Consider the following 56,918-nt stretch of genomic DNA (forward strand, 5'->3'; position numbering starts at 1 on the left):
TACTTTCCACCCGGCTCCCAGCGCACCGACAACATCGTTGTCCCAAGCATCCCCAATATACAGTGACTGCTCTGCTGTCGTCCCGGTTTTGCGGTTCACATAGGCGAATATCTCCGGGTCCGGCTTAGCAATCCCGACGGCATCGGAGATAAAAATCCGGTCCGCAGGCAGGATGCGATCCACACCAAGACCTACAATCTTTTTCATCTGGTGATCTGCCGGACCATTCGTAATCACACCTACCGTGTGACCTGCGTTGATAAAGCGGTCCAGTTGCTGCCGCACCCCTTGAATCATTTCGATTTTGTACTGACGGCCGATGTACGCTGCCTGCACTTCTGCTGCCTGTGCACGATCAAGCGTCAACCCGAAATCTGCAAAAGCCCGCTCCATCCGCATGACCCGCGTCTCTTCCAGCGGAATTTCCCCACGTAGATACTTAGGCCACAGCAGATCGCTGTGATGCCTTACCTTAAAGAATAAATCTGCAAAGTCCAAGTTCTCTCCCGCAGGCTTCAAGACCTCCTTCACCGCTTCCCGGAAGGGAACCAGATGGTCATACAGCGTATCATCCAGATCAAAAAATACCGCTAATTTCTTGCTCTTCTCCACATTAAGTCTCCTTGCTCTATTTACTTTTGGAAAAAAAGATCATACGTATAAAAGTCCTCGTCCCTGATGTAGCCGTTCGATTCATATAAATGCTGCGCCACATTATTGTCTGTAGCGGTCGTTAACGTCAAACCCTTGCTTCCCGTTCTCATTGCATACTCACGCGCCGACTCTAGCAGCCTAGACCCTATACCGATACCCCGGAATTTTTCATTCACGTACAGGTCGTTCAAGATCCAAAGCCGCTGCAGTGACACCGACGAGAAGGACGGATACAGCTGTGTGTAGCCAGCCGCTCGGCGCTGATCCCCTGCTTCTTCCACTGCCAGCAAAATAACAGACTCTTTAAGCCGCAGTCGTTCCTCCAGGAACGCCCGTGCCCCGTCCAGATCGGATGCCTGTCTGTAGAACACCCGATATTCATCAAATAACGGAGAGAGCAGCTCCAAGTCTTCCAAATCAGCTTGCCTAATTACGATTTTCTGCACATCATTCTTCTGCATCACATACCCCTGCTTTCCGGCTACAGCCTTTTTACTGTAATTGTAATATCTGGCTGCCGAATAGCCCATGGATAGATTGCTGCAAAATTTGGATCTTTACCTCATCGCTGTTGCTATTCTTATTCCTTGGAGTCATAAAAGATATGACGGGCGTCGGCTATCTTGCCATCTTCAATATCCAGCAGCCCGAAGGAGTACTGCTTCTCTCGCCGCTTGTCCGTTGGTGAGCCAGGATTGAATAACAAAATACCATTTTCTCTGCGCAATAGCGGTTGATGTGAATGGCCAAACAGGATGCAGTCCACTTCTTCCTCTGCAAAAGCGAGCAGCGCGTTGCCATCGGTTCCTTTGCGGGAGTATGGGGTATGTCCATGGATCATGCCGATGCGGACTCCCTCCAACGTGATAATCTTCCGTTCACCGAAACGTTCTATAATTTCCGGACCATCATTATTCCCGGCAATCCCTTCCACCGGAGCCAACTCGGCCAGCATATCGTAAATCTCCAGCGCAACCCAATCCCCGAGATGCAGGATCATATCCACCTTGCGGAACTCTGCTATAAGGGCCTGTGGCAACGCTTTGGCCATTCTGGTCATGTGTGTATCGGATACAACGCCTACTTTCATGTCCTCAGCTCCATTCTTTTCAGGAATCCTACTAATTCTGATTATTGTATAATCTGCACTCCACAGACGCAAGTTTGTGGCAGTTATTCCACCGGCCTCGCGCTCTGTATCGCCTTAGAGTCTTTTGGATATTCTACGATTCTACAAGAAGGCTCTGGCGTCGTTTAAATTTTGGATAATAAAATCCGGATCAGTATGATTGCCCAGCGTCCAGGGAGCGGAGAGCCTATTCAGCCAACAAGCCTGGATTCCGGCGCGTTTCGCCCCCAGAACGTCAGAGGCGGTATCGCCAATATGAATTATTTCCGCTGGCTGCACATTATAATGTGCGGTCAATTGCTGAAACAGTCTGTTAGAATGGTCATTTTTATACGATTTATACGTTTCCGAAGCGAACAGGCGAATAGGATAGCGGGTATAAAAAACAGGCAGCATATCCTGATCCGTATCACTTACAATGCAAACCTGATATTTCCCAAGAATATACCGGATAAAGTCTCCTGTCTCTTCATATAGTTCTGCCTGCTTATGCTCCCGGACGAGTATATCCAGCGCTTGCTCCGGCGCGAATCGGATATTATGCGTGGCGAAGAGTCGTGTAAAGCACTGCCTGTATATCTCTTTGGTCAGGAGGAACTGCCCCTCGTCCCTCATCTGCCCAGCAATCTCATAATAATGCTCTAATAACCAGGCTTGATAACTATTCGCCTGATCCTCACTGCAGTCATCGCCTAAAATCGCACTCCACATTCCCATGGTACTCCTATCCAGATTCACCAGCGTTTGAAACATATCCAAACTAATGATCTTAATCGACACTTCATGGCCCCCCAATCTACCTGCTGCCTGCGAATAACTTGAATTCCGAAGATTCCTGTGAAAAAAGTACCACAGCCTGCCCTCTCCCCGCTCCCTCTTTCATCACACACAAAAAGGACACTCATTCGAGTGTCCTTTCCTGGGCATTTAGCCGTTTATTTGAATTTGTGCCAATCTTGTTTACTGTTCTCCAGCAGATGGGCAAAATCATTATCCAGCCGCTTCTGCTCCGCTTTCCGCTGGTCTTCTACCGCTTGACGGGCTGCTTCCTGACGCTGTTTTTCTTCAGCCTTCAGTTCATCTGCCTGCGCTTTCAGCTTGCTCAGCACATCGCTGCTTAGCAGGTCTTTCAATGTAGCCGGACTGTCCGCTGCGGCAGCGCGGGGAGGCGTTTGAGTTCTTTTCTTTTTTGCCACGATGAATCATCCTTTCAGCCTACGTTTAATTCAAATTTGTTTTAGTAACGGGACTTTTCGTTTATAATGTACTATAAGAGGTGAGCCTTATGAAAGCCACAGATTTATGTCCCCGGTTACAAAAAAGCATGGATATTATGGGCAAGCGCTGGACCGGCCTGATCATCTATCAGCTTCTTCATGGACCACAGCGTTTCAGCACTATCGAAGCATCGCTCCCCGTCAGCGGAAGACTGCTCTCGGAGCGGCTCAAGGATTTGGAACAGGAAGGTATTGTTCTGCGGGAAGTTTTTCCCGAGACCCCTGTAAGAATTCAATATTCTTTAACGGAAAAAGGTCGGGCGCTTGAATCGGTCATTCGGGACCTGCAGCAATGGTCCGAGGACTGGATAGAGCCTGGAGAATGCCAATCCTGATTCCTGTCTAACTATAGAGAGCTTCACTGGACCCTACGCAATCACGTTTCGTAGGATGGAGACCGAAATAATACTGTGACGCAGGGAAACCGGAGAACGCCGGTTTCCCTTTTAGCATTTGGCCTAGAGCGGGGTATGGTGCTCCCAAGATTACAGCTTGCGGCCGATAATCACTAGATCACGTGCAATACCGTCCATTTCGGCTACCCCGGGCAGCAGTCCCCACTCCGTAAACCCGAACTTCCGCAATAGACCCAGACTAGGCTCATTATGACCAAACACGAAGCCTACGAGATTCTTGAGCCCAAGGGCCGGAGCCGTCTCCAGCGCCCGGGTCAGCAGAATGCTGCCTGCGCCACTTCCCCGGTACTTCTCACTTACATACACACTGATCTCGGCAGTCCCATTGTAAGCCGGACGTCCATAGAACGACTGGAAGCTGAACCAGGCCGCGATCTCGCCGTTATTCCTTAGTACCCACAGCGGGCGATGATGGCTGTTATGCTCGTGGAACCAACGTTCCCGCTCCTCTACGCGTACAGGCTCCAGATCGGCAGTCACCATTCGTCCAGCAACTGTTGAGTTATAGATATTCACAATTTCCGCTAAATCGTTGAGCTCGGCATCTTCAATCGTGTAGTTCTGCCAATCCATATCTTCATTCCTCCAGTATAATACATTGTCTGCCATGGTTGGCGCTTGGTTCTTACTATTACTGAAATCGGTCAGGACAAGCCGACCTGTTCTTCACTCCACTGCCAGAGCCGCTTAGCTTCCGCGGAGTCCGTCGCCCTCGGCGACAGCTCCTTAATCTTACGGCGGTAATAATACTCTCCCGTAACCTGACGCAATTCCGGGGCTGTAGCCAGATAAAGGGCGGTGTCCGCACCTTGCTCCGGGGTTAGGAAGAAATAAGACATCAGCTTCATCACTGTGCTTCCAAAGCCGGTCTCCCGGTTCACCCCAATGCTCGTACCCACTGCTCCGGGATGTACCGAATTGACAGTAATCCGCGTTCCCTGCAAGCGCGAGGCCATCTCCCGGGTGAAGAGGATATTCGCAAGCTTGGAGCGGGCGTAAGCCTTCGCCAGATTGAAGCCCCGCGACAATGTCGGGTCCTCATAATGCATTGATCCGATTTTGTAGGCACCGGAAGCAACCACGACGATCCGTCCCTGCTCTGCCGCTTGGAGTCGCTCCAGCAGCAGGTTGGTCAGCAGAAAATGTCCCAGATGGTTAACGCCAAGGTCCATCTCAAACCCATCAGCCGTCAACTGGCGCTTCGTGCTGACTACCCCGGCGTTGTTGATCAGGACATCCAATACAGAATAACGAGCGGCGAATTCCTGTGCGAAATTACGAATGCTGTCCAGCGAGGATAGATCCAGCAGCATCAATTCAATCTCTTCCGATCCACTCTGCTGTCTGGCGGCCACTAACGCCTCTTCCCCGCGCTTATGACTGCGGCAAGCCATGATGACCCTGGCACCCTTGCGGGCAAGTTCAACTGTTGTAGCCAATCCCATACCGGCATTGGCACCGGTGATGATTACAACCTTACCTTTCATACGGGTTCACTCCTCTTAGGCTGGATTCGGCAGACGCGGCCGGTCCCCTGTTCTGGTTTTTTGCGGGCGATTGTCTTAATATAATGGTACATCATTTTGCGGACGGGAGAAAGCATGCCTTCGCAAAACCGAGAGGGGAACTATTGAATATGAGCAATGTATTGAAAAGCCTGGAGCAAGGGCTGACCAGCGAAGGACTGGACGCTCTGCTCATCACCGATCCCAAGCATGTCTACTATCTGACCGGATTCGCAAGTAATCCGCATGAACGTTTTCTCGGACTACTTCTGGTCCGTGGCGAAGAGCCCGTTCTGATCGTCCCGGCCCTTGATGCTGAAGCAGCTCATGCTGCCTCTTCCGTGAAGAATATCTCCACCCACAGCGACACCGATAATCCGTATGACCTGCTGCGCCAGCGTCTGCAAGGCAAGAAGCTCGGAGCGGTCGGTATCGAGAAAGAGCATTTCACCGTCTCCCGATTCGAGCAGCTTGCAGCAGCTGTTCCGGCAGAGCGCTTCAGCGATATCGGCCATCTCTTGCGGAGTATGCGCGCGAAAAAGACGCCGGAAGAAGTCGCTGCCATGAAACACGCCGCAGAGCTGGTGGAAGAAGTGCTGCGCCGTGGCCTGAAGCATGTCAAGGCCGGTGTCAGCGAAATTGAACTGGTAGCAGAGCTGGAGTATTTAATGAAGAAGCTTGGCGCTTCCGGCCCAGCCTTCGACACCCTGGTGCTCTCGGGACCGAACACTGCCCTCCCGCACGGCGAGCCGGGTAGCCGGATCATTGAGCCCGGGGACTTCCTGATGTTCGACCTCGGGCTATATGCTGCAGGCTACGCTTCTGATATCACACGCACCTTTGCCGTGGAAGAGGCGGACAGCAAGCTGACCGGCATCTATAATGCCGTACTCGCAGCCAATGAAGCGGGGATTGCCGCTGCTATACCAGGAGCAACCTTTGGTTCAGTGGATCGCGCCGCGCGTGAAGTCATTGAAGCTGCCGGGTACGGGGAGTACTTCGTGCATCGTGTCGGCCATGGCCTCGGCATAGATGTCCATGAATATCCTTCACTGCACGGCCTCAATGAAGACATCATTGAAGTGGGCAATGTCTTTACCGTGGAACCGGGCATTTATGTGCCGGGCGTAGGTGGTGTGCGCATTGAAGATGATGTCTTCGTCAGTGAAAACGGTGCGCAGACACTGACCAGCTTCCCTAAAGCTCTGACTGTGCTTCATCTATAGAGAGAGTTTCCAATCGCCCTTGACCAAAGAAAATTGGGCGCATATTGAAAACAGCACGTCTCCATATGCGGGGACGTGCTGTTTTTTAAATACTGTAACTTGCTCTATAAGATCTCCTGGATCTTCTAGGCGGTAGTCGCCTTCGTATCGGAAGCCTCCGGGAGTGGCATATTCGGTTTATCCTCCGCAAAAGTAAACGTGCGGGCGATATACAATACCGGTGTCCCTGCTGCAGTGAGCAAGAATTTGATAATATAAGTGGTCAGTAGTATCTCTGTCCATACCTTCAAGTCGTAAATGCCGGCAAAAGCAATCGTACAGAAGATCAGCGTATCCACAAAGGAACTCACCATCGTGCTGCCGTTGGTGCGAATCCAGAGCTGGCGCGAACTGCCATAATACTTGCGAATCCAAGAATACAGCCGTACATCCAGGAATTGACTGACGAAGTAAGCTACCAAGCTGCCCAGTGCAAGCCGTGGCATCATTGCGAAGATCGTCTCCAGTGAAGACTGGGCGATATCACTCTCCTGCGGCGTGAACGCCAGCGCCATCTGCATGATCACCGTCGTCGTAATCAGGGTGAAAAAGCCAAACCATACCGCTGTCCGTGCTTCGACCCGCCCATACTTCTCGTTGAGCAGATCACTCGCCATATACAGCGTCACGTACATGGTGTTGCCAAGAGTCATGACAATGCCTGGTGGCATGGAAATGGTTTTGGAGACCTGAATATTGGCAATTACGGTGGCGACTCCTACCCAGGCATACATCCCTTTTTTGCCGAATAATCGGTAGCACAGCAGAAAAAACACAAAATTGACGAGGACAAAGAGAATCCCCCACCATAAATTAAACATCTTCTTATAACTCCTCCTAGTTTTGTTTACGCGGGATGGTTACGAACCGCGGTTCCGGATTCCGGAACAAAACATAAACACTCTACCATAACAGAACCAAAGATACCAGAATATTTTGATTTTTTGTACGAATCCTCTTTCTTCCACCCAATTCTATTCATTGTTAGAAGTTTCGACACTTTTTTTATCTTTTTTCAGAAAATAATACAGTGAAAATCAAATTTTTCACTATTCAACCGCAGGTTAATTATATAAAATAGTTATCAACTATGTGTGTTTATCCCACCAGAGCGATAGTATTAACCTGATATACGACCCTACTCACGGAGTTATCGTAGCTATCCATACATAAAAAGGCATCAGGCTTGGGATAGAAAGGCATATCAGAGAAAAGGAGAGAACCCTATGTTTCGTTTCAAGCACTCGATTAGCCGTAAATTCACGCGCTTGTTATTTGTCGTCCTGTTGCTCGCGTCTCTTTTGTTAAGTGTAAGCTTTTATTTCATATCGACTAATACGTTCGAGAGCTATGTACTGCCGCAGATCAACAAGTTACTGACGGGAGCTGTCCAGGATGTATACAAGAACATCAATTCTACCCATGCCCAGCGGGCGCTAGGCAAGAATGAGCAGTCAATTACCAATATCGAATACTACTTCAAGGACAAACGCAACCAACATGATGTAGAGACGATCTTTTTGGCGAGTCTGAACGACGGTCAAGCTACCGTACTTGCCGCTGATCATGGCTCCAAGATTAAGACAGGAGACACCCTGCAGGTGACTCCGGCTATGGAACAGGCCTTCCAGAACCAAAAAACGACGCTCAGCGATATCTATAATGACGATTACGGTGTACATAAAACAGCTTACATCGCTATTAAAGGCAGTTCGATGGTTGTCGGCGTAAGCTCTGATGTAGCCTTTATCACAGAAAGAATGAGCAGCATCCTCTGGACTAGTGCAGGAATCACCTTGGTGGTCCTTATCATCGGCATGACCGGTGCCCTGCTTATGAGCCGGCGGATAACACGTCCTATAACACAGCTCGCAACGTATAGTAATAAACTTGCACAGGGTGATTTCACCCAGGAGTTGACTATAAAAGGCACCGATGAAGTTGGACAGCTCTCCGAAAGCTTTCAGACTATGTCCAATCGCCTCAAAGAAATGATCGGCCAGGTTCTGGAGACTTCCGGTACGGTTGTCGAAGATTCCAATGACCTCAAAGAGCGCGTGAAGGTCCTGAACGGCATGGCCGAACAGTCCGCCCAGTCCGTCATCGAGATTGACAGAGGCAGTACATCCATTGCCCACAGCGCGAAGGATAACTCGCGGGCCATGGAAGAGATTAATTACAGCATCCAGCATATCGCCTCCGCAGCAGGAGAAGTTACGGAACAGATTAGCGAAGCCTCAGCCGAAGCGCTTGGCGGGAATGAAATTGCCCAAATAGCCGTTGAACAAATGCGCCAGGTCGAACGGGCTTCCGAGCAGTCATTGGGTCAGTTCCAGATTATGAATGAACGCTCCCTCCAAATCGGCGCAGTGGTGCAGGGCATTACAGAAATCACGAAGCAGATTCAAATGCTCTCCCTCAATGCGTCGATTGAAGCGGCACGGGCCGGAGAGCATGGACGCGGCTTTGCCGTGGTAGCCGGAGAGGTACGTAAACTCTCGGAGCAATCCCGGACAGCTACCGACCAAATTCGTGAATTCCTGCTTGGTTTGCAGGAGGATATGAATCGCTCTGTCACAGAGATGAACCACGTTAACTCGGAAGTAGCCTCCGGCGTCGGAAAGGTTGCAGAAGCTGGAAATGCATTCAGTCATCTGTTGATCCTCATTCAAAGTATCGACCAAAGTATTCAGTCTGTGTCGGCAGCTACCCAGCAAATCTCGGCTGGAAGTGAGGAAGTCAGCGCCTCCGTAGAAGAAACTGCGCAGATTACTGCAAAATCGCAGGCTAATGCCAATACGCTTTCTCGGAATTCCGAGCGACAAAGCGCCGAGCTTGAAGGTCATTCCCGTACAGTGCAGCATTTGCACGAGCAAGCCACAAAGCTGCAACAAGCTGTGCAGCAATTTAAGATCTAACCTATGTATTCTTAAAATGTGACAAGCCCCCGTCCGATAATGGACGGGGGCTTGCTTGTATATATCTTTTGGCCGGAATGCCAGTCTCAGGAACCTTCCGCAAACGACAGTCCTTTCTCAGCAAGTGCCGTACGCAATTGGCCCAGCGCCTTGGGACCCATGCCATGCAGCTGCAAAAGCCCCCTCTCGGTAAGCTTGCTCAATTGCTCAAGCCGAGTATACCCCGCTCCGGCAAGCGCGCGCTGTGCCGGCTTGGCCAGACTGGACGGAAAGTCAGACTCCGGCTGCTCGCCAGCCCCGTCTTTGCCAGAGCTGGCTTGTGTATTTTTTGACATAAAGGGTACACCCCTATCATTAGTAGTAGTCACTTAATATTACCAGACTTCCCACAGCCGCCTGTCTGGCATACCCATTAGCCGTCCTATAACACAATTATATCTTCACCTTCATGAAGCTCTCCATCCGCTCCAGCGCCTGATATAACCGCTCTGTGGATACTGAGTAAGAGCAGCGGATATGCCCCTCTCCTCCCGATCCAAATACATATCCGGGTACGGCTGCAACACCGGCTTCTTTCAATAGCTGCAGCGCAAACGTCTCGGAATCAAGCCCGGTGTGCGCGATACTTGGAAAAGCATAGAATGCGCCTTCCGGGACGTGGCAAGGCATTCCGATCGACCGGAATCCGTTCACCAGCAGCTCCCGGCGCTGCCGGTACACTTCTCTCATCTCGCTCATAGCCTCAAGGCCATGGCGCAGGGATTCAATTGCAGCAATCTGTCCCAGCACCGGGGCACACATGGCTGTATATTGGTGGATCTTCAGCATTGCTGCCAGCAGATCTCGATGGCCGCAGGCATAGCCAATTCTCCAGCCAGTCATGGCGAATGCTTTTGAAAATCCGCTGAGTACAATGGTCCGCTCCTGCATTCCCGGCAGTGAGGCAATGCTAACATGCTTCCGGTCATAGGTCAATTCGGCATAGACTTCATCGGAGATGACCAGCAGGTTGTTCGCCTTCACGATCTCCGCAATCGGCTGCCAGTCCTCAGCAGTCATAATCGCTCCTGTCGGGTTGTTCGGATAATTTAGCATCAGCAGCTTGGAACGCGGGGTAATTGCCCGTTGTAGCGCCTCGGCAGTCAGTTTGAAACCTTCCTCCGCTTTCGATTCCACCTCTACCAATGTACCGCCGTTAAGATAGGCAATCGGCGAGTAAGCGATATAACTGGGAGAAGGAAGAAGAATTTCGTCTCCTGGAGCGGTGAACGCCCGCAGCGCCAGGTCCAGAGCTTCGCTGCTGCCTACAGTGACTACTATTTCGTTTGCAGGGTCGTAACGGAGATTGAAGTTATTTTGCAAATAATGAGCAATTTCCTCTCTTAGCTCAGGCAAGCCCGCATTCGGCGTATATCTCGTCGCTCCCTGGCTCAGCGCCACCATGCAAGCTTCTCTGATGTGCTCCGGGGTAACGAAATCCGGTTCGCCTACGCCCAGCGAGATAATATCCTCGTTGCCGGCACTGAGTTCGAAGAACGCCCGTATTCCGGAAGGCGGGATGTCCTGTACGCGAGGCGCTATCCAATTATTCAACATGTACCGGCACCCCCTTGTTCTTGCTGCGTTCCGTCAGGGAACAGCTGATAATACGATCCAATAATGCGCTGAATGACAGTCCGGCTGCCGCTGCGCTTTTGGGAAGCAGACTCGTCATTGTCATCCCAGGCAAGGTATTAACCTCCAGTACATAAGGCACACCTTCCATCAAAAGCATATCGACCCGGGCATACACGCTGCATTTTAACGCCTTGTAACAGGTCATTGCTGCTCTGCGCACCGACTGCTCCAGCTCTGGCGGCAGGGTGATCACAACCTCTTGCGCCCCACCTACCTCATACTTGGCACTATAATCGAACCATTCCGAAGACGCCGAAGTAATGCCTATCACGGGGAGAAATTCCCTGTTCAGGATGGAGCAGGTAATTTCCTGGCCCACCGTATACCGTTCAATCAGGATCGACTGATCGGGGTCACTGGTAAAAGCTTTCAGCACCGCGCCTCGCAGTCCCTGCTCATCGTTCACCTTTTCCATTCCGATGCTGGAACCGCCTGAATTCGGCTTCACCATCACGGGATAGCCCAAACGCTCCACAGCTTCCGGTGAAAAATCGTCCATGCTGTCCCAGCACAACCAGTCGGGTGTGTTGACTCCCTCATAACGGAGGATTTTTTTGGACAGATCCTTATTCATGCACAGGCTGCTTGCCAGCACACCACTTCCCGTATACGGTATGCCCAATGTCTCCAGCGTTCCTTGTATCGTTCCATCCTCCCCGTAAGCGCCATGCAGCGCCAACAGAGCAACGTCAAGCCCCTTGACCTTCTCTAAAAGCTCCTCACGTGAATTGAATACAACCGGAACCACCTCATATTTATTACGATCCAGATGATTCATCATTTCTCTGCCTGTGTTCAACGACACCTCAATTTCAGAAGAAATGCCCCCCATAATCACGCCAACCTTCATCACCAGCACCCCTTCATCCCATTAATTGCCGCGCCGTTCTTCCAATGATTTCGATTCCTTTGACAATATCCTCATCCGCCACGCGGGAGAAGCCGATCCGCATCGTATGCTGCCCGCCGCCACCGGTATAGAACATCTCGCCTGCCGTAAAAATAACCCCTTGCGCACGGCACGCCTCAAGCAAAGCTCTTGTGCTAAAGCCCTCTGCAAATGCCACGAACAAATGCATTCCCCCGTCGCCCGTCAACGTTTGGTAAGGAACATGCTGCTTACAGCATTCCAAGGTCAGTTCATATTTCCGTTTATATTCCGCTCTGGCTTTTTTCAAATATTTCTCCAGATTGCCGTTGTACAAATATTGATAGAGGATCGACTGATCCAGAGTAGAAGTATGAATGGTCTGTGCCCGCTTAAGACTCTCCAGATAATAGATCAGTTCCTGATCGGCCAGCACCCAGCCTACCCGAAGCCCCGGAAACAGCACTTTGGAGAAGCTTCCAAGATAAATCACACTGTTGCCTGCACCAGCCGTCGCAATCAGCGGCGATACATGTGAACCCGAATAACGCAGCTCTTCATTGAAACCATCCTCAATTACCGGAATATCGTATCTCGCCATCAGCTTCATCAGGCCCTGTCTTTTCTCAGGAGACATGACAATCCCGGTCGGATTATGGTACGAAGGCACGAAGTAAGCACAATCATACTCTCCCTCATCTAATGCCTTCTCCAGTTCACCCAGGTGAATGCCGTCCCGTTCCACCCTAATGCCCTTGATCCCGAAGCCGTGCAGTTTGAGATTCTTGATCGCTGTGTGATGCGTGGGATTCTCGGTCAGGACCTGGCCACTCTTCCGGTTCAGGGCAGACAGCACAATATTGAAGCCTTCCGTGAAACCATTGGTGATCAGGATGTCCTTGCCCTTCATATCCACGCCTTTGTGCTCCATATATTGGTGCAAATAATCTATCAACGGTTTGTAGCCCTTGGCGTAGCCGTAGTTCAACAGGACATTCCCCTCTACGGCCATACGGTCCATGAAGGCCCGCTTTACATTGTCCAGATCGAACAGACTCTCATCCGGTGCGATGCTGGTAAAAGAAATCGTACCTTTGTCTGCGCGAATACCGCGCTTCATAATATCCAGTTCTTCAGCCAGCATGGCGTGATCGTTCAGATGTTTCTTCCAGTCCATTGTGCGGGAAGAAACAGTAACGGTACCAGGTGCAGTAGAGGCTACATAGTTGCCCTGCCCTTTAACGGCGTAGACAAATCCATCGTCCTCCAGCCCCTCATACGCGGCGATTACAGAGTTACGGCTAACTTGTAGCAGCACACCCATCTCACGGGTGGACGGCAGCTTCTGGCCGCTTTGCAGCGCACCTTTTATAATTAAGTGCTTCATATAGTCTTTGATTTGTATATATACCGGTCGTCCGGCAATGAGCTTGAAATCCTGAAACATCCATCATCGCCCCCATAGCTATCATGGCACACTTAGCAGGGTAAAAAAAGAACCACGGCCCCGGATTTTTCATCCAGTCGTGGTTCTTAGCGGTTCTAGTACTCTTATCCGTCTTTCCTTGCCTGCATAGATTGCAGGCTAGTCGTAACTGCTCCATAGACCAGACGTCCGATCGCACCACCCAAATCAGTAGCTGTGCCAGCGTAGACATGTTCAGCGTGGTATCGTCTGCTCTGACTCACGCCCAGTACGATAGCATCTGTTGGTGTACCCGTTGCTGTCAGGCCGTTCTCATTGTCGACAATCCCCAGATCGGCTAGAGCGGCCGCCTTAGCTTCAACAGCTGTCATCGCGGCATTAACCATTGCGGCAGGCGACAGCTGCCCGTCAATGCCCAGCATGATGTTGATCGTACCTGGCCTGTAAGCCTTCAGCACAGGGCGCACTACCCCGGCACGAGCAGCATTGCCCGCTGCTGACGTTACACAGCAGAAGATCGCAGCAGAGCCGATATCTTCTTCAGCAATCGCAGCAAGCTCCAGTGGAACGGCGGTCATCAGCCCTGCGCAGCCCGCTGCTGGATAACCCCATTCCCGCAGCTTGTTCTCCATATCCCGTACCGGATCACTACATTCATAGTCCTGGTTGACGAACAGGTTCACTGCCCGTGTCAGACGAATCATGCCTCCGCCGTATACAGCACTCGACAGTCCGTCCACCTCGGATGGGAATGCCAGCAGCAAATGGTCTTCCTTCCGCTCCAGAGTCAATCCTGGAAAGACCAGAGAGGTATATTTTGTGGTGTTCTCTTCATTCATAAAAGGCGACTTTACTGTACTAGCGACAGTTCCTACTCTTGCTTCACTCATTACTCTAGCTTCTGTGGTATCACTCATGCTCTCCTCGCCCTTTCCTTCATCGTGTAAGCCAATGCCCTCATTATTACGCCAGAGCCGGAAATCCGTCAAATGGTTTCAGCCCGCCGGAGGGATTTCATTGGATTCAGCTATGGAATTTTTTTGTGAAATCCCTGCTTTTGGTTTAAAATAAAGGCTGTATTCAATCATGCTGCAACGGAGGAACAAGCCATGCTTTTTATCGATAACACGGGGATTACGGATGCATCCATCAATCTCGCGATTGAAGAATATGCGCTCAAGCATTTGCCAATGGACGAGAGCTATTTGCTCTTTTATATCAACAGTCCGTCTATCATTATCGGCAAGCATCAAAATACGATCGAAGAGATCAATCAGGAATACGTGAAGGACAATAACATCCAGGTTGTTCGTCGTTTATCTGGCGGCGGAGCGGTCTATCATGACCTCGGCAATCTTAATTTCAGCTTCATTACTAAGGATGACGGCGAGTCTTTCCTTAACTTCCTGAAGTTCACGCAGCCGGTCATCGACTACTTGCGGAGCATGGGCGTCAATGCCGAGCTCAGCGGGCGGAACGACCTGCAGGTCGGGGAGCAAAAAATCTCCGGGAATGCCCAGTTCTCCACACGCGGACGGATGTTCAGCCACGGCACTCTAATGTTCGACCTTAATTTGGAGGATGTACAAGCTTCGCTGAATGTTAATCCGGAGAAGTTCAAATCCAAAAGTACAAAGTCAGTCCGCAGCCGTGTAGCCAACATTAAAGATCTGCTAGGGACGGATATGACGATTGAAGAGTTCCGCAGCGGTCTGCTGCGCTCGATCTTCGGAATGGAGCCTTCCGAGGTGCCACAGTACAAGCTCGAAATGGATGACTGGGTGAAGATCAACGAAATTTCCAAAGAGCACTACCAGAACTGGGATTGGAACTACGGGTTGTCACCAAAAAGCAACGTTAAACACACGCGCAAGTTCCCTGCCGGAATCATTGACATCCGGATGGATATTGAAGATTCCTACATCAAGGATATTAAAATTTACGGCGACTTCTTCGGTGCTGGCGATGTGGTGGACGTCGAGAATGCACTTCGCGGCAAACGTTACGAGCAGGTCGAGGTCAGACAAGCGCTCGCAGAGCTGGACTTGAAGCATTACTTCGGACGGATTGAACCGGAGGAGTTTTTCGGGCTGATTTTCCTGGAAGAATAGATTCCTTTCTTATAAAACAAATCATAAGGCTCTCTCACTGCACCGCGCAGCGAAAGAGCCTTATTGATTGTATGTATTGTTGCAGCAATATCGCTGCGGACCCGTAGTCCCTTACGGAGAAAGAATGAAAGCATAGATTACTAGTACTAATGTAAGTAAAATACAGACATTCTCTACTGCGCTGCCCTTCTTCGTGCCAGTGCTCATCAGCCTCAGACGCAGCTTGAAGGGTAGCGGCGGCAACGGGGTAATCCCGCGCTGAGTAACGGAGTCTGCCAGCAAATGCAGCGCATAGGATAGGCCCCCGGCGATCCACAGGCTGCCGCCGTCATTCATGCCAAGGGAAGCGAAATACAGCAGAGCGCCCCATCCGGCCACGCCGTACAGCGTGTGCGTTAACCCACGATGCGGGACAACGGATGACACGATGAGTATGCAGGCCGCGATATAGTTCCATGGATCATAGGCATCTGCGAAGGCTACCAAGCCCACGGCAATCAATATCATGACAAGATGCCTCAGTCTGCGTCCCGGCAGGAAAGAAACACTGCCAACAAGCAGAGCCAAAGCAATGTTCCAAGGCGGCTGAGCCAGACCGGCGAAATAAAGATAAATAGCTGCGCCGATCAGCGCTACCTGAAGAATTCGCAGCACGAACTCCGGAATGGCTTTGCGGACCAATAATGAATTGGGCTCATCAATATCTGGCATAAGCGAGCTTACCGCGGCCACCGCAATGGCCGGAATGGTAATCTCATAACCAAGTAGATTCATAACCGACAGGGTAACCCCGGTGCTAATGATTAAATGGGATTTGCCCATCATACGAAAACCGCTCCCTTTCCAAGATGTAAATGAGAACAAATGTACGGTTATCGAAGTATACCAAGACCCTGCCATTTTGTCCAGCTTGAACCCTGAAATGCCCTGCTCCATAAAGGATCTTCGGCAGCTTTGGCTTGTTCTTACTCCTGTTTTAGGATACAATTTGGACAACTTGTCTTACTGTACAAGCCAACTTTCAATGCCAGGCATCAGTACCCATTTGATCTGATTGTTATAACCAGAAAGAAATAAGGAGAGAGAAACCATCCATGTACAAATTGATTGCGATCGACATTGACGACACCCTGATTAATGATGACAAGGAAGTTACCCCGGCCACACAGCAAGCGCTCGAACAAGCTGTTGCCGCAGGCGTAGTAGTAACACTAGCCACTGGACGCGCGTATGCGTCGGCCCAGGCCATTGCCCGCCAGACCGGACTTAACGTGCCGATCATTACGTACCAGGGTGCACTCGTGAAGAACCTGCTCGACGAAAATGTATTGTATGAACGTTATGTTCCGCAGGATGCCGTTCGCAAGCTGTTCGAATACTGTGTGGAGCATAACTTGCATCTGCAAACTTACATTGATGATAAACTGTATGCCCGTGAAGAGAACCAGAAGCTGATCGACTACTCCGCTTTGAACAATACCCGTTACTATATCGAACCAGACTGGGAGAAGCTGGTACCCGAAAAAACACCAAAAATGCTCATCATCGACGATCCCGATTTCCTGGATGAGCTGGCGCCAATTCTGCGTGAGCTGCTGGGAGATTCCGTGCACATCACCAAATCCAAACCTTATTTCCTGGAAATCATGCATCATGAAGGCACCAAGGGCTTGGCTCTGGAATTCCTGGCCGGCCATTTCGGATGCGATCTGTCCGAGACGATCGCTGTCGGCGATTCCTGGAACGACCATGAGATGCTCGAAGCAGCAGGCCTGGGTGTAGCCATGGATAACGCAATCCCGGCGCTGAAGGAAATCGCCGATTTCATCACCCTCAGCAACAACGAGGATGGCGTCAAGCATGTCATTGAGAAGTTCATTTTGCAGACCGCAAATTAATACCAAGAGTGCCGCACAGCCATGTTATCTTCACGGCGTGCGGCACTTTATTTTATTTATGCATTCAGTGACCTGTTGAGGAAAGGATCGCTTCCTTCATCTGGTCTTCTTCCTCTTCTCGCTCCAACTGTGAATAGTACAACGCATGGTATCTGCCACCTGCCGACAGCAGCTCCTCATGATTGCCGTGTTCCACGATTGAACCGTTCTCCATGACCAGAATCAGGTCAGCCTGCTGAATCGTTGAGAGGCGGTGAGCGATGACGAGCGTCGACTTGTCGTTCATGAGCTTGCGGATGGCCTGCTGCACCAGCTTCTCAGATTCATTATCCAGCGCAGCCGTAGCTTCATCCAGCAACAGAATCGGTGCATCTTTCAGAATCGCTCTAGCAATAGATAGTCTCTGACGCTGTCCCCCTGAGAGTCTGGCCCCTTCCTCACCAATCTCCGAATCCAGTCCTTGCGGCAAAGCCATAACGAAGTCATAGGCGTTCGCCTTACGCAATGCCTCTACAATCTCCTCATCGCCGGCATCCAATCTGCCATTGCGAATATTATCACGGATCGTGCCCGAGTATAGACCAGAATCCTGGGGGACATAGGCAAAATAACTCCTCAGCCTGGACAGGCTGATCTCACCAATGGGCTGTTCATTCAAGGACAGTTCGCCCTTGTCAGCATCATAGAAGCGCAGCAGCAGCTTAAAGAGTGTGGACTTCCCGCCGCCGCTTGGCCCAACAATCGCGATTTGCTGCCCGCGTATAAGCTCCAGGCTCACTTGGTTCAGACTTTGAGTCTCCGCACCGGGATAAGTAAAGGTAACATCAGATAGTTTCAAGGTCTGAAATTGTGGAGTCTCCGTCTGCTGCTTTGATTCTTCAAGAGAATCCACCTCTGTCGGCACATCCATCACCTCAAAAATCCGCCCCGCGGCACCCAAAGACTGCTGCATGGATGCCACCAGCCCAGGCAGAGTTGAGAACGGGTTCACCAGATAGTTCATCAGCTGGATGAAGGCCAACATTGCTCCAACTTCGAGCGAACCTTTAGCTACAAAATACCCCGCTATGACCAGCGCCAGCAGGAAGGTCATATTCCCCAGGAGAGAGGAGACCGCAGACGTGGCCCCTTCGATGGAGCCGCGCTTCAGTTCTCCGGAAGCGATGTTCTCACTGTGCTTGCGGTATTGCTTAAACAAACGAGGTTCAATAGAGAATGACTTGAATACCATACTGCTGCCCAGAATGTCATTTAGAAACGAAGTCGTCTTGCCCATATTCTGCTGTAGCTGTACGCTGTTGTTGCGCATTGCTTTGCCGAATACCTTCCCGGTCAGGAACATTAGCGGCCCCATTGCAAAACAGATCAGCGCCAGCAGCCAGTGAATATACAGCAAATACGCGAAGGCCGCGAGTGCCAGCAGCGGATTACGCAGCAAGCCGATTATCACCTGTCCGCAGGCCTCGCCGACGGATTGATTATCGTTCGTGAACCGGGACAGCAGGTCGCCAGAATGATTGCGGTCAAAATAAGACTGCGGCAGCTTCAGCGTATGTTTCATCATGTCTTGGCGCAGTTCATTTCTGATTTTGGCTGACACATTGTTTTTAAAATAAGCATCCGCATAACCATTGACCCCGATGCCAGCCAGCATAAGGAGCCCAATTCCAATTACATTTTTCAGTCTATCCACATCAAAATGAACAGCAGCATCTGTCACTGCCGACAGAAACCAGGCAATCATTAGCTCAAGGGTGATACCCATCAAGGTGGTTATAATTAATATGAAATAAATAAGCTTGTGCCTGAGCATGTACTTACTCAATCGGGAAAATACCCCTTGTTGCATGACTACAAGTCTCCTTCCATTCTAAAATTCTGTTCCCCGCACCTTGGCATACACCTTACTGTCATGTAATTCCCCGCTCATCGCCCGCCTATTGCTGCGTAAAATCCCGTCCAGCGTATAGCCCGCGCGTTCCGCTACGGCTGCACTTTTCAGATTATGGGCGCTGCAACGGATCTCAATCCGATTCGCTGCCAGCTCCCGGATCGCAAAATCCGTAACCCCGTTCACTGCTTCGGTCATATACCCTTTGCCAGTGCAGCTGCTTCTGATCCAATAGCCAATCTCGAAAATGCGAATGTTCCAATCGAGAGTATGCATACCGGTGCAGCCGATGAACCGGCCTGACACTTTGTCAAAAATACGCAGGTGCAATTCTGTGCGCTTCAGAAATTCCAGCCGTGCTTCACGCGTGAACTTCTCCGATTCCTCCAGACTCTGCAAGGTCTGAGCAAACGGCATCCAAGGCTTCAACAGCTCCTGACTTTCCACAAGTGCTTCATGCATACTGGCGCCATCCCCCCACAATGGAGCACGGATCAGCAGACGTTCTGTCTCAAAGCTTTCGGGAAAATCAAGCAAGATTGGGGCTTGTGATTCTGGCATTATGTAATCCTCCATTTCAATTGATTTTAATACTAAATAGATTGAACCTAGGATTTTCACATGGGCTAAGGTCGTCATTGCGGAAAATGTTTGGACTTTCGGCCGCTGTTGTCTCCAGATTTCTTGGGATTGTACCGCTATTTGCGGATGAAATCTGGAGAGCTTACGCTTCCGATGCGAGCTTTCCTTCGGAAAGCTTTCAGGCGGACGCTATCGCTCCTACAGTTCCAAAATTCCCCTCCATTCCGCTCGCCTTATGTTATTTTTTTGTTCAGTCTATATAAATATGTAAACCTTTTCACGCAGGTACATCGATTATAACGGGAATTCACTCCCGAGAATACTACTAATTTTGTATATATTTGGGACACAAAAAAAACCGCTCACACGCCAGGAGCATTTCCCTGGGTGGAACGGCAACGTTTTATACAGGCATATTTTATACTACAAAGAGCTTTCAGGTTCATACAAAGTCAGAAATGCCTCAACGACTTCCGCCGAATTCTTCGCGGCCAGATCCACGTTGGAGGTAAACAATTCAGCAGCTCCCGCGCCCACATTGTCAGAGATCCCGCGAACCGAAAAGAAGGGAACCCCAAATTGATAAGCGGTTTGGGCTATGGCCGCGCCTTCCATGTCCGATGCCTTGGACTCCGGGAACCGTGCTCGGATGGAGACAGCAAGCTCCGAATGTCCGATGAAAGAATCCTCTGTGGTCACAAGTCCCGTCACGACGCTCCGCTTACTATGAATGAGGGCAGCTCCTTCCAGCGCCAAGGCCACCCATTGCTTATCCACCGGATACGAAGCCGGCATCTGCGGAACCTGTCCGTAGACATAATTAAAAACAGTAGCATCCACATCACTGTAGGTAATTTCCTCGGCAATCACTACATCGCCGATCTGGAGGCTCGGATCCAGTGCACCTGCAGCACCGATGTTGATAATCAGCTCGACCTGAAACCGTTCCAATAAAATGGTGGTGGTCATTGCCGCATTGGCCTTGCCGATTCCTGATTGCACCAGCACAATATCCTTCCCCTTAAGCCGTCCGGTGAAGAAATTTCTTTTGGCCACTACCAACTGCTGAATATCCTCCAAATGTGATTTAATCAATGCCACTTCTTCTTCCATCGCCCCGATAATTGCGATACTCATGTCATTCCCGCCTTCTCCATGTTGGATTTCACTCTGTAATCTGCTGTATAGATCTCAAGCTGCGCTATTGCATCTGCTACTTCTTCTGCTCCGATGTGACCTGGCATTCTATGAATCGAGGCCTCCTGCACCGTTGCCCGTTCCCCGATCTTTAGCCAATCCTCACGCTCCAGATGTCCTAGTCCCATGTCCTGAAGACAGGCGGGCAGACCCAACTGCTCATAGAATGGTAAAAGAAAATCTATCTCCGTCCGGTTATCTTCTAGCGCAAGCTGCACAAGCACTCCGTAAGCCACTTTATTCCCGTGCAATTGCCCATGAGCTTCCGGTATCGCCGTTAGAGCATCATGAATGGAATGGGCACCCGCTGTGCGGCCGTAATCCTCGCCGAAGCCGCCCACAAGACCAGCAACCATAATAATAGTCTCGACAATCCGTGTCAGATCCTCATTGGCATATCCTGTTCGCAGGGCTTCAAGAGCAGCTTCGCTGTGTTTCAGCAGATGCTCCTTGCATTTTCGTGCTGTGTACCAAGCCAGTTCCACCTCTACCGGAGGGGAAATCATGCCCCGAATGATGACATCGGCTTCGTACCATTTGGCCAAGGTATCTCCAATACCAGCGATCAGCAGCTCCGGTGGCGACTGCGCAATGACCTGCGGATCAAGCAGAACCAGCGCATTGCTGTATGGAAATACATCCATACTCACAAAGCGTCCCTGATCGTCATACATGACGCTCAGGGACGACCATGCTGCACAAGTCGAGGCCAGTGTGGGCAATATAATCGCGGGAAGCCGCAACGCCGCAGCTGCGCTTTTGACAAGATCGCTTATTTTACCGCCACCTACGCCAATAATGGCTTGTACCCCATGCCCTGCAGCTTCAGCCACAATTCCGTCGCGCTCCGGATAGGTGCACTCCCCGCTGTACGCGTACAAGTGGACCTCTGTCGCCTTCAGCTCTGGCAGAAAGGGCTGCGCCGCACTCCATGAATCCCGGCCATGCACAATCAATACTGTACGAATGCCTCTTCGGCCCAAGTGCTGCTCTAAGCTCCCCCAAGAACCGGGTCTACAGATGAATTCTTGCGGTGCAGCCCGTACTATAATTTCCGGCTTCAATCCTTCGTCCGCCCTGCTCATTAGTTACGCCGAGCCTTACGAGCCAGCACGTTGCCAAGAGACTGAATGCCCTGCACGAAAATAATCAGGATAACCACCGTAACGATCATGACAAACGTATCGAACCGTTGATACCCGTAGGAAATGGCCAAATCACCGATGCCGCCCCCGCCAACCGTACCGGCCATGGCCGTGGCCCCAATCAGACCGATCGTAGCCGTTGTCATCGTCAGAATCAGAGACCCAAACGCCTCCGGCAGCAGAAAGTGCCAGATTACCTGGAAAGTCGTTGCTCCCATAGCCTCCGCCGCCTCCAGAATGCCCGGACTGACTTCAAGCAGAGAATTCTCCACCAACCGTGCGATGTACGGGGCAATATAGACGATCAGCGGCACAATAGCCGCACTAGTACCAATGGAAGTATGTACGACCCAGCGTGTAAACGGAATAATGGCGACTAGCAATATAATAAACGGAAGAGAACGTACAATATTGATCACCGGATTCAGTACCGAGAAAACAAATTTATTTTCCAGAACGCCTCCGGGCCGTGTAATCACCAGTACAATACCAAGCGGAATCCCAAGCAAGGCGCCGAAGAACAACGAGAAACCCACCATAACGACCGTTTCCCTCAAGGCACCGAAAAGCTGATCTGCCGTAATCACCGTATTCATACTTTATCCACCTCCGTAATCTCAACACCCTGACTCAGCAGATAGGATGCAGCCTGATCAATTGTGCCGTTATCCCCATTCATCTGCAAAATCATCGTCCCCAGCGTTGTATTCTGAATTTCCGTCATATTGGCAAATAAAATATTCACATTGACCTCATGATTGCGAATCAAGTTGTTGATGACAGGCTCGGATGCCGCGCCGCCAACGAATTTGAGCCTGAACAGCCGCCGTCCGCTTTCTGCTTTGAGTGTATGGATTACACTTTGCGGCACACTGTTGTGAATCACTGTTTGTACGAAGCTCTGCGTCGTAGCATGACGGGGATTACCGAAGACCTCCAGCACGTTGCCCTGCTCGATGATCAGTCCCTGCTCCATCACGGCTACCTTGTTGCAGATCTGCTGGATGACCCCCATCTCATGAGTAATGATCATGATCGTGATGTTGTATTCCTCATTGATCCGTTTCAGCAGCTCCAGAATGGAGCTTGTCGTCTGCGGGTCCAGTGCCGAAGTCGCTTCATCGCACAGGAGAATGGACGGATTGCTGGCGAGCGCCCGGGCGATGCCGACCCGTTGCTTTTGCCCGCCGGACAGTTCCTTAGGGTAGCTCCCAGCCTTGTCGCTCAGCCCCGTGAACTTCAGCAATTCTGTAACGCGCTCACGGATCTCCTCTTTGCCCTTCTTCAGCAGCACCAGCGGAATAGCAATATTATCGAATACGGTCTTGGATTCCAGCAGGTTAAAATGTTGAAAAATCATGCCGATCCGCTTTTTCACCTGACGCAGCTCGGAGGGACTGTATTGATCAAGAGGTTCCCCGTCTACAAAGACCTGACCGCTGGTCGGCCGTTCCAAATAGTTCACCAGACGGATCAGTGTGCTTTTGCCGGCTCCGCTGTAGCCGATCACCCCGTAAATATCCCCTTTTTCCGCGCGGAGACTAACCCCTTTCAAGGCTTGAATGGATTGTCCTTTGCGCTCGAAGGATTTATGGACATCTCTAAGCTCAATCATGCTGCACGCCCCCTGTCTGCACTGCTATACCCGATTCTTTGAAAATACCTGTCGCCGCAATCCGGTCGATGGCTTCGCTCAGCCTCTCCTCACTGTTCACCAGGCCGACTCTGACATAGAGATCTCCCTGCTTGCCAAAGCCCGCTCCCGGAGCCACTGCAACATGAGCCTCTTCCAGCAGACGCTCCGCAAAAGATTCTGCCGTGTACCCTTCCGGCACTTTGAACCACGAGAAGAACGAGCCCTTAGGCGCTGTAACGGCCCAGCCGATTTCCCGCAGTCGTTTCACCAAAAAATCACGCCGCTGTTCATATAAGACCCCGAGCTGCTGTACACCCTCTTGCGGGCCAAGTAGCGCAGCAGCAGCAGCATCCTGCACCGCCCCGAAAATCGTACTGTAAGCCTGAGTATGATAGTGCTTGAGCGCTCCGATGACCGATGCATTTCCGACCGCGAAGCCAAAGCGCCAACCTGCCATGTTATATGTCTTGGAAGCCGTGTACAACTCCACGCCGTAATCTTTGCCCCCAGACTGCTGAAGGAAGCTCAGCGGCTTGTGACCATCGAAGCCAAAGGCACCGTAAGCAAAGTCATTCAGCACCGGAAACTTGTGCTTTGCAGCAAACGCCAGCGTCTGCTCAAAAAATTCTTCCGTAGCAACCGCACCTGTCGGATTGTTAGGATAGTTCAGCATCAACAGTCTCACCTTCCGGGCAATCTCTTCAGGAACACTCTCGTAACGGGGAAGAAAACCATCCTCTTCGTAGACGGGTATCGTCTGAACTTGTGCTCTTGCCAGAATCGCCGCAGCGAAATAAGGCGGGTATGCAGGATCCGTTGTCAGCAACAGATCGCCGGGATTCAGAAGACTTTGCGGAATGCCTACCACACCAATCGCCGAACCGTTGAACACAGCCACCTCCGTCTCCGGATCAAGCTCAACATTGTATTCCCGCTTATAAAAGGCAGCTACCGCCTCCCGTGCGCTTCCTTTCCCGTAAAAAGGCGGATATCCCTGATTCAGCGGCTCCTCGACCGCTTCTTTCAGGGCTTCGATAATATGCTGCGGGGTCGGCTGGTCTGGACTCCCACTTGCCAGATCAATAACGTCAATCCCCTTGCTGCGGTATAAGGCAATCTTGTCGTTAATCGCGCTGAAATAATTATCAGGTAATTCACTGACTACATTGGAAGGTCTGAAGTCCATTGTTTTACACCTCTTTAGCAAAGTTCGGTTTAGGTAATCGTCATTCTGTCCGCCCAACAAACAGGAGGGTCTGCCACTTCTCCGTAAAGGAATGGCAGACCGGATCAGTTATTATTTAAAGTAACTAGGCAGCTTGTAACCCTCATAGACCGGGTTCGACTTGATGTATTTCTGGAACTCGTCCGAATGGTATCCCTCAACAATATCCTTAACGAACTGTGCGTCCTTGTTCTTGCTGTCAATCGCTACAATGTTGGTGAATGGGTCCGTCATGTTCTCCAGTTGCAGCGCCGTTGTCAGCTTAATATTGTTGGATACAGCGAAATTCCCCTGAATAGCAGCATAATCGACGTCCTCCAGCGCGCGCGGCCCCTGTGCCGGCTCGGTGGCTATGAACTTCAGGTTGTGCGGGTTAGAAGTGATGTCCGAGAGAGAAGTTTGCAGCGGATCGATATTATCCTTCAGTGTGATCCAGCCAATATCCTTCAGGACATTGAGCGCACGTAGCATATTAACCGGCTCATTCGGCAAATTGACCTGATCGCCATCGCTCACCTCGTCCAGACTTTTATGCTTCTTGGAATAGAGCCCCATAGGTGGCGTTGGCACCTGTACAGCGCCTATCAAATCAATCTTTTCTCTCACATTGATAGATTGCAGATACAGAGAATGCTGGAATACATTCGCGTCAATCTCACCATTAGCCACAGCCACGTTCGGCTGAATGCCATCGGTAAATTCTTTATATGTTATTTGATACCCTTTCTTCTCCAGATAGGGTGCTACTCCATTTTTGAACTGATCACTGTAAGGCCCCGGATTGAAGCTAATTCGCAGCGTTTTCTTATCCTGGCTAGAAGCATCCCCTGAACCGGCAGCTTCCTTGTTGTTACCGCATCCTGCAATAAAAAGTGCGGCAGCGACGATGATTAGTGCAGAATGAATCCATTTTTTCTTCATTATGATGTTTCTCCCCTTTGACATGATGCTCTTTCCCAACGCAAGACTAGCTTGAATAAAACCAAGTAATTGCATCAGATTTAAGTTGTTTCATATGTTACAATGCATTAATATACATGTCAACACATTTACAAACATAATCCGTATAATGTACTATGAATAATCCGCTTTGGAAGACCTAACTATTTACATCCCTTTCGGGTTGTGATAGTTTGGAATGAAAAGTCCCGAAAGGAAGAGATATAATTATGGCAGAAGTAGAAAGTTTCCAACTAGATCACACCAAGGTGAAAGCACCTTATGTAAGAATTGCAGGTACTGAAACTAATGAGAAGGGTAGCACCATTCAAAAGTATGATTTGCGCTTCCTTCAGCCGAACGAGGATGCCCTGCCAACGGCAGCAGTACACACACTGGAGCACTTGCTCGCAACTTACCTCCGCGATGAGCTGGAAGGCATTATCGATATTTCCCCAATGGGTTGCAGAACCGGCTTCTATCTTATTATCTGGAACGAGCACAACCCTGCCGATGTGGCAGCGGCACTTACCAAGGTGTTGCACAAGGTTCTCGAAACCGTGCATGTGCCTGCGGTCTCTGCTTTGGAGTGCGGAAATTACAAGGATCACTCTTTGTTCAGCGCTCAAGAATACGCCCGTATCGTACTTGATGCCGGCATCAGCGACGATCCATTCAGAGCCTAAGACAGAAGGGAACTGTGCAGCATGCTGAGCATTGATTTTACCGGCAAAACATTGATCGTTACCGGCGGCCTAACCGGGATCGGCAAGGGCATTGTGGATCTGTTCCTGGAGGCCGGGGCCAATGTCGTCATTGGCGACATCGCCTGCAAGGCAGACTACGAGCAGATCCATGAGCGGCTGGTTCATCTCCGTATTGATGTCACAGTGGCTGAGGATGCCACCAGGCTCATTGAAGGAGCCGTTCAGGCTTTCGGTCGGATCGACTTTCTGGTGAACAACAGCGGCACGTCTACCATGGACTATGCCGTGGACATCAAGGAAGCCGACTGGGATAAGGTTATGGATATCAATGCCAAAGGCGTGTATCTGGTCTCCCAGGCGGGAGCCAGACAGATGCTGCGCCAAGGCGGCGGCGGTCGAATTATCAATATCGCTTCACAGGCGGGGAAAAACGGTTATCGCTGTATGGGGAACTACGTGGCCTCCAAGCACGCGGTGCTGGGATTCACCAAGGTGATGGCGATCGAACTCGCCAGTGAGCAAATTCTGGTGAACGCCGTCTGCCCGGGAATTGTGGAGACGGATATGAAGCGCCGTGAACGAATCGAGGGCGCACAGCTCCGTGGAATGACGCCAGAAGATATTCTGGCGGAAGACCGCTCACAGGTTCCGCTAGGCCGGACCGCCGAGCCGGAGGATGTGGCGAACGTGGTCCTGTTCCTGGCCAGCCCGTTCTCTTCGTACATGACCGGGCAAGCCATAAACGTAACCGGCGGCATGACCATGCATTAGCAGACCACTTAGGTTAGAAGATAACTGCGGTTAGCGGTTAGCGGTTAGCGGTTAGCGGTTAGCGGTTAGCGGTTAGACAATAAAAGGAGCACAGTAGCCGGGGGATCAACCCTGTGACTGTGCTCCTTTTTAATTCTATGAATTAGCTGTATAGAACGCATTTAAAAACAAACATAGCCAAGAAAAAGAGAGCTTGTATAAGAATAAAGAGAACTTATATAAGAAGGGTCGAAGTGTAATTAACGGCATTTTTGTACCTTAAATCCTTTGCAGATAAGGGTTATTGGAGATTAAGTGCAATATTGTACCTTAAATCTTCCAGAATCACCCGTTCAGCTTGCTTTTTCGAAAAATAAGATACTAAAATGCCCTTATTTACCTAATTAGCCTATATTAAAGAAAAATAAGGTACAAAAATGCTCTTAGTTGGAGAGGTGGCCCCTCTTTTGCACTATTAAGATAACTGGTGAGGGGCAATTTACCGCTTCTAGTGGTTGAAATCTGTCGACAGTCTATCTTCCGTGCTAGCTGTCCTATGAAAAGCTTCCAGAAGAACGTTTTGTCCCTAAAGTTCTAAACTTCCCCGTTCGCTCATTTTCGCTTTTTATTCATTTCTTTTGTTCGGCTTATATAGTAGATACGCTGGTAGCGCTGGACTGCTGGTACTGCTAAATGATAAATGCTGCTATATGTGTTTCTGATCACTTGATTTTCCACACTCTGATTGCTCAACTACCCCTACTTATCATGCTTACTATACTTCTCTACTGACATACTCGCTCTCCACTTGCACCTCTTGCACTTATTGTATTTCCTGCTATATTCGCTGCACATACTATACCCGCTATACATGTACTACTTCCTATACCCGCTATACATGCACTACTTCCTATACCCGCTCTACTCCTATACCTACTCTACTCCTACACCTGCTCTACTCCTATATCTGCTCTACTCCCATACCTGTCCTGCTTTCTATACCTGCTCTAATCCCATACCTGTCCTGCTTTCTATACCTGCCCTACTCCCATACCTGCTCTACTCTCATACTTACTCTACTCCTATACCCGCTCTACTCCTATACCTGCTCTACTCCTACACCTGCTCTACTCCTACACCTGCTCTACTCCTACACCTGCTCTACTCCCATACCTGTCCTGCTTTCTATACCTGCTCTACTCCCATACCCGCTCACTCTCATACTTGCTCTATTTCTATACCTGCTCCTCCCACGCCTGCTCTACTCCCATACCTACTCTCCTCTTATACTTACTCTGCCGCGCTTCCCAGCGGAACCCTCATCCCCGTCCGCGCCAGCGTGACATGCTCCGGTAGAATATAATCCTTCCGCAAGTCAACATCATGGGACATGTGGGTGTAAATCGCCCTGTGGGGCTTTACTTCCTTCAGCAGTTCCGCGGCCTCCGTCATATCATAGACAGAACGAGTGGACAACTCGGCTGCTTCATAATAGAAGCTTGTCCCCAGTACCAGCAGATCAGCGTCATGCATACGCCGGGTCTCTTCCTCTCCCAGCGAAATGGAGTCTGGACAATAAACCCACGCATACCCTTCTTTCTCCAGTCTGTAAGCATAGGAGTAGCCATTTTTGCCATGGCACACTCTCCACGTCTCTATCGCCCAGCCGTCCAATGTGATCCCTTCATCACAAGGAATCATATCCAGTTGATTCTCCAGCCAAGGATACTGACGTTGAATCACCGGAATAACCTCTGCGGGTGCATAGAGCTGACCTCTATAACCCATCCAGCGGCAGGCGTCCGCCCATTCGGGAAGGCCACCGATATGGTCAAAATGCGCATGTGTCACGAGTAAGCGGCGCATATGGCGAATTCCCTGTTCTTCCATCTGTCGTCTCCAGTCCGGACCGCAATCAATCACCAGCCCGTCGCTGCCGTTGTCAATCAGTACGGAGGAACGAAGCCGAGCGTTTAGTCCGCCATTTCTCGACTCTGAACAAGTCTCACAATCGCAGTAAACCCGTGGAACTCCCATTGCATCGCCCGTGCCCAAAAATACCAATGTATCCATCAGTTCTCTCTCCTTCTGTCCTATCACGAAGTCTTGTATGCCCATTATAAAACAGGTTGGAGCACCATTGCACGAAGCCAAGGACCCACTTAGTACATGGCCACGAGACAGACTCCCCCATCGTAAGAAGTCCAGAAAAAGAGCCAATCAGAAGATTCTAGCTAATCTGATAATACAAAAAGTCGCCCACAAGGCGATTTGCCTTACGAACGACCACACTTCTCATCTATTTTCTGTTCCTTCTATTTAACATGAGCTCAAGTTACGAACGTAAGGCTCGGTCGTCACTACGGTGAAGGCTTGGACTTCCGTTACTCTTGTTATCTGATTTCTTTACTCTGCTAACCCAATAGCCGAGCTTAAATTCCGGCTAGCACCTGATACCAGATACCACGCTTAGAATAAAGCGTGCTGCGCACCTCGTCCCAGCCGCCCAGGTACTGGATGTCGAACAAACCGGTCGGGATGGGGTAATGGCTTTCGTTCGCAGCATATACCTGTTTATTGACGGGACGGAAGCCATGCTTCGCAAAGATTTCCTGTGCCTGCGGAGTCAGCAGGTATGCCACAAGCGCATCCGCGGCCTCGCGGGTACCATGCTTCTCTGCGTATTTGTCCACAACCGCCAGCGGGTTCTCAATGAGAATGGTATCCTGTGGGATAATCACCTCATATTTGACCCCTTTGGCGATCCGGGCGAGCAGCTCGTTCTCATAGGTGACGATCACATCGCCGACACCATATTCGAAGGCGGCCATCGATGCCCGGCCGCTTTTGTCCAGCGACTCCACATTGGCATGTACCCGCTCCAGAAAAGCCTTAGCAGCCACGGGGTCCTTAACCCCTTCCTGTTCCTCAGACAGCTTCAGGCCCGCCCCATAGATGGCGTTGATATCCCACTGGGCGCCGCCGGATGTCTTGGGATTGGGGTAGAGCACCTTAATCCCCGGCTTCGCCAGATCCGCAAAACTGTGAATGCCCTTCGGGTTGCCTTCGCGTGTGCCCAGGGCTACCACCGAACGGGTCACCATCCCGTCCTCGCCGCCCTTGCTTTTCCAGTTCGGCTGTACCAGTCCAGCCTTAACCAACTTGTCGACATCCCCTTCCATCGCCAGTAGCGTCACATCCGCCTCGAACCCTCCGGCGATGGCACGGGCCTGAGTTCCGGATGCCTCATAGGATTGCTGGAATTCGAGAGTCTGCCCCGTATCGGCTTTCCATTTGGCGGCGAAGATCGGCAATATTTCTTCCATGGCATCCTTGACCACGCTGTAGGCACCGACTACCAGCGTAAGGTCGCCCTTGCGTGAGGGCGAGTCAGCCGCATCGCTATCCTTCTTCCCGCTCCCGCAGCCGGTTACCGTCAGTATAAGCATAACCAGCATCAGGGTAGCAAGCCATCCGTGCAGTTGTCTGCTCCTTTTGAGAGGCTTCATTGCGGCCCACATCCCTTTAAAATAGATAGATGATTGTCCTTCTTCGGCTCAAGTCTGATCCTCACTACTCACTGCTAGCGTGAAACGTAATCAGACCTGATCACGAGAATTAACGGGATTCTGTACCGTTATTTCGCTCGTATTATCGCCCTAGCGGAATTTAACTGGAATCCCTCCTGTTATTTCGGCGCATTTTCTACCAATCGACGAAAAACCTTAGACTAACAGGAATTTATCCAGTTATTTAATGAGGCTGCCCGCCAATCAGAGGATTAACGGGAGCTTTTCCAGTTATTTATACAATACCAATAACTCCTCTCATTCCGCACATTTGATCTTCAATCTTCACTCTTCACTCTTCACTCTTCACTCTTCACTCTTCACTCTTCACTCTTCACTCTTCACTCTTCACTCTTCGAACTTCGAACTTCGCTCTTCGCTCTTCGCTCTTCGCTCTTCGCTCTTCGCAACCGTATCGTATCTACCAAACTAAATAGAATAGAATTAAATAAATACCGGCATCGGGTCATCCTTCAGGTTGTTCTCCTGAATCCAGCTATGATCCTCATTGAACAGGTAAGCGCGGTGCACCAGCACGGATATTTCCTGCCCTATCTGCAAGGTCTCCTTCTCCAGGGAACGATATGTCACGAGCTTGTGGCCGTTCACCTCGATCTCTATCAGCCATTCGCTGCCGCGGAAATGCAGATGCTTCACGATGCCCTGCTCCGTAGCGGAGGCGACCCTAAATTCATTCAGGCTGCCCACCTCGATGTACTCCGGACGGATTAGCGCTTTGGTCGGCTTACCTCCGCCAGCATTGTTAAAACCTTTCAGCTCGGAAGCATCATCGATCAGTGTTGATTCGCCGATGAATGTCGCAACGAACGGTGTCTTCGGCTCTTTATAAATATCCCACGGGGTCCCCTTCTGCTCCAGACGCCCCTGGTTAATGATCATGATCTCGTCCGCCACTTCAATCGCTTCATCCTGGTCATGAGTAACGAAGATGGAGGTAATGCCTACACGTTCTATCAGCTCACGCAGCCATGATCGCAGCTCCTGGCGGATCTTCGCATCAATCGCCGCAAACGGCTCATCGAGCAGCAGCAGTTGTGGCTCCGGCGCAAGCGCCCGGGCGAACGCCACACGCTGACGCTGCCCACCTGACAACTGGTGCGGGTAGCGTTTTTCAAAACCCTTCAGGCCCGTCAACTCGACAAGCTCGGTTACCCGGTCGCGAATAGCTGTCTTGCTTGCTTTTTTCACCTTCAGACCAAAGGCAATATTCTCAAATACGGTCATATGCTTGAACAGGGCATAGTTCTGGAAGACAAAGCCAATGCCGCGTTCCTGAGGAGGGAGGTTGTTGACCGTCTGACCATGAAAAATAATCTCTCCGCTATCCGGTGACTCCAGCCCTGCCAGCATGCGCAGGATCGAGGTTTTGCCGCCGCCGCTTGGGCCGAGCAGACCGATCAGATGTCCCTTGGTAATCCCGAATTCCACATCCTTGACGGCATGAAAATCTCCAAAATGCTTATTTAATCCCCGGACTTCGACATGCATATCAATGCACTCCCTTTCTTCTCTTGGTCCATTCCATCAACAGCAGCAGACCTACGGAAAAAGCCGCCAGTACAAGCGCTACACCGCCCGCAGCGGTCACATTAAAATTCTCGACATCCTGATATACAAGCGTAGTGGCCGTTTGCGTTTTATTCATGATATTGCCTGAGACGACCAGCACCGCCCCGAACTCGCCCAGTGAACGGGCGACCGTCAAGATGACACCGTACACCACCGCCCAGCGGATCGAAGGCCAGGTCACCCGCCAGAAGGTCGTCCAGCCATAAGCACCAAGCGTCGAAGCCGCTTCCTCCTGCTGAGAGCCGATCTCCTGCAGCACAGGCATAATCTCGCGCACCATCAAGGGGAAAGTCACGAAGAGTGTGGCAATCACCATCCCGGGAAAAGCATACACAATTTTCAGCCCGATCCCTTCAAACAGCGCGCCCAGCGCACTGTCCGGTCCGAGAAGCAGCACAATCATCAAGCCGCCAATCACCGGCGAGACCGCATACGGCAGATCGACAATACTGTTCAGCAAGCCTTTCAGTCGCCGTCCAATCCAGCGTGCCCGGACCAGATAAAGAGCCAGCATAATTCCGAACAGCGTGTTCAGCAGCGTTACCACGACCACGACAAATCCGGTCATCATCAGCGCATGCAGCGCTTCTGGCCGGACCAAGGCATTCCATAACCCAGCAGGCCCCTGGCTGAAGGCACCCGCGGTCATTTTACCCAGTGGCGCAGCAATGAGTAGAAAGAACACCAGATACGTTAATCCAATCCAGAGTTTTCTCATGATGATCTTCTCCCCCGCATCTGCACCATATTGATCAGCCATAGGATGAGGAAAGATAAGGTTAGGAGGATGATGGATACGGCTGAGGCGCCTACGGGATTGTCACTCTCCACTTCACCGTAGATAAAAACAGAGGAAACCAGTGTGCGGCCTGGGATATTGCCAGCTACGAGCACGACCGCCCCAAACTCCGCCAGCGCCCTTGAGAAAGCCAGCATACCGCCGCCAATTATTCCGGGAGCCATAGACGGCAGAATCACCTGACGGAACACCCTAACGCCCTTGGCACCCATGGTATATGCAGCTTCTTCTTCGGAAGGATCCAGCTCCTCCAGTAACGGCTGCACCGCACGGATTACAAAAGGAAACGTAACGAACACCATCGCAATAACGATGGCCGGCTGGTGGAAGACAATCTCGAAGCCCAGCTTCTCTGCAATTCCGCCGATCAGACTACCGGGTCCGAGCAACAGCAGAATCATTAATCCCCCTACCGCCGTAGGCAGGGCAAACGGTAAATCCACCAGACTGTTCAACAAGGCCTTGCCGGGAAACTTGTAGCGGATCAGCACCCAGGCAATCATCGTCCCCACCAGTACATTAATGAGTGCAGCGATAACAGCCAGCTTTAACGTCAGCAGTACCGATTTCCAGGCAATCGGGTCACTGAGGCTTTCGGCGAAATTACCAAAACCCAGCGAGAAGGAGCTATAATACACCCCAAGAATCGGCAGTACAATCAAGACTACAAAATACAGCAGGATCGTGGTGCGGAACCCCCAGGTCCATCCTTTGTGTCTAAGCAGCGAATTCAACGATTAGTCCCCCCACCTCCGGCTTACCGGTCGGTATACTTGCCTTTACACACAGCATTATTCCTATTAATATACTCGGTTTAATATAAACACTACTTTACCAAAAGCGACTAACTAACGTCAATTACTTTCCAGACGTTTTAGGGTAAAATATGTAATGAAAACCATTTCCCCTTGAAAAAGGGTTACTTCTAGCGTTTCATGCTGTTCAGGTTTGTTGATTCAGAGAGGAGAATGTAGCATGCTGAATACGATCCAGCTATCTACGAGCAAGCGTGACGAACTGCGGGATATTACCCGCGATGTGGTATCTTACGTTAAAAAAAGCGGTGTTCAGAATGGAATTCTTGTTGTCTATTGTCCACACACCACAGCAGGAATTGCCATTAACGAGAATGCCGATCCTGATGTAAAACATGATGTGCTAATGCAGCTGGATGAGATCTATCCATGGAAGCATCCGAAATATCGCCATGCTGAGGGGAATACAGCTTCCCATCTGAAATCCATTACCGCAGGACCTTCACAGAGCATCATCATCCATAATGGCGAGCTACTATTAGGACGTTGGCAAGGGATTTATTTTTGCGAATTTGACGGGCCCAGACACAGAGAGTATTATCTAAAAATTGTTGAGGGATAAAAACAAGAGGGCCGCTAACGGCTGCTACCGTGAAGCGGCCCTCTTTAAAAAAGATAGCTCCTACAATACTTTCATCAAGCAGAGAAGTGATGTTATACCAATGCAATGCTTTAAAGCGAAAACTTAAAAAAAAAGCAAGCTCTACAGATTGCGGCATAATACCTTGATATGGGAGACTGCTTCTGCTTTGACGTCCTCAAAAGATACTTTATCTTGAATATAGTAAGAAATAAATCCGTGTGCGGATAAAAATAAGGTCAATGGCATACTCTGCCAGTCCCCATGTACAAATCCTTCTTCTTTCATATGACGGCGTACAATACTTGCGAATAAGTCATAACATCGTCCCTGCTCTGCTCTGCAATAGGCCAGCAACTCTTCATCACGGATCATGAACATGATCTCATATTGATAAGGATGATCCAGTCCAAACCGGATAAACTCCATAATTAGCTGCTCCACCCGTGTCATACCTTCTTCCGGGGGATTATTCATGGCCTGGCTCAGCAGTGCAGCCACATAATTGAAATCCTCGACAACAATGGCGTAGAACAACTCCGCCTTTTCCTTGAAGTGATAATAGAGGGAGCCATGGCTATACCCCAAGTGCTGCCCTATGCTGCGCATGGAAATCGCCCGGTATCCTTTGGTAATAAACAAATGCCTGGCTGCCTCCAGTATCCTTTCCCTCGACAACTCTTGCTCTACTGCTCTTCTTGCCATCGTCTATTCCCCTTCGTTGTAGTAAAGCCGCCGCCCTTCCGTTACCAAGGCTTGGCCTTGGGTAAGATCTGTTATCCATGCCATAAATGCATCGCCCTCATCATTGCGTGGCAGACAGGTCAGTGTCACTTTGTCGGTGAATGAAGTCTCGCCGGTCTGAATACCTCTGCCCCGGAGCTCGTTCTCAACCTTGCCCAGCCAGGTGTAATCCAGTTCCACGAATACCTCCCGCCTCAGTACACGAGTGATGACCTCTCCAGCTTCAAGCGCGATCGCTGCGCCATCTGCGTAAGCCCGGATCAGCCCTCCAGCTCCCAGCATGATGCCTCCGAAATAACGGGTGACAACAATTGCGACATTTTTAACCCCTTGGCTGCGGATTACCTCCAAAATCGGTTTACCTGCTGTTCCGCTAGGCTCCCCGTCGTCAGACTGCCTCTGGATCTCGTCCCTCTCACCAATCATAAAAGCAGAGCAGTTATGTGTGGCGTTCCAATGCTGCTTCTTGATGTCTTCGATAAATTGCACCGCTTCTTCTTCATTCTCCACCGGCATAACATGGCCGATAAAGCGTGACTTACGGATAACGATCTCCTGTGACCCAGGAGCGCGTACCGTCCGGTATTGTTCCAACATGATTGCCCAGTCCTTATACGCAAATAATAGCTAAATATATATGAGGAGCAGTCCCGCGGTAATGATACCTATGGACTGCTCCAGTGTGAGTTACGCTAGTATGAGGGTTGCTACGGTGTAGCCGATGTTACTCGGTAAGTCTGGCTTCCAGCTCAGCCTTTTCCTTCTCGTAACCCGGTTTGCCCAGCAGCGCGAACATGTTCTTCTTGTAAGCTTCAACGCCCGGTTGGTCAAAAGGATTGACGCCCAGCAGGTATCCGCTGATCCCGCAGGCTTTTTCAAAGAAATAAACCAGGTATCCGAAAGTATACGGCGTTTGGTCCGGAATGGTGACGATCAGGTTCGGAACTTGTCCGTCTGTGTGCGCCAGCATCGTTCCTTGGAATGCCTTCTTGTTGACAAAATCCATCGTTTTGCCAGTCAGGAAGTTCAGACCATCCAGATCATCCGGATCATTCTCGATCGTTACGTGATGAGCCACTTGCTCCACTTGGATGACCGTCTCGAAGATGTTACGGTTACCCTCCTGAATGAATTGACCCATGGAGTGAAGATCTGTTGAGAAATCAACGGAAGAAGGATAAATCCCCTTGAAGTCCTTACCTTCGCTCTCGCCGTACAGCTGTTTCCACCATTCGGAGACAAAGTGCAGGGAAGGCTCGTAGTTGACGAGGATTTCCGTTGTTTTGCCTTTACGGTACAAAGCGTTACGTACAGCAGCGTATTGATAACTTTGGTTCGTTGCCACGTCCGGGTTGTTGAACTCATCAGCGGCAGCCGCTGCGCCTTGCATCATTTCTTCGATATTAATGCCTGCAACAGCAATTGGCAATAGACCTACAGGTGTTAGAACGGAATAACGTCCGCCTACATCGTCTGGAATGATGAACGACTCATAGCCTTCTTCATTAGCCAGCTTCTTGAGTGCGCCCTTCTCCTTGTCTGTAGTAGCGTAGATGCGCTTGCGAGCTTCTTCCTTACCGTATTTCTTCTCCAGCTCTGCACGGAAAATGCGGAAAGCGATCGCCGGCTCAGTAGTCGTACCGGATTTGGAGATTACGTTCACGGAGAAGTCTTTGCCTTCTACGAGATCAAGCAGGTGCGTAATGTAAGTGGAGCTGATGTTGTTACCGGCAAAATAAACTTCCGGTGTCTTGCGTTTATCCTTGGAAAGGTTATTGTAGAAGGAATGGGAAAGTGCCTCGATTGCTGCGCGTGCGCCCAGGTAAGAACCGCCGATGCCGATTACGATAAGTACTTCGGAATCACTTTGGATCTTCTTGGCAGCCTGCTGAATGCGGGCAAATTCTTCCTTATCGTATGCTGTTGGCAGATCGATCCAGCCCAGGTAGTCGGAACCTACTCCGCTCTTGTTATGTAGCTGCTCGTGAGCTAGTTTTACTGGAGCTGCGAAGTTGTCAATTTCATTCTGTCCGATAAAAGTAAGTGCTTTGCTGTAGTCAAAATTAATCTTTTTAGACATGTGTAATGGTAACCTCCTGTTTGTCTCTTTAAATTTGACACCGTTTGTTACAACTTTATAATAGGATACTTTAATTTTCCTAGGCTGGCAAGGTCTTAGGACACAACCCGGGCTTTAGAACGATGTTTTTGAATAAAACTGAAAACGCTACCTGTGGAACCTGTACAAAGCGCGTGCTAAAATGGAGAAAAGCACTCCACAAATCCTGTCGAATTCAACAGAAATCCAATAGCGAAGGTGTGAAAGTAATGACAACTATCGGCTTTATCGGACTCGGAACGATGGGGGCGCCTATGGCCTCCAACCTGCTTCGCGGTGGATTTCAGGTCACCGTTTATAACCGTACAGCTTCCAAGTGCACTCCACTTGTAGAAGAAGGCGCTCAGGCGGCAGCAACACCGCGTGCAGCAGCAGAAGGCAAGGATGTTATTATTACCATGATCAGCAACGATGATTCCATCCGTGAAGTATATTACGGAGAAGAGGGTATCCTCGGAACGCTGAAGCCCGGAACAGTTGTGATTGATTCCAGTACAATCTCCCCTGGACTGGTACAAGAGATTGCAGCAGCCGTGGAAGCGCGCGGTAGCCAATTCCTCGACGCACCAGTAACTGGCAGCAAGCCTGCAGCCGTGGATGGCACGCTGGTATTCATGGTCGGCGGCAGCGCCGAAGTCATTGAGGCGAACCGTGCCCTCTTCGATACCATGGGCAAAAAACTGCTGCACATGGGCGGCAACGGCCGCGGCGCCGTCGCCAAGCTGGCCCACAACACCATGGTGGGTATCCATAATGTTGCGCTTGCCGAAGGCTTCTCCATCGCCGTAAAATCAGGCGTTCCCGCGGACAAGTTCCTGGAACTGGTGCAGCTTGGTTCAGCAGGCAGTAAGCAGGCTGAGCTCAAAGGCCGCAAGATCATCGAGAATGACTTCAGTAACCAGTTCTCACTGGCCCTGATGCTCAAGGACCTGAAGCTCGCCTCTTCGCTCAGCGATGCCACAGGCGTCCCTACGCCGATGCTGGGTCTCGCCAAAAGCCTGTTCCAAGCCGGTTATACCCAGGGCTTCGGCGAGGAAGATCTCTCTGCCGTAGTAAAAACTTACGAGTCCTGGATTGGTCAGAAAATCGGCGAAGAAAAGCCGGAACAATAATACAGCGTAGTTGCATCCGAAGGATTCGCTGCATTGAACAAAAGACTGCTTTTCCCGACCAGCGGGTCCGAGAAAAGCAGTCTTTTTGTTGTAACCGATTAGAAAAGAAGCCCCGCATAAGCGGAGCTCCTTCAAGAATATCTATTTTACAAATTACAACTCTGGGTAAGAACAGATATAATCCGTTACGCCGAACACTTCCAGCGCAAATTTGGAGTTACCAGGAACGTGGAAAGTCTCCGCTCCTTTAATCTCCTGCCATGCCTCTGCACCGGGAAGCAGCACCTTCAGGTCGCCGGACAGAATCTCCATAATCTCAGGACCGTCTGTACCGAACTCGTATACACCCGGAAGCATGATGCCAAGTGTCACCTTGGTTCCATTTTCCAAATGAACCGTACGGCTGGTTACTTGCCCTCCATAATACACATTGGCTGCCTTGACAATCGTCGCATTCTTAAACTCGCTCATGTCCTGTTCTCCCCCTATAAGTTGCAATAGCTTACAGCAAAGCTTTTACGCGGCTAACTACATTCTCCACGGTGAAACCATACTCTTTGATTACAGTATCGCCAGGCGCGGAAGCACCGAAGGTTGTGATACCCAGGATGTCGCCTTGATCTCCAGTGTAACGTTCCCATCCGAAGGTTTGTGCCATTTCAATCGCCAGACGGGCTTTAACGCCCGGCAGAATAACGGAATCACGGTAAGCTTTATCTTGTTTTTCGAACAGATCCCAGCTTGGCAAGCTGATGACACGAACATCAATACCTTCTTCAGCCAAAGCAGCTTGTGCTTTCACTGCCAGTTGAACTTCGGAACCCGTCGCAATGATTTGTGCTTGCGGTGTGCCATTCTTCGCATCGGAAACAACGTATCCACCGCGTTTGATGTTCTCGCGCACGCCTTCCACAGTACCAGCCAGGATCGGCAAGTTTTGACGAGTCAGCACCAGCGCTACCGGGTTGTCCTTGTTCTCGAGCGCATACGCCCAAGCTGCGGAAGTTTCGTTGGCATCTGCCGGACGAATCACAGTCAGACCTGGAATGATACGCAGGGAAGCCAATTGTTCGATCGGCTCGTGAGTAGGACCATCTTCACCAACAGCGATACTGTCGTGAGTCAGAACATAAGTTACAGGCAGCTTCATGATGGAAGCCAGACGAACTGCCGGACGCAAGTAGTCAGTGAATACGAAGAACGTACCGCCGAATACTTTCAGACCGCTGTGCAGTGCAATCCCGTTCATCGCTGCTGCCATACCGAATTCACGAACGCCGAAATAGATATTGCGGCCTTCATAAGATTCAGATGTAAAGACCGGCAGGTCTTTCAGGTGAGTCATTGTGGAGCTCTCAAGGTCTGCAGAACCACCAACCAGTTGTGGTACGCTTGGAGCCAGACCGTTCAGTGCACTACCGGAAGCCACGCGTGTGGACACGGCTTTATCTTCTGTTGTGTAGAACGGAAGATTAGCATCCCAGCCTTCTGGAAGCTCACCATTCAGAGCGGTTTCGAACTGGGCAGCCAGTTCAGGATAAGCTTTTTTATAAGCTGCGAACTGCTCGTCCCATGCTTTGTTGGCGGCAATCCCCTTGTCCTTCACTTCTGCAAAACGTGCACGAACTTCATCCGGTACATAGAAATCTTCTTCGTATACCCATTTGTAGAATTCCTTAGTCAGTTTCGCTTCTTCTGCACCCAGCGGAGAACCGTGTGTACCACCATGGCCGCCTTTACCTTGCTTGTTCGGGCTGCCGTAGCCGATAACGGTTTTGACTTCGATCAATGTTGGTTTGTTCAATTCAGCTTGTGCTTCAGCAATCGCTTGTTCCAGAGCAGGAAGATCGTTACCATCCTCTACACGCAGCACTTGCCAGCCATAAGCTTCAAAACGCTGAGCTACGTTCTCAGAGAACGCCAGGTTCAGCTTGCCGTCGAGGGAGATATCATTGGAATCGTACAGTACTACCAGCTTGCCCAGCTTCAAATGTCCAGCGAGGGACGCGGATTCGGAAGAAATCCCTTCCATCAAGTCGCCGTCACCACAGATTGCATAGGTAAAGTGGTCGACAATTTTATGTTGGTCTTTATTATAAGTAGCTCCCAGTTGGGCTTCAGCCAGTGCCATCCCTACAGCCATCCCGATCCCTTGTCCGAGCGGGCCTGTTGTAGCGTCAACGCCAGCAGTGTGGCCGAACTCAGGGTGTCCTGGAGTCAAGCTGCCCCATTGGCGGAATTGCTTCAATTCTTCCATAGGCAGATCATAGCCACTGAGGTGCAAGAGGCTGTAAAGCAGCATCGAGCCATGTCCTGCGGACAATACAAAACGGTCACGGTTCACCCAAGTCGGATGTTCCGGGTTATGATTCATTGTTTTTGCAAACAATTGATAGCCCATCGGTGCGGAACCCATCGGCATACCTGGATGTCCGGAATTTGCTTTTTCAATTGCATCAATGGACAGGGTACGGATCGTTGTGATCGCCAGATTGTCGATAGTGGAGTTCTCTTCCTTCTGGATAGCTTGTGTAGAATCACTCATTTTAAATTGTCCTCCTCTGAAATCTCAAGAATGTCATTTTGACTCTTATTGTATCACTAGTGTAGAAGCATTACCATTTCTTTTTGTGCGCACTGGTCTCAGGTCCAGTATTTGTTTAAGACTAAAGTTTGTTTTACAACGCCGGATTATACAGTAAGATGGAATTACTCAAACAGAATTTTACCGAAATATCCATTACTACCAGCAGAAAGGGATCTGGGACATGACTCAAAGCAAACATATCTATATTGTGTTGACCGGAACGGGTACCGCTTTTAGCGGCTTTATCCGCTTGTTCACAAGGGCCAATCTGAATCACGCCTCCATTGCCTTTGATCCTGAATTGCGGGAAGTCTACAGCTTCGGCAGGAAAAAAATGTACAACCCGTTTGTCGCCGGGCTTATACGAGAGAACTTTGTGGACCCTTTTTATAACAGTGCAAACTGTGCTATTTATCAATTAAAGGTATCTCATGAGGAATACGATACTATGTATAATCATGTTCAGGGCATGATGAAACACCAGGACCGTTACAAATATCATTTACTGGGCCTGGTTGGAGTATTATTTAATATTAAAATCGACAGGGAAAACGCCTATTTCTGCTCGCATTTCGTCGCGTCTGTCTTCGAAGAGACCCAGAGGCTTCCTGTGAATAAACCATCCTGCTTTGTTACGCCAGAGGACTTTGCCCTCTCGTTGTATCACCATAAGATTTATAGTGGCAAGCTGTGCTATTACCTGCGCAAGATCAATTATAATGCGGCTCGCTCAGACACGTTCATTATGACTTCTGGTTCCGCCAGAATGATGAAGGATATAAAGGAACAGGCAGAGGAAGCCGTTATCTAATCGACCTTCCTCCGCCGTTCATACTTGCTATTTTATACGATGAAACCGGAAATACTCTGACCAATCATCCAGGATTTGAACCGTTACCTTATCGATTTTGACCTGATATTCGTTCGTAGCCGTGAAGGTGAACGTAAGGGGGCCGTCAGGCAGCTTTTCAAAAGAGGAGTCATACAGTTCCCCCTTCCATACCAGCTTATCCTCATTGTCCGGACGCAGCTGCGTGCTGTACCCGCCCGGTATAGTCACCTCCACCGTATCCGGCAACCCTGTAGTGTCCGCCAGGAAAACAAATTTCTCTCCCGCCCAAAACACGCTATAACCCCGCGGCTGCTCTCTGTCGCCACTCTTCTTCAGATTATAATTCTGCCGGTTCAAATTCCACTCTTCCGTATGCTTCACTCCGCCCTTAACGCTCAACAAATTCACCATGAGATATTTCCGTGCGGAAATATTACTCCAATCAAATCCGTCAAACACTTCAACCTCTACAGCATATTTTTCATTCTCGATCAGAGCCCCCGCAGGAATCTGCCACTGCTTCGCACCTGACAATTGATCTCCAGACTGTGCTTTTATAGCTCCAGTGGCCAGATTGATAATTCTAACACGGAAACGTTGCTGCAGATCTCCATCCTCATCCTGATAGTTCCACTTAATAATTGGAGTCAATGTACTGGCAATGGTCGGCTTATTCGGGTTGTCACTCGTTGGATAAGTGATGTTGACCTTCGGCAACCGGTTCACCACGGTGATATTTTGGGATAGCTCTCTGAACAGCCCCAGGGAGCTGTGACGATCTGTCGGTATGTAAATACACCGTTCGTGGTGAGCTGCTTGGAAAAGCCTTTTTGCGTACTTGCAGTCATCTCTGCTCCATTTCCTGATTTAAGCAGATACTTATAGCTGATCGTGTTGCCTTTCGGCTCATCCAGATCTTCAGCCGTACTCTTGATGTTTAAAACATCCGTCCGATAAATCGAACGTTCGCTTCGTCCCTTCCGATATCAGTGATCATCGTAAAGCCTGGCTTCGGCGGGTAGTCAATGATGAAAATCCTTTGGAATTGGCGGGCCCCAGAACTGTAAAATATTCAAATTGATTAAAGGTTAAGTTAGGAACCTGATACTGCCAAATCAAGCCTATAACGTCCGGATTCTCAACGCTCATAGCCAACAAGCCTTCCTTTAAAAAAACTCCGGCCAATACTTTTCCTGCGGATCATTTCTCCGCAAAGTACATACATTTGCCGAGAGGATCTCCTGCGTATCAGCGTCCAAAACAAACGGATTGATAGCTGTCCCGGCAGAAGAAATGATCGCCACTGATGGCGCGAGGTTTCTGACAACATCCACCTTAAGGGAGTCGATATTAGATTTGGCCCGATCTGGTCGACTGCCCAATGCTCCAAGGTATAGATCCCTGGCTCTGGGAAATCCACATTAATGTTGGTAAGTCCGGTATAGCTTGGTTGTCCCGTCACTGTCCGTTACTTTCCAAAATACCGAAGGTTGGCATATCCGACAAATCTATCATTATCAGATGATGTGTACTGCCTGCCGGGCATCTAATTGGTACACCAATGCCGAACTATTAATGGCCGCCGTGGGCACATGATTCTTGACGGTAAACAGTCTGGTAGCGTTGAGGTCAGCGCTCCGGCCAAAGCTGTAAGACGCATTTCTTAACCATCTGAAATGGCCTGTGGATGCGAAATACCGCTCCGCGCGATCAAGTCGCGGTTTTCACACGACAAAATACACTTTGGCACAATGATGTCCAAAATACTGGTAAAATGCTTTTTTACCTGTAGGGAGTGTAAGAAAAGTTATTAGATTGTCCTGGGAAAATTGCACTGCTAAACACTGCGGAATTGGCATTCCGTCTGATGAAGAAATTCCGGTGAACACCAGGATAACTGATTCTGCCTGAGGTTCACCGGAATTATTGAATTAGTTAAAGACTACGGTCTTGTTGTTGTGTACGAGAATACGGTCTTCGATATGCCATTTCACGGCACGGGCCAATACTACACGTTCGATAGTACGACCAATCCGTTTCAGTTCGGTCACATCGTCACTGTGGCTGACGCGCTGCACGTCTTGTTCAATGATCGGACCGCCATCAAGCTCTTCGGTTACGTAGTGGGCAGTTGCTCCAATGATTTTCACCCCGCGCTGATATGCTTGCGCATACGGCTTGCCGCCCACAAAGGCTGGCAGGAAGGAGTGGTGAATGTTGATTATCCGGTGACGATAATACTCGATGAACGAAGGCGAGATAATTTGCATATACCTGGCCAAAATAATGACATCAATATCGTTCCCGATAACTTCAAGCTGGCGCTTCTCCGCTTCTGGCTTAGTCTCAGCAGTAACGGGAATATGATGAAACGGAATACCGAAGGATTCCACGTAAGCCTTCATCTCCGCGTGATTGCTGACCGCAAGGGTAATCTCAGCATCCAAATCGCCAGCCTGCCACTGCCAGAGGAGTTCCATTAGACAATGATCTTCTTTGGAGACGAAAATAGCCAGCCTCTTTTTGTGGCTCACTCTGAAGATCTTCCAGTTCATTTTGAACTGCTCTGCCACTGGATTGAAGAGTGTGCGTAACTCTTCCAGCCGCTCCCCAAGCTTTGCCAGGTCGAATTCCACTCTCATGAAAAACATGCCGCCATCGGGATCCATGGTATATTGATCGGACTGTACAATGTTGGCGCCGTGCTGATGCAGAAAATGCGATACCGCAGCCACAATTCCCGGTCCATCTGGACAGGAAATGAGCATACGTGCACGGTTCGGAAATTGATGACTACCTGAAGAATGATCTCTTTTCACATGTAATTCCATGTTCTTCTTTCCACCCTCTCATCTACTTGCGCTTTTCTTTAATTTTGCCTATGCATTGACCAGAATTTGACTGCCTGCAAGCCAAGAAATCAAGCGATGGTTAATCGCTTCCTCATTGAGCGCCGGGAAAAGTCCGGCGTCTACAACATGATCATACAGTCGTTCCAGCGGTTCACGCGGATCTGCCTTCTTGGCCTTCGCATCGTTCTTCAGCAAATTCCAGACATCGAGCACATACTGACGGGAATCCAGCTCAAGCTTGGCAAAGAACCCATGCAGCTCTTCAACCTCTTGCAGAAACTCCGGTCCGAACCGCTCGGCAACATTTCCGCGAAGCAAGGCAATCTCCACTTCATACATCGGACGCTGGGTTTTGGCATCTTTGCCGATCCATGGCGTCTCCAGAATGAACGGAAGGCTCGCCAGGGCTTCATGATGCACGATTTTGTTAATGGCTTCGAAGCCGATAAATCCTGAGCCGAGCGGAGTATGGCGGTCTTTGCGCGCTCCTACAGGGTTTTTGCTGTCATTGATGTGAATAACACCAAGGCGGTTCAGGCCAACGATCTGATCGAACTGGCGGAGCACCCCATCCAGATCGCCGACAATATCATAACCGGCATCATGAATATGGCAGGTGTCCAGACAAACGGACAAACGCTCGTTATGAACAACCTTGTCGATAATCGCCGCAATTTCCTCAAAGCTGCGGCCGATCTCAGTTCCTTTGCCAGCCATGGTCTCAAGGGCGATACGGACCTCTGTCTCGCCAGTTCCGCTAAGCACTTCATTTAGCCCATCAGCAATTCTTTGAATACCATACTCCGGATCCTTGTCGGTATAAGCACCTGGATGCAGTACAATATTCTTGACGTCAAATGCATGTGTACGCCGGATCTCTTCCTGCAAAAAGTCTACGGCCAATTGGTACGTATTGTCTTTATAAGAGGCCAAATTGATGATGTATGGCGCATGGACAACAATCTCCTCTACCCCATTGGCTTTCATTGCTAATTTCCCTTCCTCAGGATACATCGCTTCAATCGGCTTGCGACGCGTGTTCTGCGGCGCTCCGGTATATATCATGAACGAGCTGGAGCCGTACTCGTTGGCTTCTTTTGCAGCGGTCAGCAGACCCTTGTCCGAACTGGACACATGTGAACCTATTTTGAGCATGCCATTTCCCTCTTTCCATCACGAATTAAACTATATTCTACCGTGATCAGAGAAATAAATCTAGGCAAGACAGGTTCCCGTTTCCGCTTCGCAAAACTTGGCAAATACGCTATACTTTAGATTAGAGAGAATTCTGTGATAATAATCATTGTTAAAGGTGGTATGGACATGTTTATCAAATCAGGGCTTGGATGGTTATCAATGGCACCGAGCAATTGGTTTATGAACTCCATCGCATTCTGGACCTTCCTGCTGCTGGGCTCCATGTGCATCGGCGGCTACTTCATGTTCCGCAAGTTCCTGAAAGTGCTTCCCAAGGCTGACGGAAAATCCAAACTGGATTGGCAGAACTACTGGGTAGAACGCAGCCGCCCGCTCTGGGGAGACGAATCCAAAGCCTTTCTGGATCAGCTCGTTCAGCCGGTACCGGGGCCATTCCGCGATATCGCCAAGCATTCCATTGCCGCCGAGATCGGGAGAATCGCAGTGGAGAGCAAGGCTTCAGAAGTGACAAGAGATCACTGCATTAAAGGCTACATTGTCGCTACACCCCGGCGTGATAACCGTTTTCTGGTTAATTTCCTTGAAAAGAACGGGATTGATTATTCCCCTTACCAACACTTAATCAAGTAAACTAGTCCCTTAGTTCACGCACACAGCAAGCTAATCCTACAGAACTCCCTGTCCAGACTAGACGGTATGAACGGAGGCGCACAGTATGAAATATATAATATGCGGGGGTACAGGTTTCATCGGAAGCAGACTCAAGGAATACTGGCTTCAAGCCGGGCATGAAGTTTTGATAGTCGGGCGCAAAATTCCAGATTCCCATGTTACCCATCCCAAACTCAGCTATCATACCTGGGACAGCCTGACATCAAATCCTGGCCCAGCGGAGCATAGTGATGCTATTATCAATCTCGCCGGATCCTCCCTAAGTCAGCGCTGGACGCCAGAAGGTAAGAAATCCATTATGTTGTCACGTCTTGAAACCGTTACCGCAGCAGCCAAGCTATTAGACGTCTTAAAGAATAAACCGCCCGTTATCATCCAGGCTTCGGCTGTAGCCATCTACGGCACCTCGCTGAAAGATACCTTTGACGAGTCTTCACCATCCCATGTGATGGACTTTTCATCAGAAGTCGTAAAGGCTTGGGAAGAAGCGGCTGATGACGCATTCTCTGATCCTGATATCCGACTAGTGAAGCTGCGCACCGGGGTTGTACTGGGCAACGAGAGCGGTGCTTTTCCGAAGATGAAGCTGCCCTATCTTCTGGGCTTTGGCGGCAAAATCGGCAGCGGCAAACAGTGGTTGTCCTGGGTTCACCTGGATGACATCGTGACACTGATTGACTACTGTATTCAAACTCCGGCCATTATTGGCCCAGTCAATGCTACTGCTCCGAACCCAGTTACGAACGAGCAATTTGGGCAGACCATAGGCAAGGTCTACAAACGGCCCCACTGGTTTCCGCTGCCTGCCTTCGCTTTAAAAGCAGCCGTCGGCGAGCTCTCAGAAATCTTGTTAAAAGGCCAGCATGTATTTCCTTCCAATGCATTGGAACACGGATTCAGCTTTGCTTTTCCCACATTGGAATCAGCCCTTCAGCATCTGAAGACTCATTAAGAAAACTATGTGCATTGTTAAATGCACATATCACAAACTAGGCTGTATGAAAAGTATAGCTGCCTTTTACAATAGTAAACACGGTTCTCTCGATGAGTGGATATTCCTTCTACGGAATCATGGTTTCCCCCTTCCAAGTCGTCCCGTTCAGGGAACCCTGATCCTTAAGCACATATCCTCCCAGATTTATTAAAATTTCAGCATTTACTCTGGACGCCCTGCGACTTCTCCACATACTGAGCCACCTCTGCAGAACGTTCGATGATGAAGCTTGACCGTTCTAGCTTAATTTTTCTGCAGCGTCACCGTGAACCAGATTCACTCTTTCAAGTTATGTACATCGTAGATTTCCATCACGCGGCTGGAACTGTATCGGAGCCGGGATAAATGACGAGATGTCCATCACAGAGCTGACCTATTGCCGGACAACAATTATCGACAGATCTGTTGCGATGAGCACCATCGTCTCCAGTCTGCTGACCATGTCGTAGCGCTGTTTGATTGCCCCGTAGAAAGCGAACCCTCTAATGTATTTTCATACTCAATTGTTATTAACAGTTTGCGGATAAACCAAAAGCCGCTCAAGATTATTCCTGTTGCGGTCTTCTATATGCTCAATCAATCGTAGGGATTGCTTCATACTGCTTGTGGTTTAATAGTCTGCTCCTCTAAATTTACTTCAGCAGCAGAAGAAACCGACGGTAAAACCACTAAAAGCAACGAAAGACACAAAGCTAATATTTTTTAAATTTATCATTTTATTTTCTTTTATGAAATATATTAATCACAATACAATTATTAGAGATTAATTCAATCATATTAAAACTATAATTCCAAAAATATAGATCTTTCGAAATGAGACACAATTGAGAGGCTTTCCTAAAAAATACGCAAAATGCCCTCACAACCACCATATTAGTGGGAATGAAGGCGTGTTGTTAATACAATAAGATCAAATATGGATTCTGAATCTATTAAGGCAATACCCAGCACTAGCAAGTAAGTTTTTGTGCTCACCTTAATCCTTTAGTATTTTATAAGATCTGAAATTTCTTCTATCTGTTTATTGATTGTTTCAATACTTCCAAATAAGATTGACACTACTTCCTTTAAAAAGTACAAAATTACGGCGTTGATCAAAATCCCAATAATAAATAACCAAAATCTCATATCTGGAGAAAGAGCTTCTCCTTTTGATACACTCTTTAAATCTGACAAATGATTAAGAGTTAAAATTGTGGCTAGAACACTAACAAATCTCATAGCAATTAGATAGAATACACTAATTGTTGCTCCGCCACTAAGATGATATATCAAAACGCTAACATCAATAGCAAACAAAATATTGCCTAGTACTGGCAGATTTCCAAATATACTACTCTCGATTACCCCAACTGATATTAATTGTAGTGAAACTGCTAATATCAAAGAGGCTAAGTAAACAAACCCCTTCTCCCTTCTACTCATAAAATTTCTCCCTATTGTTTTCTTTCTATTTATTTTTCGGGATTTTATCCGAAATAGTTAATAATAACCTTTTCGATTCTTAACCAGTATTTTTTCTTATTTTATTGTTAGGGAGTAAATGTATGATTAAAAAATTAAACATTGCGATAACCAAACAACAAGTTGTCAGCATAAATACACAGGATGGGGATAATAGTAGGATTTCCGCAAGAAAGTACAATGAAGGGTACTGTAAAAATTCGTAGTGATCGAGGGGTAGCATTTATCCCATATACAGAGATAAACCATGTGATGAGGATAGTTGCTTTTCCTTGAATTGAAGTTACAAAATTGATAACCCACTGGGTTTTAAAGCCTAATGGGTTATTTTGTATAAGCTCTAAGTTCTAATCGGTTACGCTTGAACCAGCTTCCGGAGATCTTAATCTCCCCTGAGTGATATCCCTCCACTATCCGCCATAAACGTTTTCACGCTCTTCTCAAAAATCTTCCAATCGGAACTATATAGGTACTTTAACTTGTAACATCGTAGCATTTAGGACGGCTTTACCACTCTCTAAGACTTTATATGTAACTCTACTACTCTCACTTCTATGTGTAATAGAGAATTTTCAGGGTTGATCGTTGATCCATTCCCATTCTCCGAACCGTCAATTTGTTTATCGCCGCTCTTCATTAAAGCTCTCATTACTTTATAACATGAATGCATTCTACGGCTGCCATCTGCTGTAGGATATCCCCCAACTTTTTCATAAACACTATTTTGAAACAATATCTATGTGAGCAGTTCCTTATTTCCTTTCCTCTTGAATCATCCTACTGTCTGCTTTGTAAACTCCTCCGTTGAAGGCTAATCATTAATCCTATCCTATCCTGTCCTGTCCTTTACGAAAATACCCCGCCAGTGCTGGGCTAAGCACAGCATTTCCGATAAGATAAGTATATTAACTTGAGACATTACGAAAATCGCCTTTATATCACCGGAAGGGAAATATTCCCTCATAATAAATAACTCTCCACTTCCGACAGCTTCTCGATACTTCAAGAATTGATAAATTAAGTATAGTTCATGTGGTCCATTATCTAAAGGGTAGATATAATCACTAAGTAACATCATCTCTAATCAAAAAAACCGTCAGATACTTCCTGACGGGAATTAATGAATTATTTATGCATGAACTGGTTTTTTCTTGATTAAACTTCCGTAATAATCAAGCATATCCCCTTCATTTATGAGCCTTTCAGAAGGCATTCCTTCGGGAAGACCCTTACGCGCGTTTAACCATGGCGTTTCATTGTGTGTCAATGTCTCCAAAAATTTTGCATCTAAATGCCCGTAAACTTTCCATACCTCATTTAAAATCCAAAGCTCATTAGGTTGGAACTTGACATCTGCATATTTTTTTTCAATGCTATTCCATCCATAGTGCTTGAATTCCCTATACAGATCTGGATTCACAGGACCATGAACCCATGCTTGGAATTCATTTCGAAATAAAGGATTATGATCATTGGAAAGAGTCAAATTCCATGCTTGAGCATAATAACAAAGCTTTTGGAGTTTCAGATGAGTTATTGGGAATCCAGCCGTTTGTGACTTATTAATAAAAAATTTTGCCACATCTTGGATTGAAACCATAACAAACACCTCCTACCCATATTATATTTATAATTTAATCATATTGTTCCCTAACTGTATATATAATAATTCATAAAAATTAACATCTTTTTGCAAATAATCTAATTCCTTTTGAGTATTTTCTTTTTCTTAGGATGACTTCTATGTGAAATTAAGATATTTTCAATTTCTTTCTGCATATTCCCCATAAAGTCAGTGTCATCAAAGTATAAAAGTCCGTATTTCATACCAACATTATTTAATTTATCAAATAAATATCCTAAATCGTAATTCAATCCAAATATGTCTATCGGCGGTTGAGAGTTTATATTATTACTAATCCTTATTTTTCTTTCTTTCACAAATTTTTGTTCGCAATAAATTAAAATCGACATTTTTTCATAGCAATATCGCAATGTTGTTATATTAAAATTAAAGCTCACATGAATATTAGAAATCTTACTCTTCGCTAAATAAGGGTTTTCACCCTTCTTCTTTTTAATTAAGTTGGTAATAGCAATACCATAGGTTTTTTTTATTATTTCGCCGTTAAAGTTTGTTATTAAAAATTTTATCAGTAAACCTGTGCAACTATAATGGGACAGTTCTATGCTCTTAAGCAGTGATTGTAAAACTAAGTACACAATGCACTCATTTAAATTTGAATCTTGAATGTTACTTGTTAAAATTGGTAAAGGAATAATTTTAGAAATCCCTTTAACACTATTCGGTTGCTTATAATTTTTTAGAAGGGAGTAGATCAAGCTTGATAAGGACTTTATGTCGTTTTTTTCAATAGTTAATATTAAAAGTTGTTTATAGATAATGTTAACTTCATCCACTGTCATTTCCTTGTTTTTATAAATATTAGTAATTCTATTTAAAATTTGAAGAATGACATTCAAATTATCTTGCTTATATAGAAGTAAAGAGAGTTCATGTAAAGCAGTGTAGTATTCTTGCTCTTTAGATTCTAATTTAACAAAAATATCCAAAGACTCATATGCATCTTCAAATTTATGCGCAGTAAATAATTTATTTATTAAAGTTACATGATTTTTTAGAATTGAACGATACATATCACGATAATAATCATCACCATTTATTTTGCTAGGGCCTATGATATTTTTTTGGGCAAAGTCTGAATCATAGCTGAGACTAAATAGAGCATCTCCCCAATTTCTCATTGCATTTTTCAGAAAGGACACTGTATTTTTTTCTATTGCTAAAAACAATACTTGATATAAAGCATCTACATTACTGTAAATATTATCAAAGGCCTTTTTTCTTTGAAAATCAAAATATGTATTAGCTAATGCTTTCGCACTTTTGTTTACTTTCTTTAGTGCAAAGTTGAATTGTGATGAATAATTCAAATTAGCAATATGAACTTTTATTGCACTTATACCAAAAATAATGGTTCCAAAAAAGCAAAGTAACCAAATTAATACACGTAGGGAGAAAAGATTATCCATATCTTGAATCAAGATTGCTGGGTCTTTAGCTAAAGTAGTATTCATTGTTACTTTCAAATGTACCCCTAGCACAATAGAGACTAAAGCAAGCATACCGAAAGATCTTGTTGAAATGTTCCAAAATGATGCACTACTTATAGCTAAAGCTTTTTGTTCTTTATAACTAAAGTAAAAAAAGGTAAGGGATAAGGGTAATGCAACTATTAGTATCTTTGTAGTAACTCCTAGTATCGCAATATCAGTGCTATAATGATCAATTAGATCAGCATAAGTATATAACTCATGTACATACTGAAATAGAGGAATTTGAATAAGTGAAGAAATCTTCCACAAGAGAAAATATATAAAAATCAATATAATTGGTGAAAAAATAAAAAAGGGGGTTTTAAAGAGGATGTTCACTGCAAATGACAAGGCATCTCCTATAAACTTGAATGACTTGAGAGTATGGGATTTTGCATTTTGTGTAATATCAGAAATTTTGTTATATAATGTTGACTCGCATTTTTTTTTCATGATGTTTGATAGTACTCTCATTTATTATTATCATTCCTATTCCCTCATTTGATTACCTAAATTATTACATGAAAAGAAAAATCATTCAAGACCGCAATAAAAAACACATAAGCCCACGGACCTAATTACAGTGGGCAAAAGATTTAATTATCGTTTGTGATTGTCGCCATCTTAGTGACATTACCCCAGAATATCCGCGCGCTAATACCCACATCAATGTTGGGCTTTTTATAGATTGATTTTGAGAACTACATAGAAATATCTTACTGTTTATAATAATATTTTATAATTTATTGTCTTTTTAGCGAGAAATGTATGAATAAGATATTGCAGCCTCATATTTCAACACAGGACAACAGAATCGGCCCGTGCTGCTCTTATTTGGCTTTCCACCATCAAACTACAATCATTCCCGAATATGGAGGCTCAGAAAGGCTCATAGAAGACTAAAAAAGCACCCGTAAAGGTGCTTAGTGAGCTTACTTTATAAACTCCTTCTGATATGCTAATCCAGATCGATCTAAATATGCAGTAGTATCTTTATGCGAATACCGTGTATCAAATACTAACCTATCAACGATTACACCGACTATCAAATCTGCATCTTCTATATGAGTATCTGCAATCCCACGGGGGGCTGGAATAAATGCTCTTGCACCATCTACCATGTACAAACACACATTCAAAACAATAGCTCCATTATACTTCACTGCATAAAAGTAAAAACTGGCCGTTTTATTTAAAAATTTCTCTGTAAACTCATTTGAAATGCTATTCTCTTCTCTTTCAGGCATTTCCTCAATAGTAACTGATATGTCTTCCTTCAAAGTAAAGTGGTGCCGGGAATCCCAACTTATAGTGTCGATCCATTTTTCAGGATACATATTATCTGACAACAAAGAAATCAATTGATAATAATTCATCATTATCCCTCCTAGTTTAATAAGAGCAATTCACCATTTAAGAGGATTTTCCCTTCTGACAAATCGCCCTACTGCAAAACTCCTTCGTGCCTATCCACCGACCCCACATACAGCCTTTATACTTCAACGGCTACCTGGTGGAACCTTTAACTGCTGCTTGTACCTTTTCTTCAAGAGCTATTCCACCATATAGAAAAAAACCGTTCATAAATGAATGACTTTTGCTGATATATGTAAGCTTTTCACCGATAAAATGGCGATTATTGCGATGCACACACACTGGTAAGATCGGCAATCGTTCCGCATCCACAGTAAAAGCATTTGCTCTTTACTTAAAATCTTTACAGACTTTGTTATAGAGGAGAATAAGACCATTTTACAATATATGGAAATAGAAGTCAAAAACAAAAATAATAAAGAACGCTTGTTAACCCCTTCAATTCTTCCTATGTTTATTCTCCCTCGTTTTTTTGGTATTGTTCCCAAATGCTTTATTCTGGTAATATACCAAAGCGAAAGGGAATTATGACCTGAAATTATTGAAAAGGCATTACCCCAATATTTGTCGCCATGTGATTACCGCATTCGGAAAAGAACTCTTTTATGCCTTTGAATCATGACCTGATTGAACAGTGTTCTTCGCTTTAAAATCGACAAGTAACAGAAAAGGCGAGAGGAAGTAGGCCACGGCTACGCCGTGCGTGTCACTCTCGCCTGATTTCTATATTACGAACCGCTGTAAAACGGTCAAAAAAGTGTTGGCTCTAAAAAATCAACCTTTTGCGCAATTGGCCGATAATCATCATCTACATAGAAAAACGATTGTGGCGCCGTAAATGGAAAATCGAAGTTTTTAGGATCAATTGGTTTATTATAGCGTTCAATGTCTCCAATCTTGATAGCATAGGCATTCTCTTTACTTTCGAAGTACTCTTTGAAAAAGCTATGCGTAATGCCTGAGAAAACATTGGTCTTCTCCCAAATACTTTCAGGATTATCGTGCAGAATTGTTTCTATGCTGAATTCTCCGACTATCTTCCCTTCTGGCATAGTCGAATAAATAATAACAGTATCGACTTTTTTCTTGAAGATAGTTTTTCGATACTCATATTTTTTTTCCTCACTAAAAATCTTTTTAACAAATTCAGGTTTAATCGATAATAATACTTTCACTTACTCCACCTTCTTCGAGAATTTGATTGAATTGATCATCGGTTAATCGAAAAAACGACCAGCGTAGTTTACGTTGTCTGTCGATACCTATCTCTTCAATTAGTTTTTTTCTAATCAACCTTCTACTAAGAGCAGCATTATATGTCATCTTAATACTATAACATCCACCTTTATTATACCAATATCTTAAATCGTCTTTATCAAAAACGCTATACGTACTAGCATAAGAATAGAAACTTTCAAAATCCTCGAATTCACTCTGACTTCTAACTTCCTCAACAACACAAACAGAGGTTGCTACAGATGTATATTCAGCTTTTTTACCAGGCGTTGCTGTTCTATACATTATTAAAACATCTCCTCGGGATGTTTTGTTAACCGGCATGGTTGTAACATAAATCTTATGAATGCTATTCGTAAATGAAATATCTTCTAAGATGTCTACATCCTCCGTGTTAAGTATCGAATCGGGAAACATAATGGAATGATATTGAGGATATATAGCCAACAGGTACTTGTTTGTATCTTGTTTTTTGATAAGAGGATAATCAATAAGTATATCGTTCGTTAAAACTTTTAGATCTTTGACCAATACCAATTCTATACCATTGGGAGTATCTTTTGTGCCATATTCATAAAATCCGTATCTTTTCATCAAAACTATTAGCGGCAATGTTTGTTGCTTATTAAAAATCGTTACATAGCAAAATTCTGCATTATTGACAATTGCAAAATCTAATGCTTTTTTAATAAAACGTTCCCCTAGCTTTGTTCCATGGGGATTAATTTTAAATGTCCCTATTTTAAGAGCCCTCTCACATTCAAGATTAGGAGAAATATCTGCAACTGGGCCGTCCTCCATTTTTATATACAAGAAACCCTCCACTTGATTTCCTTCATAATATAAGTACGCTTCAGCATTTCTTTTTCTATTAAACCAATCTTCAAATTCACTATAATCTCTTTTTAGAGAGTCAAAAAATGGGTCATTTATATCTATATTTTCAAACTTTCTTTTTGTCAAATAATCATCTTGTCTTCTTACTAACCTTCTCATATACATTCTCCTCTTATAAATAGGATTTCAACAAAGTAAAAAGTTCTGCCTGACTCTGATCTATAGAGTGTATTACTAATGGTACCGAGTTTTTTTCTGCTATTTCCTTTGCATACTCAGTCTCAGAATTTTGAAAGCAATCTAAAAAGCCAACGTCGTAATCAATGCCATCGCGTTCTTTTAACCTAGATGCAATGGTTGAGGCATTATCCACTATAAGCAGAAAACACACTGGATTTAATTTTTCAAATGTTTCTTCTGGTAAACGTTCAATGTTTCCTTCTTCGTTCAGCAAACAGAAGTGACCATCCAATAATATGGTAGGGAAGTCCTGTGTGTAATTATGTATAGCAGATATTAAGAAATCTTGATTTTCTTTTATTTGTTGTACTCTCTTTGAGATTGAAAACTCATAATCTCTCTGTTTTGATATCAGTTTACTTGCAGAGAAATGAGGTACATCCAGCTCTTTAGTTAAACTATTACATAAGTAAGTTTTGCCTACACCATGAATCCCAGCGACAAACACTATTTTCTTCACAAAAATCCCCCTTATCCAGTCCTTCTTTTAATTTCTACAATAAACAACAATGTCCTTCCATAATATTCTTTTTATTTTAAAATATCACCAAAAAATAGGACTAGTCAACTAGGACCAGTCCTATTTTTTGATTAATTACCTTCGAGTAAAGCCTCTAATCCCAACGCGCACACCAATACTTATACCAACCTCGACTTCACCCGTCGACTCTTCCATTTACTTATTCCAAGCTCACCACACATAATGGAATCATACTCATCCTCATGGTCCAAGTACCCCAGTTGAATGAGTTCCCGTTCCACCTCCTTTAGTCTCTTCATCGCCAGATCCCGCAGCTTGACTGCCGCTCAAACTCCACCTCGCTATCCGTGCTCTATACAGCTATATTCTCCGTCGTCCGGCTGATCGCATTGGTGAATCCATGGTACCGCGTCCTGACTAGCGGTAAGCTCCGCCTGGCAACGGGTCTCTATTTCGTCGATCGGGAGATTGTAAAAAAGTTGGATTCTAATTCGTCGCTTTTCCCCATGATATTCCCTTGACTCGTTGAA

The 56,918-nt window shown here is 47.5% G+C and carries 56 protein-coding genes and 1 riboswitch (1 of these 57 cut by a window edge); of the genes, 12 read left to right on the forward strand and 44 right to left on the reverse strand.

Annotated elements, in window-relative coordinates:
- The 5 genes from ACFRAM_RS07960 to ACFRAM_RS07980 form a co-directional block, all read right to left on the reverse strand.
- A protein-coding gene (locus tag ACFRAM_RS07960) for an HAD family hydrolase (protein WP_379465429.1) crosses the window boundary here: on the reverse strand, window positions 1–612 show its 5' portion. It extends 99 nt beyond the left edge of the window; 612 of the gene's 711 nt are visible here — the first part of the coding sequence; its start codon is at window positions 610–612; its stop codon lies beyond the left edge, outside the window.
- A 20-nt stretch (window positions 613–632) separates the two neighbouring features.
- Window positions 633–1,115: a GNAT family N-acetyltransferase gene (locus tag ACFRAM_RS07965; RefSeq protein WP_379465431.1), complete on the reverse strand. Its 483-nt coding sequence runs from the start codon at window positions 1,113–1,115 to the stop codon at window positions 633–635.
- Window positions 1,116–1,234: 119 nt separating this feature from the next.
- Window positions 1,235–1,744 carry a metallophosphoesterase family protein gene (locus tag ACFRAM_RS07970; protein WP_379465432.1) on the reverse strand — a complete coding sequence of 170 codons (510 nt, stop codon included), beginning with the start codon at window positions 1,742–1,744 and terminating at the stop codon, window positions 1,235–1,237.
- 141 nt (window positions 1,745–1,885) lie between these two features.
- Entirely contained in the window at window positions 1,886–2,563 is a 678-nt protein-coding gene (locus ACFRAM_RS07975; RefSeq protein ID WP_379465433.1) for an HAD family hydrolase, read from the reverse strand.
- A 155-nt stretch (window positions 2,564–2,718) separates the two neighbouring features.
- Complete coding sequence (locus ACFRAM_RS07980; protein ID WP_175370679.1) at window positions 2,719–2,979, reverse strand: YqkE family protein; 261 nt, start codon at window positions 2,977–2,979, stop codon at window positions 2,719–2,721.
- An 89-nt stretch (window positions 2,980–3,068) separates the two neighbouring features.
- On the opposite strand from ACFRAM_RS07980, the gene ACFRAM_RS07985 reads away from it, so the two are divergent.
- Entirely contained in the window at window positions 3,069–3,395 is a 327-nt protein-coding gene (locus tag ACFRAM_RS07985; RefSeq protein WP_066373172.1) for a winged helix-turn-helix transcriptional regulator, read from the forward strand.
- Window positions 3,396–3,545: 150 nt separating this feature from the next.
- Here the strand turns inward: ACFRAM_RS07985 and ACFRAM_RS07990 are convergent, their stop codons facing one another.
- Both ACFRAM_RS07990 and ACFRAM_RS07995 read right to left on the reverse strand, forming a co-directional pair.
- Complete coding sequence (locus tag ACFRAM_RS07990; RefSeq protein ID WP_379465434.1) at window positions 3,546–4,049, reverse strand: GNAT family N-acetyltransferase; 504 nt, start codon at window positions 4,047–4,049, stop codon at window positions 3,546–3,548.
- A 71-nt stretch (window positions 4,050–4,120) separates the two neighbouring features.
- Window positions 4,121–4,963, reverse strand: a complete 843-nt coding sequence (locus ACFRAM_RS07995) for an SDR family oxidoreductase (RefSeq protein ID WP_379465435.1) — start codon at window positions 4,961–4,963, stop codon at window positions 4,121–4,123.
- A 149-nt stretch (window positions 4,964–5,112) separates the two neighbouring features.
- Here ACFRAM_RS07995 and ACFRAM_RS08000 point away from each other — a divergent pair, with 149 nt between their 5' ends.
- Window positions 5,113–6,207, forward strand: coding sequence for a M24 family metallopeptidase (locus tag ACFRAM_RS08000; protein ID WP_379465436.1), 1,095 nt, complete (start codon window positions 5,113–5,115; stop codon window positions 6,205–6,207).
- Window positions 6,208–6,332: 125 nt separating this feature from the next.
- On the opposite strand, the gene ACFRAM_RS08005 is transcribed toward ACFRAM_RS08000, so the two are convergent.
- Window positions 6,333–7,067: a queuosine precursor transporter gene (locus tag ACFRAM_RS08005; protein WP_379465437.1), complete on the reverse strand. Its 735-nt coding sequence runs from the start codon at window positions 7,065–7,067 to the stop codon at window positions 6,333–6,335.
- Between the two features lie 10 nt (window positions 7,068–7,077).
- Window positions 7,078–7,123, reverse strand: a riboswitch (PreQ1 riboswitch).
- Between the two features lie 349 nt (window positions 7,124–7,472).
- Here ACFRAM_RS08005 and ACFRAM_RS08010 point away from each other — a divergent pair.
- The gene (locus ACFRAM_RS08010) at window positions 7,473–9,164 is read left to right on the forward strand and encodes a methyl-accepting chemotaxis protein (RefSeq protein WP_379465438.1); all 1,692 of its coding nucleotides are present in this window, start codon (window positions 7,473–7,475) and stop codon (window positions 9,162–9,164) included.
- A gap of 86 nt (window positions 9,165–9,250) precedes the next feature.
- Here the strand turns inward: ACFRAM_RS08010 and ACFRAM_RS08015 are convergent, their stop codons facing one another.
- The 5 genes from ACFRAM_RS08015 to ACFRAM_RS08035 form a co-directional block, all read right to left on the reverse strand.
- Entirely contained in the window at window positions 9,251–9,499 is a 249-nt protein-coding gene (locus ACFRAM_RS08015) for a helix-hairpin-helix domain-containing protein (RefSeq protein ID WP_379465439.1), read from the reverse strand.
- A gap of 97 nt (window positions 9,500–9,596) precedes the next feature.
- A complete protein-coding gene (locus tag ACFRAM_RS08020; RefSeq protein ID WP_379465440.1) occupies window positions 9,597–10,760 on the reverse strand; it encodes a pyridoxal phosphate-dependent aminotransferase in 1,164 nt (387 codons plus the stop codon).
- Window positions 10,750–11,691: a D-alanine--D-alanine ligase gene (locus ACFRAM_RS08025; protein WP_379465441.1), complete on the reverse strand. Its 942-nt coding sequence runs from the start codon at window positions 11,689–11,691 to the stop codon at window positions 10,750–10,752. The genes ACFRAM_RS08020 and ACFRAM_RS08025 overlap by 11 nt, the downstream gene beginning before the upstream one ends.
- Before the next feature lie 13 nt (window positions 11,692–11,704).
- Window positions 11,705–13,156, reverse strand: a complete 1,452-nt coding sequence (locus tag ACFRAM_RS08030; RefSeq protein ID WP_379465442.1) for an aminotransferase-like domain-containing protein — start codon at window positions 13,154–13,156, stop codon at window positions 11,705–11,707.
- A 104-nt stretch (window positions 13,157–13,260) separates the two neighbouring features.
- Window positions 13,261–14,052, reverse strand: coding sequence for an adenosylcobinamide amidohydrolase (locus ACFRAM_RS08035; protein ID WP_379465443.1), 792 nt, complete (start codon window positions 14,050–14,052; stop codon window positions 13,261–13,263).
- Window positions 14,053–14,244: 192 nt separating this feature from the next.
- On the opposite strand from ACFRAM_RS08035, the gene lplA reads away from it, so the two are divergent.
- Window positions 14,245–15,246 (forward strand): lipoate--protein ligase, encoded by a 1,002-nt coding sequence (gene lplA, locus ACFRAM_RS08040; RefSeq protein ID WP_379465444.1) that lies wholly within the window; start codon window positions 14,245–14,247, stop codon window positions 15,244–15,246.
- Between the two features lie 111 nt (window positions 15,247–15,357).
- Here the strand turns inward: lplA and ACFRAM_RS08045 are convergent, their stop codons facing one another.
- Entirely contained in the window at window positions 15,358–16,071 is a 714-nt protein-coding gene (locus tag ACFRAM_RS08045) for a metal-dependent hydrolase (RefSeq protein WP_175370668.1), read from the reverse strand.
- Window positions 16,072–16,340: 269 nt separating this feature from the next.
- Here ACFRAM_RS08045 and ACFRAM_RS08050 point away from each other — a divergent pair, with 269 nt between their 5' ends.
- Window positions 16,341–17,144, forward strand: coding sequence for a Cof-type HAD-IIB family hydrolase (locus tag ACFRAM_RS08050; protein ID WP_379465445.1), 804 nt, complete (start codon window positions 16,341–16,343; stop codon window positions 17,142–17,144).
- Between the two features lie 64 nt (window positions 17,145–17,208).
- Here the strand turns inward: ACFRAM_RS08050 and ACFRAM_RS08055 are convergent, their stop codons facing one another.
- The 8 genes from ACFRAM_RS08055 to ACFRAM_RS08090 all read right to left on the reverse strand — a co-directional run bounded on the left by ACFRAM_RS08055 (window position 17,209) and on the right by ACFRAM_RS08090 (window position 25,741).
- The gene (locus tag ACFRAM_RS08055; RefSeq protein WP_379465446.1) at window positions 17,209–18,993 is read right to left on the reverse strand and encodes an ABC transporter ATP-binding protein; all 1,785 of its coding nucleotides are present in this window, start codon (window positions 18,991–18,993) and stop codon (window positions 17,209–17,211) included.
- Between the two features lie 21 nt (window positions 18,994–19,014).
- Entirely contained in the window at window positions 19,015–19,596 is a 582-nt protein-coding gene (locus tag ACFRAM_RS08060; protein ID WP_379465447.1) for a GNAT family N-acetyltransferase, read from the reverse strand.
- Between the two features lie 444 nt (window positions 19,597–20,040).
- On the reverse strand, window positions 20,041–20,754 hold the full coding sequence (locus tag ACFRAM_RS08065; RefSeq protein ID WP_379465448.1) for a 5'-methylthioadenosine/adenosylhomocysteine nucleosidase: 714 nt from the start codon (window positions 20,752–20,754) through the stop codon (window positions 20,041–20,043).
- On the reverse strand, window positions 20,751–21,878 hold the full coding sequence (locus ACFRAM_RS08070; protein ID WP_379465449.1) for an iron-containing alcohol dehydrogenase family protein: 1,128 nt from the start codon (window positions 21,876–21,878) through the stop codon (window positions 20,751–20,753). The genes ACFRAM_RS08065 and ACFRAM_RS08070 overlap by 4 nt, the downstream gene beginning before the upstream one ends.
- A gap of 20 nt (window positions 21,879–21,898) precedes the next feature.
- The gene (locus tag ACFRAM_RS08075) at window positions 21,899–22,555 is read right to left on the reverse strand and encodes a methionine ABC transporter permease (RefSeq protein ID WP_379201096.1); all 657 of its coding nucleotides are present in this window, start codon (window positions 22,553–22,555) and stop codon (window positions 21,899–21,901) included.
- On the reverse strand, window positions 22,552–23,574 hold the full coding sequence (locus ACFRAM_RS08080; protein WP_175370661.1) for a methionine ABC transporter ATP-binding protein: 1,023 nt from the start codon (window positions 23,572–23,574) through the stop codon (window positions 22,552–22,554). Before ACFRAM_RS08080 ends, ACFRAM_RS08075 begins: the two co-directional genes overlap by 4 nt.
- Entirely contained in the window at window positions 23,567–24,781 is a 1,215-nt protein-coding gene (locus ACFRAM_RS08085) for an aminotransferase class I/II-fold pyridoxal phosphate-dependent enzyme (RefSeq protein ID WP_379465450.1), read from the reverse strand. Before ACFRAM_RS08085 ends, ACFRAM_RS08080 begins: the two co-directional genes overlap by 8 nt.
- A gap of 111 nt (window positions 24,782–24,892) precedes the next feature.
- Window positions 24,893–25,741: a MetQ/NlpA family ABC transporter substrate-binding protein gene (locus ACFRAM_RS08090; protein WP_379465451.1), complete on the reverse strand. Its 849-nt coding sequence runs from the start codon at window positions 25,739–25,741 to the stop codon at window positions 24,893–24,895.
- Window positions 25,742–25,989: 248 nt separating this feature from the next.
- Here ACFRAM_RS08090 and ACFRAM_RS08095 point away from each other — a divergent pair, with 248 nt between their 5' ends.
- Complete coding sequence (locus ACFRAM_RS08095) at window positions 25,990–26,445, forward strand: S-ribosylhomocysteine lyase (protein ID WP_379465452.1); 456 nt, start codon at window positions 25,990–25,992, stop codon at window positions 26,443–26,445.
- 21 nt (window positions 26,446–26,466) lie between these two features.
- Window positions 26,467–27,237, forward strand: a complete 771-nt coding sequence (locus ACFRAM_RS08100; RefSeq protein ID WP_066373112.1) for an SDR family NAD(P)-dependent oxidoreductase — start codon at window positions 26,467–26,469, stop codon at window positions 27,235–27,237.
- Window positions 27,238–28,506: 1,269 nt separating this feature from the next.
- Here ACFRAM_RS08100 and ACFRAM_RS08105 read toward each other — a convergent pair.
- From ACFRAM_RS08105 to cysT, 5 genes are all read right to left on the reverse strand, one after another.
- Window positions 28,507–29,289 (reverse strand): MBL fold metallo-hydrolase, encoded by a 783-nt coding sequence (locus tag ACFRAM_RS08105; RefSeq protein ID WP_379465453.1) that lies wholly within the window; start codon window positions 29,287–29,289, stop codon window positions 28,507–28,509.
- A 359-nt stretch (window positions 29,290–29,648) separates the two neighbouring features.
- The gene (locus ACFRAM_RS08110) at window positions 29,649–30,725 is read right to left on the reverse strand and encodes a sulfate ABC transporter substrate-binding protein (protein ID WP_379465454.1); all 1,077 of its coding nucleotides are present in this window, start codon (window positions 30,723–30,725) and stop codon (window positions 29,649–29,651) included.
- 504 nt (window positions 30,726–31,229) lie between these two features.
- On the reverse strand, window positions 31,230–32,294 hold the full coding sequence (locus ACFRAM_RS08115) for a sulfate/molybdate ABC transporter ATP-binding protein (protein ID WP_379465455.1): 1,065 nt from the start codon (window positions 32,292–32,294) through the stop codon (window positions 31,230–31,232).
- A 1-nt stretch (window position 32,295) separates the two neighbouring features.
- Window positions 32,296–33,093: a sulfate ABC transporter permease subunit gene (locus ACFRAM_RS08120; RefSeq protein ID WP_379465456.1), complete on the reverse strand. Its 798-nt coding sequence runs from the start codon at window positions 33,091–33,093 to the stop codon at window positions 32,296–32,298.
- Window positions 33,090–33,908, reverse strand: a complete 819-nt coding sequence (gene cysT, locus ACFRAM_RS08125; protein WP_379465457.1) for a sulfate ABC transporter permease subunit CysT — start codon at window positions 33,906–33,908, stop codon at window positions 33,090–33,092. The genes ACFRAM_RS08120 and cysT overlap by 4 nt, the downstream gene beginning before the upstream one ends.
- Window positions 33,909–34,149: 241 nt before the next feature.
- Between cysT and ACFRAM_RS08130 the strand changes: the two genes are divergently transcribed.
- Window positions 34,150–34,551, forward strand: coding sequence for a secondary thiamine-phosphate synthase enzyme YjbQ (locus ACFRAM_RS08130; RefSeq protein WP_379465458.1), 402 nt, complete (start codon window positions 34,150–34,152; stop codon window positions 34,549–34,551).
- Between the two features lie 141 nt (window positions 34,552–34,692).
- Here ACFRAM_RS08130 and ACFRAM_RS08135 read toward each other — a convergent pair whose 3' ends face one another.
- The 3 genes from ACFRAM_RS08135 to ACFRAM_RS08145 all read right to left on the reverse strand — a co-directional run bounded on the left by ACFRAM_RS08135 (window position 34,693) and on the right by ACFRAM_RS08145 (window position 37,393).
- A complete protein-coding gene (locus ACFRAM_RS08135) occupies window positions 34,693–35,274 on the reverse strand; it encodes a TetR/AcrR family transcriptional regulator (protein ID WP_066373094.1) in 582 nt (193 codons plus the stop codon).
- 3 nt (window positions 35,275–35,277) lie between these two features.
- Complete coding sequence (locus tag ACFRAM_RS08140) at window positions 35,278–35,910, reverse strand: YigZ family protein (protein WP_379201122.1); 633 nt, start codon at window positions 35,908–35,910, stop codon at window positions 35,278–35,280.
- Between the two features lie 127 nt (window positions 35,911–36,037).
- On the reverse strand, window positions 36,038–37,393 hold the full coding sequence (locus ACFRAM_RS08145) for a glucose-6-phosphate isomerase (RefSeq protein ID WP_066373089.1): 1,356 nt from the start codon (window positions 37,391–37,393) through the stop codon (window positions 36,038–36,040).
- A 248-nt stretch (window positions 37,394–37,641) separates the two neighbouring features.
- On the opposite strand from ACFRAM_RS08145, the gene ACFRAM_RS08150 reads away from it, so the two are divergent.
- Window positions 37,642–38,544, forward strand: a complete 903-nt coding sequence (locus ACFRAM_RS08150; RefSeq protein WP_379465459.1) for an NAD(P)-dependent oxidoreductase — start codon at window positions 37,642–37,644, stop codon at window positions 38,542–38,544.
- A 153-nt stretch (window positions 38,545–38,697) separates the two neighbouring features.
- Here ACFRAM_RS08150 and ppnP read toward each other — a convergent pair whose 3' ends face one another.
- Window positions 38,698–39,015 carry a pyrimidine/purine nucleoside phosphorylase gene (ppnP, locus tag ACFRAM_RS08155; RefSeq protein ID WP_066373081.1) on the reverse strand — a complete coding sequence of 106 codons (318 nt, stop codon included), beginning with the start codon at window positions 39,013–39,015 and terminating at the stop codon, window positions 38,698–38,700.
- Between the two features lie 31 nt (window positions 39,016–39,046).
- Entirely contained in the window at window positions 39,047–41,089 is a 2,043-nt protein-coding gene (gene tkt / locus ACFRAM_RS08160) for a transketolase (protein ID WP_379465460.1), read from the reverse strand.
- Between the two features lie 223 nt (window positions 41,090–41,312).
- Here tkt and ACFRAM_RS08165 point away from each other — a divergent pair, with 223 nt between their 5' ends.
- Entirely contained in the window at window positions 41,313–41,942 is a 630-nt protein-coding gene (locus ACFRAM_RS08165) for a hypothetical protein (protein ID WP_379465461.1), read from the forward strand.
- Between the two features lie 27 nt (window positions 41,943–41,969).
- On the opposite strand, the gene ACFRAM_RS08170 is transcribed toward ACFRAM_RS08165, so the two are convergent.
- The 3 genes from ACFRAM_RS08170 to ACFRAM_RS08180 all read right to left on the reverse strand — a co-directional run bounded on the left by ACFRAM_RS08170 (window position 41,970) and on the right by ACFRAM_RS08180 (window position 45,970).
- Window positions 41,970–42,680: a hypothetical protein gene (locus ACFRAM_RS08170; RefSeq protein ID WP_379465462.1), complete on the reverse strand. Its 711-nt coding sequence runs from the start codon at window positions 42,678–42,680 to the stop codon at window positions 41,970–41,972.
- A gap of 1,214 nt (window positions 42,681–43,894) precedes the next feature.
- Entirely contained in the window at window positions 43,895–44,794 is a 900-nt protein-coding gene (gene purU, locus ACFRAM_RS08175) for a formyltetrahydrofolate deformylase (RefSeq protein ID WP_379465463.1), read from the reverse strand.
- 48 nt (window positions 44,795–44,842) lie between these two features.
- Window positions 44,843–45,970 carry a deoxyribonuclease IV gene (locus ACFRAM_RS08180; RefSeq protein WP_379465464.1) on the reverse strand — a complete coding sequence of 376 codons (1,128 nt, stop codon included), beginning with the start codon at window positions 45,968–45,970 and terminating at the stop codon, window positions 44,843–44,845.
- A gap of 168 nt (window positions 45,971–46,138) precedes the next feature.
- On the opposite strand from ACFRAM_RS08180, the gene ACFRAM_RS08185 reads away from it, so the two are divergent.
- Both ACFRAM_RS08185 and ACFRAM_RS08190 read left to right on the forward strand, forming a co-directional pair.
- The gene (locus tag ACFRAM_RS08185; protein ID WP_379465465.1) at window positions 46,139–46,603 is read left to right on the forward strand and encodes a DUF2621 domain-containing protein; all 465 of its coding nucleotides are present in this window, start codon (window positions 46,139–46,141) and stop codon (window positions 46,601–46,603) included.
- Between the two features lie 85 nt (window positions 46,604–46,688).
- The gene (locus ACFRAM_RS08190) at window positions 46,689–47,597 is read left to right on the forward strand and encodes a TIGR01777 family oxidoreductase (protein ID WP_379465466.1); all 909 of its coding nucleotides are present in this window, start codon (window positions 46,689–46,691) and stop codon (window positions 47,595–47,597) included.
- A 109-nt stretch (window positions 47,598–47,706) separates the two neighbouring features.
- On the opposite strand, the gene ACFRAM_RS08195 is transcribed toward ACFRAM_RS08190, so the two are convergent.
- From ACFRAM_RS08195 to ACFRAM_RS08235, 9 genes are all read right to left on the reverse strand, one after another.
- Complete coding sequence (locus tag ACFRAM_RS08195; RefSeq protein ID WP_379465467.1) at window positions 47,707–47,832, reverse strand: FHA domain-containing protein; 126 nt, start codon at window positions 47,830–47,832, stop codon at window positions 47,707–47,709.
- Between the two features lie 791 nt (window positions 47,833–48,623).
- Window positions 48,624–49,064: a hypothetical protein gene (locus ACFRAM_RS08200; RefSeq protein ID WP_379465468.1), complete on the reverse strand. Its 441-nt coding sequence runs from the start codon at window positions 49,062–49,064 to the stop codon at window positions 48,624–48,626.
- Between the two features lie 1,168 nt (window positions 49,065–50,232).
- A complete protein-coding gene (locus tag ACFRAM_RS08205; protein WP_379465469.1) occupies window positions 50,233–50,703 on the reverse strand; it encodes a Panacea domain-containing protein in 471 nt (156 codons plus the stop codon).
- A 101-nt stretch (window positions 50,704–50,804) separates the two neighbouring features.
- The gene (locus ACFRAM_RS08210) at window positions 50,805–52,694 is read right to left on the reverse strand and encodes a hypothetical protein (RefSeq protein WP_379465470.1); all 1,890 of its coding nucleotides are present in this window, start codon (window positions 52,692–52,694) and stop codon (window positions 50,805–50,807) included.
- Between the two features lie 458 nt (window positions 52,695–53,152).
- On the reverse strand, window positions 53,153–53,599 hold the full coding sequence (locus ACFRAM_RS08215; RefSeq protein ID WP_379465471.1) for a hypothetical protein: 447 nt from the start codon (window positions 53,597–53,599) through the stop codon (window positions 53,153–53,155).
- 744 nt (window positions 53,600–54,343) lie between these two features.
- Window positions 54,344–54,769 (reverse strand): ASCH domain-containing protein, encoded by a 426-nt coding sequence (locus ACFRAM_RS08220; RefSeq protein WP_379465472.1) that lies wholly within the window; start codon window positions 54,767–54,769, stop codon window positions 54,344–54,346.
- Window positions 54,747–55,826, reverse strand: coding sequence for an N-acetyltransferase (locus ACFRAM_RS08225; RefSeq protein WP_379465473.1), 1,080 nt, complete (start codon window positions 55,824–55,826; stop codon window positions 54,747–54,749). Before ACFRAM_RS08225 ends, ACFRAM_RS08220 begins: the two co-directional genes overlap by 23 nt.
- A 13-nt stretch (window positions 55,827–55,839) precedes the next feature.
- Complete coding sequence (locus ACFRAM_RS08230; RefSeq protein ID WP_379465474.1) at window positions 55,840–56,367, reverse strand: ATP-binding protein; 528 nt, start codon at window positions 56,365–56,367, stop codon at window positions 55,840–55,842.
- Window positions 56,368–56,546: 179 nt separating this feature from the next.
- On the reverse strand, window positions 56,547–56,687 hold the full coding sequence (locus tag ACFRAM_RS08235; RefSeq protein WP_379465475.1) for a hypothetical protein: 141 nt from the start codon (window positions 56,685–56,687) through the stop codon (window positions 56,547–56,549).
- Between the last annotated feature and the right edge of the window lie 231 nt (window positions 56,688–56,918).

Source organism: Paenibacillus sp. NPDC056722, from assembly GCF_042790635.1.
GTDB lineage: Bacteria > Bacillota > Bacilli > Paenibacillales > Paenibacillaceae > Paenibacillus_AQ > Paenibacillus_AQ agri.

Bases quoted from the DNA above. Each gene is read 5' to 3' on its own strand.
- ACFRAM_RS07965 (WP_379465431.1), bottom strand. From the start codon at position 1,115: ATGCAGAAGAATGATGTGCAGAAAATCGTAATTAGGCAAGCTGATTTG.
- ACFRAM_RS07970 (WP_379465432.1), bottom strand. From the start codon at position 1,744: ATGAAAGTAGGCGTTGTATCCGATACACACATGACCAGAATGGCCAAA.
- ACFRAM_RS07985 (WP_066373172.1), top strand. From the start codon at position 3,069: ATGAAAGCCACAGATTTATGTCCCCGGTTACAAAAAAGCATGGATATT.
- ACFRAM_RS07990 (WP_379465434.1), bottom strand. From the start codon at position 4,049: ATGGATTGGCAGAACTACACGATTGAAGATGCCGAGCTCAACGATTTA.
- ACFRAM_RS07995 (WP_379465435.1), bottom strand. From the start codon at position 4,963: ATGAAAGGTAAGGTTGTAATCATCACCGGTGCCAATGCCGGTATGGGA.
- ACFRAM_RS08000 (WP_379465436.1), top strand. From the start codon at position 5,113: ATGAGCAATGTATTGAAAAGCCTGGAGCAAGGGCTGACCAGCGAAGGA.
- ACFRAM_RS08005 (WP_379465437.1), bottom strand. From the start codon at position 7,067: ATGTTTAATTTATGGTGGGGGATTCTCTTTGTCCTCGTCAATTTTGTG.
- ACFRAM_RS08010 (WP_379465438.1), top strand. From the start codon at position 7,473: ATGTTTCGTTTCAAGCACTCGATTAGCCGTAAATTCACGCGCTTGTTA.
- ACFRAM_RS08015 (WP_379465439.1), bottom strand. From the start codon at position 9,499: ATGTCAAAAAATACACAAGCCAGCTCTGGCAAAGACGGGGCTGGCGAG.
- ACFRAM_RS08020 (WP_379465440.1), bottom strand. From the start codon at position 10,760: ATGTTGAATAATTGGATAGCGCCTCGCGTACAGGACATCCCGCCTTCC.
- ACFRAM_RS08025 (WP_379465441.1), bottom strand. From the start codon at position 11,691: ATGAAGGTTGGCGTGATTATGGGGGGCATTTCTTCTGAAATTGAGGTG.
- ACFRAM_RS08030 (WP_379465442.1), bottom strand. From the start codon at position 13,156: ATGTTTCAGGATTTCAAGCTCATTGCCGGACGACCGGTATATATACAA.
- ACFRAM_RS08035 (WP_379465443.1), bottom strand. From the start codon at position 14,052: ATGAGTGATACCACAGAAGCTAGAGTAATGAGTGAAGCAAGAGTAGGA.
- lplA (WP_379465444.1), top strand. From the start codon at position 14,245: ATGCTTTTTATCGATAACACGGGGATTACGGATGCATCCATCAATCTC.
- ACFRAM_RS08045 (WP_175370668.1), bottom strand. From the start codon at position 16,071: ATGATGGGCAAATCCCATTTAATCATTAGCACCGGGGTTACCCTGTCG.
- ACFRAM_RS08050 (WP_379465445.1), top strand. From the start codon at position 16,341: ATGTACAAATTGATTGCGATCGACATTGACGACACCCTGATTAATGAT.
- ACFRAM_RS08055 (WP_379465446.1), bottom strand. From the start codon at position 18,993: ATGCAACAAGGGGTATTTTCCCGATTGAGTAAGTACATGCTCAGGCAC.
- ACFRAM_RS08060 (WP_379465447.1), bottom strand. From the start codon at position 19,596: ATGCCAGAATCACAAGCCCCAATCTTGCTTGATTTTCCCGAAAGCTTT.
- ACFRAM_RS08065 (WP_379465448.1), bottom strand. From the start codon at position 20,754: ATGAGTATCGCAATTATCGGGGCGATGGAAGAAGAAGTGGCATTGATT.
- ACFRAM_RS08075 (WP_379201096.1), bottom strand. From the start codon at position 22,555: ATGAATACGGTGATTACGGCAGATCAGCTTTTCGGTGCCTTGAGGGAA.
- ACFRAM_RS08080 (WP_175370661.1), bottom strand. From the start codon at position 23,574: ATGATTGAGCTTAGAGATGTCCATAAATCCTTCGAGCGCAAAGGACAA.
- ACFRAM_RS08085 (WP_379465450.1), bottom strand. From the start codon at position 24,781: ATGGACTTCAGACCTTCCAATGTAGTCAGTGAATTACCTGATAATTAT.
- ACFRAM_RS08090 (WP_379465451.1), bottom strand. From the start codon at position 25,741: ATGAAGAAAAAATGGATTCATTCTGCACTAATCATCGTCGCTGCCGCA.
- ACFRAM_RS08095 (WP_379465452.1), top strand. From the start codon at position 25,990: ATGGCAGAAGTAGAAAGTTTCCAACTAGATCACACCAAGGTGAAAGCA.
- ACFRAM_RS08100 (WP_066373112.1), top strand. From the start codon at position 26,467: ATGCTGAGCATTGATTTTACCGGCAAAACATTGATCGTTACCGGCGGC.
- ACFRAM_RS08105 (WP_379465453.1), bottom strand. From the start codon at position 29,289: ATGGATACATTGGTATTTTTGGGCACGGGCGATGCAATGGGAGTTCCA.
- ACFRAM_RS08110 (WP_379465454.1), bottom strand. From the start codon at position 30,725: ATGAAGCCTCTCAAAAGGAGCAGACAACTGCACGGATGGCTTGCTACC.
- ACFRAM_RS08115 (WP_379465455.1), bottom strand. From the start codon at position 32,294: ATGCATGTCGAAGTCCGGGGATTAAATAAGCATTTTGGAGATTTTCAT.
- ACFRAM_RS08120 (WP_379465456.1), bottom strand. From the start codon at position 33,093: ATGAGAAAACTCTGGATTGGATTAACGTATCTGGTGTTCTTTCTACTC.
- ACFRAM_RS08130 (WP_379465458.1), top strand. From the start codon at position 34,150: ATGCTGAATACGATCCAGCTATCTACGAGCAAGCGTGACGAACTGCGG.
- ACFRAM_RS08135 (WP_066373094.1), bottom strand. From the start codon at position 35,274: ATGGCAAGAAGAGCAGTAGAGCAAGAGTTGTCGAGGGAAAGGATACTG.
- ACFRAM_RS08140 (WP_379201122.1), bottom strand. From the start codon at position 35,910: ATGTTGGAACAATACCGGACGGTACGCGCTCCTGGGTCACAGGAGATC.
- ACFRAM_RS08145 (WP_066373089.1), bottom strand. From the start codon at position 37,393: ATGTCTAAAAAGATTAATTTTGACTACAGCAAAGCACTTACTTTTATC.
- ACFRAM_RS08150 (WP_379465459.1), top strand. From the start codon at position 37,642: ATGACAACTATCGGCTTTATCGGACTCGGAACGATGGGGGCGCCTATG.
- ppnP (WP_066373081.1), bottom strand. From the start codon at position 39,015: ATGAGCGAGTTTAAGAATGCGACGATTGTCAAGGCAGCCAATGTGTAT.
- tkt (WP_379465460.1), bottom strand. From the start codon at position 41,089: ATGAGTGATTCTACACAAGCTATCCAGAAGGAAGAGAACTCCACTATC.
- ACFRAM_RS08165 (WP_379465461.1), top strand. From the start codon at position 41,313: ATGACTCAAAGCAAACATATCTATATTGTGTTGACCGGAACGGGTACC.
- purU (WP_379465463.1), bottom strand. From the start codon at position 44,794: ATGGAATTACATGTGAAAAGAGATCATTCTTCAGGTAGTCATCAATTT.
- ACFRAM_RS08180 (WP_379465464.1), bottom strand. From the start codon at position 45,970: ATGCTCAAAATAGGTTCACATGTGTCCAGTTCGGACAAGGGTCTGCTG.
- ACFRAM_RS08185 (WP_379465465.1), top strand. From the start codon at position 46,139: ATGTTTATCAAATCAGGGCTTGGATGGTTATCAATGGCACCGAGCAAT.
- ACFRAM_RS08190 (WP_379465466.1), top strand. From the start codon at position 46,689: ATGAAATATATAATATGCGGGGGTACAGGTTTCATCGGAAGCAGACTC.
- ACFRAM_RS08195 (WP_379465467.1), bottom strand. From the start codon at position 47,832: ATGTGGAGAAGTCGCAGGGCGTCCAGAGTAAATGCTGAAATTTTAATA.
- ACFRAM_RS08200 (WP_379465468.1), bottom strand. From the start codon at position 49,064: ATGAGTAGAAGGGAGAAGGGGTTTGTTTACTTAGCCTCTTTGATATTA.
- ACFRAM_RS08205 (WP_379465469.1), bottom strand. From the start codon at position 50,703: ATGGTTTCAATCCAAGATGTGGCAAAATTTTTTATTAATAAGTCACAA.
- ACFRAM_RS08210 (WP_379465470.1), bottom strand. From the start codon at position 52,694: ATGAGAGTACTATCAAACATCATGAAAAAAAAATGCGAGTCAACATTA.
- ACFRAM_RS08215 (WP_379465471.1), bottom strand. From the start codon at position 53,599: ATGATGAATTATTATCAATTGATTTCTTTGTTGTCAGATAATATGTAT.
- ACFRAM_RS08225 (WP_379465473.1), bottom strand. From the start codon at position 55,826: ATGAGAAGGTTAGTAAGAAGACAAGATGATTATTTGACAAAAAGAAAG.
- ACFRAM_RS08235 (WP_379465475.1), bottom strand. From the start codon at position 56,687: ATGAAGAGACTAAAGGAGGTGGAACGGGAACTCATTCAACTGGGGTAC.